The sequence below is a fragment of the Leisingera sp. ABM4_060 genome, assembly GCF_056158765.1.
Genome location: NZ_JBSWTX010000001.1, coordinates 3,126,043 through 3,182,828, shown reverse-complemented (window position 1 = coordinate 3,182,828; position 56,786 = coordinate 3,126,043). Strand labels below are relative to the sequence as shown.

The window sequence follows — 56,786 nt, the reverse complement described above, 5'->3', positions numbered from 1 at the left end:
CTGCCAAACCAGCAGAACCTGCACGACACTTTTGTCTCCGGCAAGGGCACCGTGGCGCTGAACCCGAACGCCGTTCTGTCCGACCAGCAGATCTGCGTCACCAAGGACACCCAGGAGCGCACCGGCATTTCGGCGCTCAGCGATCTGACCGACCCGGACATGGCCGCCAACTTCGACACCGACGGCGACGGCCGCGGCGAGATGTGGATCGGCGGGGCCGGCTGGGCTTCGACCAATGTCGAGAAGATCCGCGCCAAATCCTATGGCTACTCCGAGACCATGAACCTGATGGAGATGGACGAGACCCTGGCGCTGGCCCAGGTCGACAACGCGGTGGCGCAGGGGCAGAACATCGTCTTTTACTGCTACACGCCGCACCACATGTTCTCGCTCTACGACCTGGTGCCGCTGACCGAGCCCGCCTATGACGCCGCTGAATGGGATGTGAAGCAGCCCACTGACGACCCGAACTGGCTGGAAAACTCCAAGGCCGGCACCGCCTGGGACGCCGCCAAGCTGCATGTGTTCTATGCCGCAGGCCTGGCCGACAGCCAGCCGGAAGCGGCGGATATGCTGGGCAAGGTGAAGCTCACCACCGAACAGGTGAACGCAGTGGTCTACGCGCTGTCCGTTGACGGCCAGGACCCGGCGGAATTTGCCCGCAAATGGGTCGATGAAAATGCCGATCTGGTGGACTCCTGGTTCCAGTAACCCACGGAACCAAAGGGCCACTGGCGGGCGGCGCGGCTGCCCGCCAAACGAACCGGGACATCCGGAGACTGAGCTTATGACTGACAATGTGATCACGCTGGACGGCGTGTGGAAAATATTCGGCAACAACGCCGATGCCGCGATGGCGGCAATCCGCGAACGGGGCCTGGGCAAGTCCGAGGTGCTGGAGGAATTCAACTGCGTGGTCGGTATCGCCGATGTGTCCTTTGAGGTGAAACGCGGCGAGATCTTCTGTGTGATGGGGCTGTCGGGTTCCGGCAAATCCACCATGGTGCGCCACCTGAACCGGCTGATCGAACCCACCGCGGGCAATATCTCGGTGATGGGCCGCGACATGCTGACCCTGTCGGACGCTGACTTGCGCGAGATGCGGGCGATGAACATCGGCATGGTGTTCCAGCACATGGCGCTCTTGCCGCACCGCACCGTGCGCGACAATGTGGGCTTCCCGCTGCAGGTGCGCGGTGAGCCGAAATCCACCCGCTGGGAAGTGTCGCAGCGCTGCCTGGACAAGGTGAACCTGACGGGATTTGAGGATCGCTTCCCGCGCGAGCTGTCCGGCGGCATGCAGCAGCGTGTCGGCCTGGCCCGGGCACTGGCCTCGGACCCGGATGTGCTGCTGATGGATGAGCCCTTCTCAGCCCTCGACCCGCTGATCCGCCGCCAGCTGCAGGACCAGTTCATGAAGCTGTCCGCAGAGCTGAACAAGACCACCGTCTTCATCACCCACGACCTGGACGAGGCGATCCGCATCGGCAACCGCATTGCCATCATGAAGGACGGCCGCATCGTCCAGATCGGCACGCCGGAGGAAATCGTCACCCAGCCCGCCGACGACTATGTGCGCGACTTTGTCGAGGGCATCTCCAAGCTGAAACTGGTCTTTGCCCATTCGATCATGGTGCCGATCAGCGAATACACTCCCACCCGCCCGGTGGATTTCGACGAAAGCCCGCGGGCCCATCACGGCACCGATCTGGACCAGCTGATCGACATCGCAACCTCGACCGAAAATGTGATTGTCATCACCGGCGATGACGGCGCCGACATCGGGGTGGTCGACCGGGCCACCCTCTTGAAAGGCATTCAGGGGGGCAAGGCATGAAGGATACAGCCATCGAAACGCATAGCCTCAGCGTCGAAGAGTTCGCCGCTGAAAACGGCCCCTACTACGCCCGCGAATTCGCCCGCATCCAGGGCAAGACCGGCTTTGCCTGGTCCTGGAACACCATGGCCGCGGTCTGCGGTCCTTTGTGGGGTGCAGCCCGCGGGGCCTGGGGCTTTTTCTGGATGTTCCTGGTTCTGGAGCTGTTTGCCCTGGTGCAGATCGGCCGCGGGTTGTGGGGCGAGCTTGGCGCCGACCAGCTGGCCCGCTATGAGCGGCTGCTCGCCAATATCGCCAAACGCGAGGCGCAGGCGGCCGACCTGACCGCTGCCGGTGACGCCGCCGGTGCGGCCTCGAAACTCAAGATCGCAGACAACCTGCGCGCCGCCGCCGACAAGGCGCTGGAGGCCGCCAATGCCGCCAACAGCACGGCGCTGGCCATCCTGTTCACCGGCCTGATCCTGATGGCGCTGATCAAACTGGCCGAAGGGTTTTATGCCAACACCGCTTACGAGGCCCAGTACCTGCGCTGGCGCTCGGGCCAGAAGGCGCAGTCGGGCCTCAGCCGCAACGGGCTGATCTTCGGCGCCATCGGCCTCTTGGCAATCTGGCCGCTCACATTGGTGCGCTTCACCGTTGCCAAACCGGATGAGGCCATGGCGGGTGTCACCGGCGGCCTCTTGGGTGAGCGCCTGCCGATCACCGAGTTCCCGGTCGGCAAGGAATATTTCGCCGCGCTGTCCAAGAAAGGGGATGCTGGTTTCGACTGGCTGGCCAACAACTTCGGCGATGTCTTCGACGGGGTGACCGCAGGTATCCGCTGGGTGCTGGACGGGCTGGAAGTGCTGCTGATCCAGACCCCCTGGCCGGTGGTGATGTTTGTGACCGTGGTCATGGCGCTGCGCCTGGCCGGCCCGCGCGTGGCGATCTTTACGGCTGCCTCGCTCGCCTACCTCGCCTTCATGGGCCTGTGGGAGCTGGCGATGATCACCGTGGCGCTGATTGGCGCCGGCGCCTTCCTCTGTGTGGCAATCGGCATTCCGCTCGGCATCTGGTTCGGCAAGTCCAAGCGCGCCTATGCGATTGCAGAACCGGTGCTGGATTTCATGCAGACCATGCCGGCCTTCGTCTACCTGATCCCGATCATCGCCTTCTTCGGTACCGGTAAACCGCCGGGGGTGCTGGCCACCCTGGTCTTTGCGATGCCGCCGGTGATCCGCCTGACCGCCCTCGGCATGCGCGGCGTGCCGGAGGCCACCAAGGAAGCCGCCGTCGCCTTCGGCTGCTCGCGCCGCCAGCTCTTGTTCAATGTCGAGCTGCCGCTGGCGCTGCCCTCGATCATGACCGGCATCAATCAGACCATCCTGATGTCGCTGTCGATGGTGGTGATCGCCTCGCTGATCGGTGCCGAAGGGCTGGGCGCCCTGATCCTGGAAGCGCTGCAGTACGCAGCCAAAGGCCAGGGCCTCTTGGGCGGTCTCGCCATCCTGTTCTGCGCCATGGTCATCGACCGGATCGCACAAGGCGCCTACCGCAAGAAAACCGGCGAAAGCTGACCCCTCTCCCCCGGGCTGTTCCCGGACTGCCCCGGTGCTGCACCTTTGGCATCGGGGCTCTTTTCCCTAACACGCAGGACCGAAAATGGCTGACGAGCACCTGAAATCCATGATGGAGAACCTCTACTGGTGGGGCATCCCCACCATGTTCCGCTGCCCTAACGAAGAACCCCAGGGCCAGGACATCGCCCTGGTCGGGGTGCCCCATTCCACCGGCAACGGCACCACCGAGCGCGACCAGCACCTGGGCCCCCGCGCGCTGCGCAACGTCTCTGCCGTCGGGCGCCGAATGCATGGCGAGTTCCGGCTGAACCCTTGGGAAGCCGCAAAGATCGCCGACATCGGCGACGTGCCCTTCCCCCGCGCCAATGACAACGAGGACTGCATCGAGCAGATCACCCGCTTTTACCAAGAGATCGACGCAGCCGGCGCCCGCCCGGTCTCCATCGGCGGCGACCACTCGATCACCGGCGGCATCGTGCAGGCCATCGGCTGCGGCAAGATCACCAAGGGCGAGCCGGTCTGCTTCCTGCATTTCGACGCCCATACGGATGTTTTCACCAAGGTCGACCACTTCCTGGGCGCCAAGAAATCCGCCGCCCATTGGGGCGCCTATCTGGTGGATCAGGGCAAGGTCGACCCGCATCATTCCATGCAGATCGGCATCCGCGGCCATGCCCGCACCCTGGACTGGCTGGAGCCGTCGTATGACTATGGCTACAACGTTGTCACCATGAAGGAATTCCGAAAGCGCGGGGTCGAGGATGTGGTGGCACAGATCAAGGAAGCGATGGCAGGGCGGCCGGTCTATATCACCTTCGATCTCGACAGCCTGGACCCGGCGATTGCGCCGGCCGTGTCCAACCTGGAGCCGGGGGAGAAGGGCTTTGACATCGACGAGGCGGTTGCCCTGCTACACGCGGTGCGCGGCATGAACATCGTCGGGGGCGATATCGTCTGCATGATGCCGACCAAGGACAGTCCCAACCAGATCACCGCCCTGACCGCCTCGGCCATCATGTTCGAGATGATCTCTATGATTGCGGAAAACGTACAGAACGGAGCAACAGCATGACCCCAACAGGCGATGACTTCTTTCAGCCGGTCTCCGCGATGGATCTGCCCCGCTTTGCCGGAGTGCCGACCTTCATGCGGCTGCCGTCGCTGACCCCGGACCATGCGCGCTATGGCGACGTGCAGATGGGGATGGTCGGTGTTCCTTGGGACGGCGGCACCACCAACCGTCCCGGTGCCCGCCACGGGCCGCGGCAGCTGCGGGATTACTCCACCATGATCCGGGCGATGAACCCGGTCACCGGCGTGAACCCCTTTGCCACCGTCAACTGCGCCGATCTGGGCGATGTGCCGCCCAACCCGGTCGACATCCAGGACAGCCTGGAGCGGATCACCGCCTATTACAGCGGCTTCAAGGCGGCTGGCATCACCCCGATGACCGCCGGCGGCGACCATCTGATCACCCTGCCGATCCTCCGCGCGCTGGCGGCAGACGGCCCGCTGGGGCTGGTCCAGTTCGACAGCCATACCGACCTCTTCGACAGCTACTTCGGCGGCTACAAGTATACTCACGGCACCCCGTTCCGCCGTGCCGTGGAAGAAGGGCTGGTCGATCCAAAACGCTTTGTCCAGGTCGGCATCCGCGGCACCGCCTATAACACCGAGGATATCGAGTGGGGCCTGGATCAAGGCATCCGCATCATCCGGGTGGAAGAGCTGTTCGACCGCGGCATCAAGGACGTGATGGAGGAAGTGCGCGGCATCCTTGGCAGCCATCCAACCTATTGCACCTATGACATCGACTTTGTCGACCCCACCTATGCGCCCGGCACCGGCACGCCCGAGATCGGCGGCCCTAACAGCTTCCAGGCGCAGCAGGTGATCCGCGAACTGGCCGGCGTCAACCTGATCGGCGCCGATCTGGTCGAAGTGGCGCCGCCCTTTGACGAGAGCGGCAGCACCGCCTGGCTGGGCATCTCGCTGATGTTTGAACTCATGTGCGCGCTGTCGCAGGCCATGGCCGCCCGCGGCAAGTGACGGCGAAGGGGAGGCCTGGTACGGCTGCTCCACCTCCTTAGCCTGCTTGCGAAACAGAACCGTGACGCCGGGCAGCCGCCCGCAAAGCTGTGCGGGCAAAATACCTGACCGTTGCTGAGCGTTTCCGTTTGACGCCTCCGTTAAACAGGCATATACGCGCCCCACACGACACCGGCCCAGGTGGCGGAATTGGTAGACGCGCTAGCTTCAGGTGCTAGTGTCCGTATGGACGTGGAGGTTCGAGTCCTCTCCTGGGCACCATTTTCCCGGCAAGACACTGTTTTGGCAGCCTGCCCGCGCAGGGCCCGGCTTTCCGCCGCAAACCGCAGGATCGCCACTTGCGCGGGGCTGGCGCCTTGTTTAAACGAGCAGCACTGCTTCCCGCCGCAGGCAGCAAGCAGTGCCGCTGTAGCTCAGCTGGTAGAGCACGTCATTCGTAATGATGGGGTCGGGGGTTCGAGTCCCTTCAGCGGCACCAATTCTTCCAAGGGCTTGCAGTTTCCCGCCAACACCAGGGCCGGTTTGTGAAGCCCATTTGCAGCAATGTTCTGTTGTGCGCCGCAGCGAGGCGCTGCACTCCCCTAAACGACAAGCGGACGATGCCGAAGCTGGCCAGGCTCCCCGGTGACGACCGTTGTGCGTGCCTGCGTCTTCAGCCCGTGCCTGCAGACCCGGTAAATCCGTTTCAGCAAGGACATCAGTGTCTCCGGCAAATCGCCGTGGCGCGAGCGGCAGTTGCATCCTGCTGTGCGGCCGCTGGCCGTCAGCGAAAACCAGAAGAGATTTATTCCAGCGGCCACCAGGGACGATGCGCCGAGCCCGGCGCAGGTGTCATCCTTGCTGCCAATTTCAGAGCGAAGGCTTCCGCCCGCGCGTTGCACAGACACCGTCATGATACCGGGTGCCAACCTACTGCGGCACCTCAATGATCCTCCAATACCTATCTATCATATTGACAAGTTTAAGAAAATCACGACCGGCAGTTTCCTTGCAGATAAAGCCGGCCACATTCAGATTGTACGCCGCGATTTTATCCTCTTCGGTCTTTGATGTGGTAAGCATAAAGACAAGAGACTGCTTCAAACCCGGATCCTTGCGCAGTTCCCCAACCAGCTCGATACCATTCATCCGGGGCATATTGATATCAACCAGCAACATGAATGGTGGCGCAATGCCAGCCTCGCCTTTGCCGCCGCGCAGAAACTCCAGCGCGTCCAGCCCGTCATGAGCGCGGTAGATCCTGTTGCTGATCCTGACCTTCTTGAAAGCCCTCTCAACCGCTTTGGCATCGCCATCGTCATCCTCCACCAGCAGGAGGTTCAGCGGTTTGGCCTGGCTATCACCGGCTTGGATGGGCGTCATGGGAAAAACCTTGTTGTTGGGGGGCGGCGGCGTTGATGTGCTTCGGCCAGGAAAACGTGAAAGTGCTACCGCGGCCGGCTGCGGAGTCCAGGGTTATTTCCTGACCGTAGCATTCCATGTTCTTGCGAACCATTGCGAGCCCCATGCCGCTGCCTTCAACGCGGTCTCGCGGTTGCAAGGTCGTGAACATCTTGAAGACTTTGTCGTGAAACTGCGGGTCAATTCCGGGCCCGTCGTCCGCAACCGAGAACAAGTATTTAGCACCGGCTTCCTGCATGGAGACGGCAATGCTGCCCGTGTCCTTGTCGTGATGCTTGATCGCGTTGTTGATGAGGTTGGCGAAAATCTGTTTCAAGGGCATCAGGGGCAGCTCAACCTGTGAAAGAGCACCATCGACCTCAAAGCTGAAGCCTGCGGGAATGTCGCTCAGCAAAAGCGCCTCCCTGATCAATTTGTCTCCAGTGAGGATTTCCCCGCCCCGCCTGCCCGGCCGCCGTCCGATCCGGGAATATTCCAGCAGGTCGTCCAGCAGCCTTTCCATCCGCAGGACACGGCTGCGCATAAGCCCGATGTTTTCCCGGCTCTCTTCATCCAGCCGGCCCTCCAGGTCTTCTTCAAGCCAGCGCGAGGCATTGTCGATGACCCGCAACGGGGCCTTCAGATCGTGGGAGGCGACATAGGCGAAGTTGTCCAGCTCGCGGTTAGATTTCTCGAGCATTTGGATCATGATCTCGCGTTCTTCTTGCGCCTGCTTGCGGTCGCTGATGTCGCGCACCATACCGCAGTACAGAATCCGGCCGTCGGTTTTCACCTCGCTAACTGACAAATCCATCGGAAAGGTGGAGCCATCCTTGCGCAGGCCGCATACTTCCCGCCCGATGCCGATAATCTTCTTTTGCCCGGTTTGGCGGTAACTCTTCAGGCGCCCGTCATGCGCGCTGCGAAAGGGTTCCGGCATCAGCATGCTGATATTGCGGCCGGAAATTTCGGCAACAGTGTAGCCGAAGATATCCTTGCAGGCCGCATTGCACCCCTGCACGATGCCATCAGCGTCAATGGTTATGATACCATCCACGGCGCTTTCGAGAACCGCTTCAAGTTCCCCTTCCAGAGACACTTCCGTCAGTTTCTGTGACCGGATTATGGCTGCCACTACCCAAAGCGCCAGGACGGAAAGCCCTCGGTTCAGAAGAACCACATGTGCCGGCGCCGCAGCCACCGGGCTTTGCAGATAGCCCGCGATTGTCAGCAGGGTTGCGAGCGTTGCAAAAACATAGGGCAGGCCCGGGTTCTTCCACCAGGCCGCCGTGAGAATGAACACAACGTAAGCAAGACCGCCTGCCACGCCAAGCGGTGTCAAGAAGTCGAAAACCGCACCAGCAGCGGCAAGGCCGAAGGACACTGCCGCGAGCCAGCAGTTCCTGGCACACCAGCCGTGCCCCGGCGGCACGGAGGTTCCCTTGCTGGCTGCTGACATATTGTTTCGCTCTCCCTTCGCAGGCCCGCCGCAGCTGATCGCTTACTTGCTTCGCGCGTCCGAATTACAGGCCACACTTCCGAACTGGCTCCAGATGCACAGTATTCTCTTATAATTATCTTGGGTTGCACAAATGTAAATCATCGCGCCTGTAAATTGGATTGGATTCACCCTCCACCATCTTCCGCATTTCAGTACCTGCCACCCTTACCTGCTTCTGCCCCACCCTCGACAGGGAGATCCCGATTGAGTTAATTATACACTCAGCTCAATACATTCCGCAGATAGGACAAAGATTCGAAAGTAGAAACCAGGGATCCTCTGACCTTGGCGATTTGACAGCGCCGCCAATGAGAGCCTGCGGACGCAACCGGCTTCCTGATCAACGCAATTCCAGTCCACTCCTCCAAATTGCATCAGTTGCGGCGATTTCAAAAGTTGCGACTCACTTTTTCAACGGCACACCGCTTTGCAAAATAACAATTTTCTGAAAACTTCACGCAGCGAAAGCCCACCTTTTTCGGTCGCAGTCAGAGTAAAAGGAGCACTCAGTTCCATGGAACCTTTCTCGCAGATCCGCAGAATCACCCCCTATGGTTTGGAATAATATCCTCACCGCCCTTTTGCGTTTATTTTTTCATTCCGATAACAGCATGTTAAGGCAAGGGCGATGAAATTCTCAAAAATACTGGCTTCGCGATTCCTCTGCTGCAAAACATTTAAAAGCAAGGAATTAGCAAACTAGAGGGTTGTTTAGGGGTAATGAGATGGTGAACAATCACATGGATGGCTTTCCTCCCGAAAGGGGACCGCGGCCGGTCCTTCTCAAGGTCCTCGTTGTCGATGATGATGAGTTTGACAGGTTCCGCTTGAGAAAAATTTGCAGCAAGGCCGGGCTGATGGTCGATTTCCATGAGGCCGCGAATTTGCAGGAGGTGCGTGGAAAACTGGATTCGGAGTTCTTCGACCTGGTCTTCCTGGATCACAATCTTGGCATGGATACCGGGCTGGAAGCGTTGAAGATCCTGATCTCCCACGAAGATCAGGTACAGGCCATCCCGATCATGCTGACAAGCGCTACCAACTACCAAATCGCGGTTAAGGCCATGCGCCAGGGATGCGCGGACTACATTGTAAAGGATGAGCTTTCCGTTGACACCCTGGTCAAGTCGGTGGCCGCAGCCATCGAACGGCGGGTGCTGCATAGCCCGCTTTCAAACGCACGGCAGCCGGAGTCGGAGCTGAGGCAGGTCTTCCAGCGTTTTGCTGCCAGCTGCGGCCCAGAGCTCCGCATCTTGCTGCGGCGGGCGCTTGCAAGCGTCAGAGTGATCAGGGCCGAAGCAAGTTCCGACCCGTCCTTTGACACTGGGGCACTGTCCGAGATTTCTCTGCTGGAGCGCAGCTGCAAGGATCTCGTTGCCTTCATGGACGACTTGGAAACCGTCATCTCAGAAGGCCAGGCACTAACGTACAACGAACTGCCTCCAAAGCTTCAGTAGGACTGCCGGGGCCGCCTGCCAAGCGGCAAAGGGAACGGCGTGAGCACCGTTCCTGCGCGCCTGCTGGCTGGTTCAACATACCGTGTCCGCTTGGCAGCAATAGCCTGCGCTTTCAGAACAGGAACGTCGGAACATGGCCGAAATGAATTTCTTGATCGTTGATGACGATGCCGGCGACAGAAAGCTTGTGCACCGGAACTTGAAACAATTGTTCCCCGGCGCAAACATCCGCGAAGCGGCGGATGGCCCACAGGCATTGGGCTATCCGGAGACCGACGTCGAAGCAGTGTTCCTGGACTATTTGCTGCCAGGCAGCACCGGGCTTGATCTGATCGCCAAATTCTCCAGCGCCTGGCCCCGGGCCCTGTTGTTCATCATGACATCGCAAGGCGATGAAGATGTTGCCAAAAACGCGATTCTGGCTGGCGCCAACGACTACATTCCCAAAGCCGCAATCACCGCGCCAGCACTCAAACGCATGATTTCCACCAGCAGAGAGATGGCGGACATGCGCTGGAAAATTCAAGAGCAGCAAACCGAACTCCGGCTGTTCTCCGACGTTCTTGTACATGATCTTCGGGCCCCCATCAGGGCGGTAAAATTTCTCTGCGCGCAAATTCTGGAGGATTTTGAGGCAGGTGATTTCGATGAAGTCACCCGGGAGTTCGGCCTGATGGAACACTCGGTTGAAAAGATGTCCGAGCTGATAGAACAGCTCGCAACCCATATCCGGCCCCAATGCGAAGGCAATGCGCAATTGGTGCCCATAGCCAGCCTGTTCGAGAGTGTGCAGGTCATCATGGCCCACGACATCCAGGAAACCGGCGCAGCAATCCAGTGGAACCCCGGCAATCTGGAAGTTCGGTGCTTTGCGCCGGAGGTCACACAGCTGCTGCAGAACCTGATTGGAAATTCCCTAAAATACTGCGGCAACGGCAGGCCCGAAATCCAAGTCACCGCCGTGGCGGAAGAACAAGGCGTGCGGCTTTCCGTCAGCGACAAGGGGATCGGCATTCCCGCCCAGTACCGCGAAAAAATATTCGAACCGTTCAAGCGTTTGCAGCAAACAGGTGAGGTATCCGGCAGCGGCCTTGGGCTTGCGACATGCACGAAAATCGCGAAACGCCACAATGGAGAAATCTGGTGCGACCCCGGCGTGCAAACCGGCACCACAATCCATTGCACTCTCTGCCTTTCCTAAATTCAGCCCCCCTGGTTTCCGGCAAGCGGCCTTTCCCCCGCACCGAAACGCACAGCTGTGCCACCGGCCTTTCCTCAAGACCTTTCAGCCGGCTGCTCTCGCTGCAACATTCATGTTTCGAGGGTCTGCAATCCACCGCGAAGAAAAGAATAACACCCCGCTTGATCCGGTGCGACCTGAGCCCCAATCTTGGACCGCCAGAAGCTGGATTTTTCCGGCTCTGGCACGATGACGGGCTGGTGGCGCCATCGGGAAAATGCATGGCAATCGGGACGTTGTATCCGATGGCGCTGCAGGGGCTGTCCTCATTGCAGTGCCGGCGCCAATCCTCCAGCTTTTCGCGGGCATCTGCAAAGCTCATGAACCAGTGTGCGTTCAGAAGGCGGAAACGGGGCTCAACCCTCGGGATCGCCGGTAATCGTCTTGCCGGTAGAACCATGCCTGGGAGAACGACGATGACCAGAGTATTGTTCGCGGGCCGTGATGTCTCGCTTGAATTGACCAGCATCTGCGTTGTCGATGCTGACGGCAGATTGGTCTTTGAAGCAAAGGCGATTTCAGACCCTGCCGACATCAGTGAAGCGCAGGCAAGTATTGATCGCACCTTCGAACGAGTTGGCTTCTAGGCCGGTCGCTTGTCGCAGTGGCTCTCTAATGGCCTCATTGGCGCCGGCCTGCCCGCGGTCTGCATGGAGGCGCGGCACGCCAAGGCGGCGATGGTGGCCATGAACCGAAACAAGAGTGATCGCAACGACGCGCGGTCTCTGGCCCAGCTCACGCGCTCGGGCTGGTTCAAACCGGTCCACGTGAAGTCGACGGAAAGCCAGCAGATCCGCCGTTCGGCAGCCGCCTGATCCCCTCTCGGGACATCGCTGCGCGATGCCCTGGCGGGCAGTGGTCCGCCGGGACTTGCAGCGGTAGGTGGATGTGGCGAAGCAGATGGCCCCGCAAGCCTTCCGGATCGATACACCCCAATCAACGCACATCCCGGTGACAATCGCGCAAACGGCCAGGCTTCAGAGCTTTTGCCGAGTAACATCCTGAAGCATCCCCCGGTCCAGCGTCAGGTCCGCCACGCTTGTTCGGGGCAAACAGTCCCCCGGGCTGTTTGCGTGCCCTTCCGGCCCTGCAGCCGGGTGTACTCCTCCTCCAGCGCTTTCAGCCGGCGCATTCCGTCCGGCAGAAGGCCCCCGTATTTTTCTTCCAGTTGAAGTATCTCGCCTGGCTGATCCCGGCCTTGCGGCAGATCTCCGCGACCGGTGTGCCTTGTTCGCCCTGCTTCAGGATGAAGGCCTTCTGCGCCTCCGTGAACGTCGAAGTTTTCAGGCGTTTCCGCTCCTCTCCCAGCCTGGGAAATTTAGCGGAAAACTCCAGCTCTGAACGGTCCTGTTTTCAGGGGCAGAGCCCTACCCGCGCGAGGTCGAAACCTAGGCGCTCCACCCCGAAGTGTTAGGTCCAATGTATCAGCTCCAATCCCGTCTCCTTCGTTTGAGACGCCGTCAAACCTTCAGCCGGGCGTTCCTGGGATCCCAGGGCGCATCCGGCAGAACGGTAGCGCCAATCTGCCGCCCCAGCAAAGACACTGTCAGCGCGGTGCCCGGCGCGCGCGCCTTCTCTTTCAGGAAGGCAATTGCCAGGGATTTTCCAACGCTGTGCCCGTAGGCTGCCGACGTGATGGACCCTGCCAGTTGACCGTCAAAATACACCGCCTCACCCATCAGCGCCTCGGTCTCCTCCCCTTCCAGCGCCAAGAGAGCAATGCGGCTGCCCGGCTGACGCGCCAGCATCGCCTCGCGCCCAAGGAAGTCCTTGTCCTTAGCGGCAAAGCGTTCCTGGCAGACATCCTTGTGGCCAGCGTCATTGGCCAGCTCATGGCCGCCGCGGTAGAATTTCTCCAGCCGCAGGCTGTCCAGCGCCTTGCTGCCAAAGGCACCGATGCCATGCGCCTGACCGGCTTGCCACAGCACGTCCCACAGTTCACCCAACTGCGTGTCCGGCGCATGCAGTTCATAGGCCAGCTCGCCGGTAAAGCTCAGCCGCATCGCCAAAAGCGGGATGCCCGCCACAGTTAACGGCTTGCAGCCCAGCCAGCGGAGGCTTTCGCTTGAGACGTCATCTTCGGTGCAAGCCGCCAGAACCGCCCGCGCCTGCGGCCCGGCAAGGCAGAGAATGCCAGTCTCATCGGTGGCAATCGTGATCGACACACCTTCCATCCGCACGCCGCAGTGCAGGGTCAGCCAGTCCCAAACCCGCCGCTCCGACGGGGCACCGGTCACAAAATAGAAGCTCTCGGGGCCGGTGCGGGCAATCGTGGCTTCGCCTTCGATGGTGCCTTTGCGATTGAGCAGCAGCGTCAGGCAGGTGCGCCCTTCTTGCGGCATCCGGTTGGCGCAGACCATGTTCAGCCATGCCTCTGCCCCAGGCCCTTCAATCCGGAACTTGGCAAAGGCAGAAAGATCTGCCAGCCCCACCCGCTGCCGCACAGCCGCACATTCCGCTGCCGCCTGATCAAAGGCTGAGGTGCGCCGCCATCCCATCGGCTCATCGCTGTAAAGCCGCGGACGTTCCCAGCCGCCGGCCTCCTCGAACAGGGCGCCTAGGGCCGCTGTGCGTTCATGCGCGCCCGAGCGTTTCACATCCCGGCAGCTTTGCCGCTGATGCTGCGGATAGGGCATCGCCTGGCGCAGGGTGTAATCCTCGGTCGCACGCTTGCGGGCGTAGTCTGCATCTGCCCAAGTCCCGAACCGACGCGGGTCAAAGGCGCGGGTAGAGATACCTGCACTTCCCTCCACCATCCATTCCGCCAGGGCGCGCCCTGCACCCGGTCCCCAGGCAATGCCGACAGTTGCGCCGCAAGCCAGCCAATAGTTCGACAGGCCCGGCGCCGGCCCCAGCAGCATGGCGCCGTCCGGCGTATAGGTTATCCCGCCGTTCACCACCCGCTTGATGCCGCGGTTCATTAGCGCGGGCATCCGCTCGAAACAATTCTCCAGCCACGGCGTGATGCCGTCCCAGTTCGGCTCGAACAGCTCATTGGCGCTGTCCCAGGGGCAGCCGTCCAGCCAGGCAGCCTGCGGATCCTGCTTGTCGTACAACCCGATCAACGCAGACCCCTGTTCACGCCGCACATAGCCGCAGAAGTAATCATCCCGGGTCACCGGGATCTCATGCGCCATCGCTTCGAACTCCGGCACCGCATCGGTTACCACGTAGTGGTGCAGCATGGTGGTTACGGGCAGATCCAGCCCCGCCATTTGCCCCACTTGCCGGGCATGGTAGCCGGCCGCATTCACCACATGCTGCGCGATGATGGTGCCCTGTTCGGTTTCCACCTCCCATTCGCCCGACGGCAGTTGCCGAGTTGCCGTGACCCGGCAATTGCGGCGCACCTTTGCACCCAGCTGACGCGCGCCCTTGGCCATCGCCTGGCAGGTGCCTGAGGGATCCACATGGCCGTCATCCGGGGTATAAACCGCGCCCAGGACGCCTGCGGCCTCAACGTCGTACAATGGATTCAGCCGCGCCACCTCTGCCGCATCAATGACATGCGCTTCCTGCCCGCGGGCCAGCACTGCGTCGCGTATGTGATGGATCCAGTCCATGTGATCGGGGCTGGTCGCCACCCGCAGCGAGCCGCAATTGTGCCAGCTGACACCGACCTCTGTCTCTGCCTCGATGCGTTTGTACAGATCCACGCCGTAGTCGTGGATCGACCCCAAAGCCTGGCCGCCCACCATGCGGCTGACCAGCCCTGCCGCGTGCCAGGTGGCGCCGCTGGTCAACTCCGCCTTCTCCACCAGGATGCAATCGGTCCAGCCCATATGGGCAAGGTGATACAGCACGCCGGCGCCCATGTTGCCGCCGCCGATCACCACCACGCGCGCGTGCTCGGTCATGTCCTACCTTTTCAGAGAGACCGGCGTATTGGCCCAGACAATCTGCGCCTCCACGGTGCCGGGATTGAGGAAACGATGGGGGATGCCGGCGGAAAAGCTGAAACTGTCCCCGGTTTTCAAATGAAAGACTTCGCTGTCCAGCGTAAGTTCAATCTCGCCTTTCAGCACCATCCCGGCCTCTTCACCCTGGTGGGTATAGAGGTCATCGCCGGTGCTGCCGCCGGGCGCATAGGTGGAAATACCCATCGCCAGATCGCGGTCCAGGCTGGCAGACAACAGGTGATCCTCGAACCCCATGTAATCGGTGCCGGAAAGTCCCGAGTAGGTCAGCTTGCGCCGCCGGTCCGCCCGCACGATATAAGGCCGTTCTTCGGCAGGGGCCGGACCGTCGGTTTCGAAAAACCAGCCCACCGGCACGCCCAGCGCCTCGGCAATCTCCTGCAATGCGGTGACCGAGGGACGCGCCTGGCCACGCTCGATCTTCGACAGGAATGACACCGACCGGCCGCTGGCCTCCGCCAGATCCGCCAGCGTCAGACCTTGCGCCTTGCGCAAGGACCGCAAGTCCTCTCCCAGCTGCAACAGCGGGTCAATTTTGCTTGTTTCCGGATTTTTCTTGACGCTCATGAAAATTTACTGTGCAAATTTTTCCTGAAGTGGCAAGATTTTTCTCAAAGGAGCAACCGATGGACGGCACGTTCCCAGACAGCCCCATCTTGCAGAAGGTCAAGGACCTGCTGGGCGAGGAGGGGTTTGACCAGACTTTTGCCCCGATCGAGGAGGCCAGCGGCCTGCCCAACGCCGCCTATTGGTCGGACGACTGGCTGGCGCTGGAAAAGGAGCATTGCTTCCGCCGTTCCTGGGTGTTTGCCGGCGCTGCTGCCGAACTGCCGGAACCCGGGGACATGAAACCGCTGGAGATCGGCGGTGCGCCCCTGATCATCCTGCGTGATCAGGACGGGCAGATCCGCGCCCTGCACAACGTCTGCCGCCACCGCGGCGCCAAACTGGTGACCGAGCCCTGCCAGAAGCGGACGCTGACGTGCCCCTATCACGCCTGGGTCTACGGGCTGAACGGCAAGCTCAGAGCGCGGCCGCATTTCAGCGGGCCGGACATCACCGACACGTTCAAGGACGGCGGCGGCGATAAGCTGGATCTGGTGGAGGCGCTCTGCGAGGTCTGGAACGGCTGCATCTTCGTCAATGTCTCGGGCGATGCCGAGCCCCTGCTGGACTGGCTGGCGCCCCTGCTGGAACGCACGCCGGGCTATGACTTCAATTCGATCCGCTGGGCCGGCAAGCTGGAGTTCGAGGTCAACGCCAACTGGAAGCTGGTCTATGAAAACTACATGGAGGGCTACCACGTCTTTGCCGTCCACCCGAAACTGCTGAAGTTCGCCCCGATGAACGTGCGCTGGTCCGGCGAGTGGGACCGGCATGTCTTCTACAATGACTATATCTTCCCGGAACTGGGCGAGGGCCGCGGCGACAAGCTGCCCCATTACCCGGGCCTGTCAGAGGCGGACGCCAAACGCGGTCTCTGGTTCCTGTGCTTCCCGCATTTCGCGGCCGAGGTCTTTCCGGATCAGTTCACCGTTCTGGTGAGTTATCCGGTGGCCCCAGACAAGACCCGCGAGGAGCTGCACGTGTTCCTGATCGGCGACGCTGCCAACTCGGACAGCCACGCCGAGGCCCGCGCCGAGCTGATGCAGATGTGGGATGACCTGAACCGCGAGGATCTGGGCATGCTGGAACTGCTGCAGCAGGGCCGCTTGTCTCCCGCCTATGACGGCGGCCGCCTCAGCCCGCATTGGGAGGGGCCGACCCACGATTTCGGCCGCCGCGTGGTGGAAAGGATCCTGTCATGACCCTGCCCGCCGATGCGATGGTCCAGGCGGACGGCTGAAGCGATCTCAGCCGCTACCGCAAGATGCCCGAGATCGACTTCGACCGGATGCACCGCTACCGGATGGCCGGATCCGGGCCGAGCTGAAACGCAATAATGCCGCCATGTGCGTGCTGGTCAGCCCGATCAGCCTGCGCTATGCCTCCTCCACCAGGCTCTCCGCCTGAACCAGCCTGGACCAGCCTGAACCGGGCAAACACCTGCACCGCGGAAACCAGCTTGCCGCAGCGCAGTTGAGTTTGACGGCCAAAGCGCCTATCTCCTCTCCAGCACCTGCCGGCGCGGTGATCAGCATAAGGGAACTCCAGTGGCCAACCACCTGTACAAAAACGACCTGCCCGACGGGCTGGACCTCGGACCCATTGTCGCCATCGACTGCGAAACCATGGGGCTGAACCCGCACCGCGACCGGCTTTGCGTGATCCAGATGTCGGGTGGCGACGGCAATGCTCATATCGTGCAGGTGGACAAGGGCCAGACCGCCGCACCCAACCTCTGCCGGATGCTGGAAGACCCGAATGTTCTGAAGCTGTTCCACTTCGGCCGGTTTGACATCGCTGCCATGTACCACGCCTTCGGCGCCCTGACGGCACCGGTCTATTGCACCAAGATCGCCAGCCGCCTGGTGCGCACCTACACCGACCGCCATGGCCTCAAGAACCTGACCCAGGAACTCTTGGGAATCGACATCTCCAAGCAGCAGCAGATGAGCGACTGGGGCGCAGCAGAGCTGACCGACGCCCAGCTCGACTATGCCGCCTCGGACGTTCTGCACCTGCACCGCTTGCGCGAAGCGCTGGACAAACGCCTGGCCCGCGAAGGCCGCTCCGGGATGGCCCAGGCCTGTTTCGATTTCCTCCCCATGCGCGCCAAGCTGGACCTGGCCGGCTGGCCCGAAATTGACATCTTTGCCCACTCATGACCGACGCAGAAAAATTTCTCGCCACCGCGCGGCAGGTGATCACCGACGAGGCCCGGGCGCTGGACACCCTGGCCGAAGGCCTTGACGGGCGCTTTGCCGAAGCGGTGCAGCTGATCCTCGGGGCCACGGGCCGCATCATCGTCAGCGGCATCGGCAAGTCCGGCCACATCGGCCACAAGATCGCCGCCACGCTCGCCTCCACCGGCACGCCCGCATATTTTGTGCACCCGGCCGAGGCCAGCCATGGCGACCTCGGCATGCTGTCCAAGGGCGACGTGGTGCTGGCGATCTCCAACTCCGGTGAGGCGCCGGAGCTTGCCAACCTGCTGGTCTTCACCCGCCGCTTCGGCATTCCGCTCATCGGGCTGTCCAGCAAAATGGACAGCACCCTGATGAAACAGGCGGACGTGCATTTGCAGATCCCCTCGATGGGCGAGGCCTGCGGCTTTGGCATGGTGCCGTCAATCTCTACCACGCTGACCCTGGCGATGGGCGACGCACTGGCGATTGCCCTGATGAAGCACCGCGACTTCCGCCCCGAAAACTTCCGCGACTTCCATCCCGGCGGCAAGCTTGGCGCGCAGCTCAGCAAGGTGCGCGACCTGATGCACGCAGGCGGCGCCCTGCCGCTGGTGGCTGCCGGTACTGCAATGCCCGACGCGCTGATCGAAATCAGCCAGAAAGGCTTTGGCGTCGCCGGTGTCGCGGCGGAAGACGGTTCGCTGGCCGGCATCATCACCGACGGCGACCTGCGCCGCCACATGGACGGGCTGCTGGACAAGACCGCCGCCGAAGTGATGACTGCGGACCCGGCCACAATCGCCCCCGGCGCCATGGCGGAAGAGGCGGTTGCGGTGATGAACCAGCGCAAGATCACCTGCCTGTTTGTGGTCGATCCGGACAACGGGCAAAAGGCCGAGGGCCTGTTGCACATCCACAACTGCCTGCGCGCAGGCCTGGGCTGACGCAAAGGCTGGGGACACGAATGGACAGCTATTCCAGAGCCGTTGCCTATCTCAAGGTGCTGCTGCCGCTGGCGGCCCTGGTTCTGATGTCGACGCTGTTCCTGATCTCGCGCGGGGTGAACACCGACGCCGTGATCCCCTTTGCGCAAAAGGAGATCGAGGACCGGATGAAAGGCCAGCAGATCACCGCGCCCTTTTTCTCCGGCACCACCGCCCAAGGGGATGAGATCATGGTCACCGCCGCCCTGGCCCGCCCCGGCGGCGAAGGCACCCCTGCGGTCGCCAGCAACCTCTCTGCCGAGTTCAACCTGGCGCAGGGCGGCCGGATTACCCTGGCTTCGGAAACCGGCGCCATTCACCCGGGCCGGAACATGGCGCAGTTCACCGGCAGCGTGACCATCACCTCCGCGGATGGGCTGCGGGTCGAAACCGAAGAGCTGAACACCGCGCTGAGCGGGCTGGAGGCGCAAAGCCCCGGACCGGTCCGTGCAACCGGCCCAATCGGCGAATTGACTGCGGGTAATATGCGCATCGGGGTTAAAACCGAGGGCGGGCCGGTCCATATGCTGTTCAAAGACGGGGTGAAGCTGCTATATGATCCCCAGAAACCGGAAAGATAACCTGTGTCCTATTTGCGCGCTTTGATTTTCTGCCTGCCGCTGGCGATGCTTCCTGGCCTTGCCTTTGCGCAGACGGCCTCCGTCGCTTTTGGCGCGGTCAAGGCCGACCCCAGCCAGCCCGTTGAAGTCACTGCCGACAATCTGGCGGTCAACCAGGCCGACGGCTCTGCCGAATTCACCGGCAATGTGCTGATCATGCAGGGCATCATGCGGCTGTCTGCCGACAAGGTGCTGGTGATCTACAAGACCGCCGATGACAGCGGCGCCAAGGCCGGGATCGAACGGCTGGAGGCCACCGGCAACGTGGTGCTGGTCAGCGGCCCCGATGCCGCCGAAGCGCAGCGCGCCGAATACACCATCGACAAGGGCACCATCGTGATGACCGGCAATGTGCTGCTGAATCAGCAAAGCGGCACCCTCGCCTCGAACCGGCTGGAGGTGAACCTGACCTCGGGCACCGCGCAGATGGCAGGACGGGTGAAAACCATCCTCAACCCAGGAAGCGGCAGCAACTGATGGCGCGTCCGGATCTGACCGTTACCGAAGGCTCCTCCGGGCTGCGCATCGAAAAACTGCGCAAGTCCTACCGCAAACGAGTGGTGATCCGGGATGTGTCGATGTCGCTGAACCGCGGCGAGGTTGTGGCGCTGCTGGGCCCCAACGGCTCCGGCAAGACCACCAGCTTCTATGCCATCGCCGGGCTGGTCTTCCCGGAGGCCGGCACCGTCGCGATCGACGGCCAGAACGTGACCGGCCTGCCAATGTACCGCCGCGCACGCCTTGGCATCGGTTATCTGCCGCAGGAAATGTCGATCTTCCGCGGCCTGTCGGTCGAGGACAATATCTCTGCCGTTCTGGATATATCGCAAAAGCACGAGCACAAACGCCGCGAGCGGCTGGAAGAGCTGTTGTCGGACTTCTCGATCGAGCACCTGCGCCGCGCCCCCGCCCTGGCGCTGTCGGGCGGCGAACGCCGCCGGGTCGAAATCGCCCGCTGCCTGGCCGCCGATCCGAAGTACCTGCTGCTGGATGAACCCTTTGCCGGCGTCGACCCGATCTCGGTCGGAGACATCCGCCACCTGGTGGCCGATCTGAAAAAGCGCGGCATCGGGGTGCTGATCACCGATCACAACGTGCGCGAAACGCTCGAAATCGTCGACCGCGCCTATATCCTGCATGACGGCCAGGTGCTGATGTCCGGCAGCCCCGAGGAAGTGGTGGAAAACGAAAACGTCCGCCGCGTCTACCTGGGCGAGAATTTCCGGATTTCCTGACCCGCTCCGCGGCTGGCGGACAACCGGAAAAATATGCCTGAAACCCATGTTTCTTTTTTCCGGGATTTGCATTGACTTTCCCGCTCAGTTGCCGTCGAATTGCTTCATGGCAAATGCGCACACCGATGCAAACCGCTTGATGGCCTTGGCAACAGGGCCCGCAGCGATGCAACAGGATGCCTTGCCATCCCCCCGGATCCTAACCTGACGTGACACTGCCAAGGATTGCCTTGGCAGCGGGTTTGGGCCGCAATAATTCGTGAAGGAGATCACATGCGTTACAAAATCAGCGGTAAACAGATCGACATCGGCGAAGCTCTGCAGACCCATGTGCAGAACGAGCTGGGTTCGGTCGTTCAGAAATATGCTGAACGGCCAACCGACGCCGCCGTGGTCTTTTCCCGTTCGGCGCATGAATATGTGTGTGAAACCACGGTGCATCTGTCCACCGGGCTGACCGCTCAGGCCAAGGCGCACGCGACGGAAATCTACGCCGCGTTTGAAGGCTGCTGCGAGAAAATGGAAAAGCAGCTGCGCCGCTACAAGCGCCGCCTGAAGGACCACCACAAGGACCGCAGCGAACCGGTTGAACATCTCGGCGCCAATTCGTATATCCTCGCCTCTGAGGAAGCGGATGTCGAGCCGGACTCGCTGCAGCCGATCATCGTCGCCGAAATGGAAACCCGCATACCGTCGCTGTCGGTCGGGGAAGCGGTGATGCAGATGGAGCTTGCAGGGGCACCGGTCCTGGTCTTCCGCAATGAAGGCAAAGACGGGTTGAATGTGGTCTACCGCCGTGAAGACGGCAATATCGGCTGGATCGATCCGTAAACACATCTAAGGCATCGGCGCCCCATCGGGGCGCCGGAACGGAGCAGACATATGCAGATTTCCAGCATCCTCAAGCCAGAGGCGGTCCGGGTGATCGGTGCGGCTTCCAGCAAGAAGCGCCTGTTCCAGGAAATCGCGGATATTGCTCAGACCGCTTACGGGCTCAATGCCCAGGCCACGGTCGAGGCCCTGCTGGACCGCGAGAGCCTCGGCCCCACCGGGGTTGGCCATGGTGTTGCCCTGCCGCATGCCCGGCTGGACAGCATCAGCGAGGTCTGCGGCATCTTCCTGATCCTGGAAAAACCGCTGGATTTCGGCGCCGTTGACCGGCAGCCGGTGGACATCGCCTTCACATTGTTCGCACCGGAGGATGCCGGTGTGGAGCATCTGAAGGCACTGGCCCTGGTGTCCCGCACTTTGCGCGAGCAGAGCTTTTGCACCAAGCTGCGCGCCAACCACGAGCCCGCGACGCTTTACACCATTCTGACAGAAGATCAGTCGGTTCAGGCCGCCTGAACGCCCAAGCCGGCCGCCCATGGGCGGGCCCTCAAGCTGCTCCCCCCTTTGAGCTCCTGCGCCGCCGCCTCTGGCGGCGCTCCCGCCCGACATCGGCCGCCTGCCGGCGGCACTCTTCCCGTTGGGCCGGGCACGGACCGGTGCCTGCGGCCCCGCCCCGTGCGGTTGCAGCTCATTGCCCGCCTCAGCAATTTCGCAGCCGCTGTGCCACCCGCGCCGCGCCGCACTCCGTGCGGCGCCCGGCCCAAGGCCGTTCCGGATGTTTGGCTCTGCCGAACATACGGCGGGCGCGGGAGGGCTGCGCCCGCAGCGGCGCCTCCGGGTCAGTCCTGGCGCCAGGGGCCAAAGCCGAACGCCAGGTAATCGCGCTGATAGACAGAGGCAATCTGCGCTTCCAGGTCCGCGTCATAGATCATGTCCAGCGCAAACGGCGCCTCCGGCACCGCGGCAGGCACCGGGCCGGGCTCCATCCGCCCCAGCTTGCGTGCCAGCGCAGGCAAATCCTCCGCCATCTCCGCTTCGCGGATCACCAGATCCGGAGCGCCAAGCTCGGCAAACCCCGACAGCGCCTGGCTCTGGCTCGCCCATTCCGCATCCACCCGGATCGACGTCTGCCCCGCCAGATTGGCGCGCAGAAATCCCAGAAAACCGGAAAATGCCTCGCGGTGCTGCGCCAGGCTGTACCCCGCATCCGGTCCGTTTTCCGGCAGCGCCAGGCCAAACTGCCGCCGCAGCGTGTTGCGGATCGACCTATAGCTGCCCTCACCCGCCTGCAGGATCCGGCGGCAGAACACCGCATGCACCCGCGCCGCCGGGTGACGCACCACGGTGAAGCTGCGAAACCCCTTGTTGCCGCGCTTCCATTGCCGCAGCTGCTTCTGGTTCATGCCCCGGATCAGCCCTTCGGGCGCCACCTTGTCCAACCCCGCCATCCAGGCCTCGACGTCCGCCTCCGGCCCGCCCTTGAGCGGCAGATACAGCAGCGGCGTCACCACCCCCGCTGCATAGCCCGGCACCGCAGGCCCGCGGCGCGGCTCGAAATTCGGCGTGCGGGTCAGGTTGAAGCGGTCCATCCCCGCCAGCGCCTCCTGCATCGCGTCAGGATTGGCCACCTTGGCCAGCACCGGCGCCGGGTTCTGCCGCTTGAGGCTTTCATCCAGCGCCTCCAGCTGCTGGGACACCCCCAGCCAGCGGGCCAGCCCGTTCATCACGTCGACGCTCTGCAGATCCTCGTAAGCCACATAAAAGGCCGTCTGCCCCAGCGCCTGCAGCTGATTCAGCAGCGTCACCTGAAAATCCTGCAGCGCCTCGGTATGGGCCGCAAATTCTGCCGCGTCGAACTGCGCCTTGGCCTCCTTGCGGCGCTTCACATCGGTCAGTTTCCACTGGCCGGTCTGTTTGGCGATCTTCCAGGACACATAGCTGTCCAGAGGGTTGCGGGTCAGCACGATCTTGGCGCTGCGCGGATCCTCCAGCATCTGCTCCAGCACCCGCGGGTCATGATCGTGGAAGTAGCGGAAGCCCCCCAGCACACCCGGCTGGCCCTTGATTGCGGCAATCAGCCGGGCCGGGTCCGCCTCGCGCATGGCCTGGGTCACACCCAGAATTTCGCTTTTGTTCGGATAGCCGATGAAATGCGGGTTGAAGGCTTCGCCGTGGCAGGTGAGCCCGTCAAACGCGTTGAGATTGGTCTCCAGAAAATTGGAGCCAGTCCGCATTTCCGCAAAGACAACAAAATAATCGAAAGAAGAAGACATCAGTTATTTTCGCACCAGATAAGGTTTGCGCGGCGTTTTGGGCATGGCGGCCGGGCCCGGCTCAACCGGGAAATCCCCCATCAGATACGGGTGCATGCCCTGGTTTTTCAGATTCTGCAGGAACTGGCCGAAACCTTCAAGGCCGGTCATCTTGGGCGCCTCGCTCAGATGCCGCGCAGCCAGAGGGCCGATTTCGTCGATGATCGTCTGCAACGGCTCCATCGGTGCCTCGGCAAACTCCGCCATGCTCCAGATCCGCACCCGTGCCTTGGCCCATTGCGAGCGCAGGATCTTCAGATGCTCGGCCTCGATCTGCTGCAGCCGCGCCGCTTCCTGCCGCAGCTCTGTGAAATTGCGGTTGGACTTGAACAGCGGCACCGCCCAGGCACCGCTGATCACCGAGATCTGCGCGTTTGAATCCCGCGCCACCAGCCAGTTCACCGCCTGATTGTCGCGCGGCCCGAACTGAAAGCACTGGCGCTCGCCGCGAGTGTTCCAGATCAGGCTGGTGAGGAAGCTTTCGGGGTTGTAGTCGCGCACCTTGGCGCTGCCGTTCAGGCAGCCGTTGACCAGGCTTTGATCTTCGGAGAACTCGGCACCTTCAGGTGCAAAGATATGGCCGTGCACCCGCGCGCCGGTGGTCCGGGCCAGCCAGGTTTCAAAATCCTCGAACAGCTCCGCAAACCCCTGGAACACCGAATAGCGGCTGGAGGTGATGCCGTTTTCGGACCCATGCCCGGGAAAGCGGCTCTGCATGTAAAGGCCGGGGCGGCCGCGGGTGCGCCGCTCCACCGCCTTGGCAAAGATCCGGTCGATCTTGCCCGGGTTCGGCTCAGTCCGTTTCATCGCGCCCGCCGGGTCGGTCAGAAAGGCCTGGTACAGCCGTTCGGCATGCGGCCAGATCTTGCGGGCGACAAAACAGTCCGAGCGGCGCAAAAGCTGCAGGTGATCGTCGTAGAAGATATGCGGCTTGCCCTTGAAATCAAACTTCGACAGCGTCAGCGAGCGGCTCTCGATATTGCTGGAATACTGCCGCGCCAGGGTCTGGAAATAGCTCTCATCCGGGATCCACACCTTGCGGAAATAGGCGTCATAGACCGGCCGTTCCGGGTCCTCCAGGATCGCTGACAGGGTTTGCCGGGTCAGGCACCACCACTGGCTGCCCATATGCGGCACCAGCCCGGGCGGGATCCGGCGCTTAAAGCGCAGCTTGCGCTGCAGCGCCACATAGCGGTCGAACAGGTACCGGTGCCTCTTCCAGGAAAACGGGAACCGCAGGGTAAAGCGTTCCTGGCTCAGGCCGCCGACAATCCAGGGCACATCCGCAGTGGTCGCGCTTTCGATGAAATCGGTGCGCGGGCGCGCTGCCAGGTAATCGATCAGTTCCTCCACCGGCCGCAGCGGCAGGCAGGAGCCGGAAGCCAGATAGACGTGCCGTACGCCCGCAAACGCCGCCAGCATCATCTCGGAGGCCGCTTGCGAGGCGGCAACAATGCCCCAGGTGCCCCATTCGCAGCGCTGGCGGGCGCAAAAGCGCACCAGCGGATCATCTGCCAGCGATGCCCGGAATCGGGTGAAGACTTTGTGATCGACATTTCGGTCTACGTGCAGCACCACCGGGCAGCCGCTGGCAGTCCAATGCCGCGCGACCTGCGCCGCACGCTCCAGCGCGGTGTGCACCAGCATGACCACCCCAACCGTGCTCATGCCCAGTTCCCCTTGGACATCAGCCCCAGAATCTCAAGCTGGCGCCAGTTGATGTATTTCTCGCTCCATTTGCACCACAGCTCCGGCTGTTCGGCCAGCTTGCCGGCATAGGCCTTATATTCGACCGACCCCGCATAATGCTGCCCGCGGACCAGTTCCTCCTGCGCCTTGGCGGTGAAGGTATCCAGAAACTTGGTATGCAGCAGTGCGCCGCTGGCCTTCTCGCCGCCATCCGCTTCATAAACCTGGTTCAGCCCGCGCGGCAGCAGCGAATGGGTCGAGCTGGCATAGGCATAGCGCCGGTGCCATTTGACCAGCGGGATCTTGTTCAGCGCCGGTGCCTTGAAGGGCTCGTCGGCAAAGAACACCCGCGCCCGCGGCCCGCCCTGGATCCACAGGTTGCCGTATTCCGGATTGCGGGTGATCGAGTAATTGCCGCTGTCGAACCAATGGGCAATTTCCAGCGGGTTCTGGCCTGCCTGATAGGGAACCTCGCCGATCCGGCCCTTGGGATACACATCCACCAGCATCGCCGAGAAGCTGCGGATCGCGGAATTGTCCAGCCAGTCCGTCAGCGCCCGGATCGGCCGCGTGTCGCAGAACGGGTAGATAAAGAACTCATCCGGATCGACCACCAGCACCCAATGGTCATGTGCGTATTTGCGCTTGAGGTAGTTCATCCAGTCGATGCCGAAACCCGCCCGCTTGTAGCTGGCGGTGGTGTGCCACAGAGAGACATCCTCCATCCCGCGCAGGTAATCAGCCGTGCCATCGGTGGAGCCATTGTCAACAAACAGGAAGTGGTTGATCCCCATGCCGCGGTAATACTGCAGGAAATAGGGCAGCCGGATCTGCTCGTTGCGCATGGTGCAGACCAGCAGGATGTCTCCGGGCCGGATCGCCCTGGTGTTGTCTTGAACCGCAGAGAGCTCTGAGGATTTGCGCACCGCACGGATCAGCCGCCGCTTGCGCCGCAACCGCATCCGGTAAGAATCCCAAAGCCCCACGTTAACTCCAAACCAAAATCCAGGGAGCGCGCCTGCCTGCCCAAACCACCGCCGATCTGTGTCAGGGCTCCGCACAATATGTCATGCATACATAGTATTAACAACGGATTTAGAAACAGTTACGCCGCCCGCGGGCCAAGTTGCAACACCCGGCTTTCACAACATGGCGCTCCATCAGCCTAGGGCCAGGACCCTAATGCCAGCTGCCCCGGGTCATCAGCCCCAGCCGCTCCAGCTGCTGCCAGTCTTCATACCGGACAGAGCTTTCGCACCACAAATCCGGGGCGGCAATGATCGCGTCATAATAGGCATCATAGCGCTCGGTATGGGTGAAATGCTGCCTGCGCTGCTTCTCCTCCGCCGACTTGCGGACGATTTCGTCCAGGAACTTGCTGTGCAGCAGCACGCCCGAGGGCAGGTTCAGCCGGGCATCGAAAACCGCATTCAAATGCCGCGGCAAAACCGTGTAAGTCGAGCTGACATAGGCAAACCGCCGGTTCCAGCGCACCAGCGGCACCTTGTGCAGATGCGGCGCGTGATCCGGATTGTCCCGGAAGAACATCCGCTTGCGCGGCCCGCCCCGGATCGACACCTGGCCGAAACGGTCCAGACGCTCCCATGTGTACCCCTCCGCATCAAACCAGTTGAGGGTTTCGAAAGGGTCCCCGCCGGGCACGCTGGACTGGCTGCCAAGCGGCCCTTTCGGATACATGTCCAGCATCACCGCCCCAAAAGAGGCCACCCCCTGCCGGTCCAGCCAGCCGGTCAGGTCCTGCAAACTGCGGCTGTCCGCATACGGGTAGGTCAGGATCTCATCGGCGTCGGCGGTCAAGCACCAGGCGCCATGCCCATAGCGGATCTGCAGCCAGGTCAGCCAGTCAACGCCAAAGCGCGCATCGCGGTAGCTGGCCGCGGTGTGCCACAGCGACACATCCGGCTCCGACGCAAGGAATTCGGCGGTCCCGTCGGTGCTGGCATTGTCCACAAACAGGAAATGCGACACACCCGCCCGGCGGTAATGCTCCAGGTAAAACGGCAGCCGCGCCATTTCATTGCGCACGGTGGCAAACCCCAAAATGGGGTCCTGCGGGATCTGCGCAGTGCGGTCTGCGACCTTGGCCAGCTGGCGGCGCGCCCGCAGGCTCCGCCACAGCATCCGCCGCCGCTTCCACCGCAGCTTGTAGGACCCGGTCAGGCCCAGCGGCGGCAGATCAGAGGCGGCGGGGCCAGTCATGCTCAGGCCTCGTAGTGGCCTGTCTTGTGCCACTTCCAGGCGTCGGTGATCATCACCTCAAGGGTCGAGCGGCGCGGCTCCCAGCCCAGATCGGTCACCGCCCGGGTCGAACCCGACACCAGTTTGGTGCAATCGCCCGCCCGGCGCGCACCGGTATTGCAGGGCACCTTCTGCCCGGTCACCGCCTCAGCCTTGTCCATCACCTCGCGCACGGAAAAGCCGCTGCCGGTGCCCAGGTTGAACACCTGGCTGCCCTTGCCCGCTTCCAGCCACTTCAGGCCCAGCACATGCGCGTCCACCAGATCGCAGACATGCACATAGTCGCGGATGCAGGTGCCGTCCGGCGTGTCATAGTCGGTGCCGAAGATGGTCAGCGCATCACGCTTGCCGGCAATTGCATCCAGCACCAGCGGCACCAGATGGGTCTCGGGGCGGTGGAACTCGCCGACCTCGGCCTCGGGATCGGCACCCGCCACGTTGAAATAGCGGAAGATCACCGACCTCAGCCCGTTTGCAGCTCCGAAATCCTTCAGGATATCCTCAACCGCGCGTTTGGACGCGCCGTAGGCGTTCAGCGGCAGCTGCGGCGTGTTTTCATCCAGAACAACATTGTCATGCTCGCCGTAGGTGGCGCAGGTCGAGGAGAACACGAAGTCCAGGCAGCCAGCCGCCACCGCCGCCTCGATCAGGTTCAGCGAGCCGCCGGTGTTGTTGGCCCAGTAGCGGCCCGGTTCGCTCATCGCTTCGCCAACCTGGCTGAGCGCCGCGAAATGCATCACCGCCGCCGGCTTGTATTTGGCAAAAACCTCGTCCAGGCGGGCGCGGTCGTTCAGGCCGCCCTTCTCGAAGGGGCCGAACTTCACCGCATCCTGCCAGCCGGTCACCAGATTGTCGTAAGTAACCGGCGTATAGCCCGCCGCCTTCAACGCCTTGCAGGCATGCGAACCGATATAGCCGGCACCGCCGGTCACAAGAATATTGGTCACGGTCTTTGCCCCATGCTGGGCCGCCCCGGCAAGAGGGCGGCCAGAGTGGTTACTGCGCGGCTTTGCCGACCTGCGCAATCTCGGTGATGTAGCTCATCAGGTCATCGCGCAGTTCATCGCGCGCCAGCGCAAAGGCCACGGTCGCCTGCAGGAAGCCTGCCTTGGAGCCGCAGTCAAACCGCTGGCCGCGGAAGCGGTAGCCGTAGACAGGCACGTCCTGCGCGATATCCTCGGCAATCGCGTCGGTCAGCTGGATCTCGCCGCCCGCGCCCGATTTCATCTTGTTCAGATTCTTCAGAACCGACGGCGACAGGATGTAGCGGCCAATCACCGCCAGATTCGACGGCGCCTCTTCGGCTTTGGGTTTTTCGACCATGCCATTGGCCAGAACCACCTGCCCCATGTCGTCCTTTACATCCAGCACGCCATAGGCCGAGGTCTTCTCCGGCGGGACTTCCATTGCCGCAACCATGTTGCCGCCGGTTTCCTCATAGGCTTCGACCATCTGCTGCAGGCAGGGCTTTTCCGCTGCAATGACGTCATCCGGCAGGATCACCGCAAAGGGTTCGTTCGCAATCAGGCGGCGGGCGCACCAGACCGCATGACCCAGGCCCAGCGCCTTGTGCTGCCGCAGATAGGCGATCGCGCCCGATTCCATGTCGGTGCTCTTCAGGATCTCCAGCAGGTCATCCTTGCCCTTCTTGCGCAGTTCCTGCTCCAGCACCGGCGAATGGTCGAAATAATCTTCCAAAGCGCCCTTGCCGCGCGAGGTGACAAAGATGAATTCCTTGATCCCCGCGGCGCGCGCCTCGTCGATGGCGTATTGCACCAGCGGCCGGTCGACCAGCGTCATGATCTCTTTCGGGACGGACTTGGTTGCGGGCAGGAACCGGGTCCCCAGGCCTGCTACCGGAAAAATCGCCTTAGTTACCTTTTTGCGCATGTCATTCTCTCAATACTCAAATTCCCGGACGGGCGTCAGCCTCCGCGCGGAGCGCGCAGAAGCGGGCCCTTATCATGCCGGGCTATCTCCAACAAATTGTAAAGCAGCTGCCCGCTGCCTCTTGCTGCACGCTGGCAGCCACGGCCTGTCTGTTCTTGCCCTCATTACCATATTTTCAGTTACTCGTGCCCCATTTTCTTCATCATCGCTTCCAGGCGCGGCACATCCTCGGGATTGTTCAGCTCCCAGAACTCGCGCCCGCGCGCATCCACTTCCACACACAGCACCTTGCGGCCGTTTTCCAGGAACCTCAGCTGCTCCAGCCCTTCTAGACTCTCCAGCGGCCCTGTATCCCAATCAGAATAGGCTGCCAAGGCATCCGGGCGGTAGGCATAGACGCCGGCATGGTGGAAGACCGGCGTGTTTTCGCCATCCGCGTAGATGCTGCCGCAATAGGGCACCACCTCCTTGGAGAAATAGAGCGCGCTGCGGTCTTCGGCAAACACGGCGGTGGTGCCGCCGACCCGGCCCGCCTTGCGGTCGGCCAGCAGGCTGTTCAGGGTTTCGCCGTTGCAGCGCAGCACCGGCGTCGCCAGTCCCATTCCGGGGGCTGCGCGCAGGCCCGCTACCAGATCCTCGACAAACCAATGCGGGGTCAGCGGCGCATCGCCCTGCAGGTTCACCACGATCTCATAGCCGCCGCCCAGCGCCGCATGCGCCTCGGCGCAGCGCTCGGTGCCGTTGGCGCAGCTTTCCGAGGTCATCACCACCTCGGCGCCAAACCCCTCGGCCGCGTCTTTGATGCGATCGTCATCCGTCGCCACGACAACCCGGTCCACACCCTGCACCGAACAGGCCGCCCGCCAGGAGCGCTCCACCAGCGTGCGTTTCTCGCCGGAGGCGCCGGTCAGCGGCACCAGCGGCTTGCCAGGATAGCGGGTCGAGGCATAACGGGCGGGGATGACGATCAGGACAGACATCAGGCTTTCTTCAGTTCCACAGCCGGTGCATAGGCGATGAAGAACGGGTTCGCATAGCCCTCTTTCCCGTAAATTAGCGGGGAATGATCGTCAAAACGCACCACATTGCCGCCAGCGCCCGCAAGCACCGCGTGGCCGGCAGCGGTGTCCCACTCCATGGTGCGGCCGACCCGCGGATAGATATCCGCCTCGCCGGTGGCCACCAGGCAGAACTTCAGCGAGGAGCCGGCGCTCTTGCTGTCCTTGACGCTGTACTTGCCGATATAGTCATCGGTCGCCTGGTCGCGGTGCGATTTCGAGGCCACCACCATCAGCGCGGAATTGTCACTGTCGGCAACCCGGATCGCACGGGTCTCGCCGATGGTGTCCGGATCAAACGCGCCGGTTTCCTCCACCGCGCTGCCGTCCGCCAGGGTAAAGAACATCCGCTGCTTGGCCGGGGCATAAACCACGCCGCGGGTCGGCACACCCTTCTCCACCAGCGCAATGTTCACTGTGAAATCGCCGCGGCGGTGGATGAACTCCTTGGTGCCGTCCAGCGGATCAACGATCAGGAAAGTATCGCCGCGCTCCTTGTGCGAGGCAGCTTGCTCCTCGGTCACCAGCATCATCTCCGGGAATGCGGCGCGCAGGCCGGCCGAAATCAGCGCATCGGCCGCTTCATCTGCTTCGGTCACCGGGCTTTCGTCGGATTTGACCTTCACGTCGAAATCGTCGGAATTGTAGATCTCCATGATCGTCGCGCCGGCCTCGATGGCCAGCCGGCGGATCACGGGTACCAGGTCTTCATAAGTCACGCAGGTCTCCCTAACACGGGTTTAATTGAAAATTTGCCTCTCACCCCTTATGATGCGCCGGTACCAGAACGGCAAGCAGCCGCATCAACTTCGGGCAGTGAATGCAGGTCTAATGTTTCAGCAGCGCACACAGCAATCCTGGTTTTCCGGATTCCTCTCCCTGATTGAGGTGGTTTTCCACTCGGTGGTGCGCAGCGTCCGCTCCAAGCACAACAATGCTTTCATCGCCCTTGGCCTGAACATCCTGCAGGCGGTGATGTTCGTGGCCGCCTTTTACATCATGTTTGCGCTTCTGGGCCTGCGCGGCTCCGCCATCCGCGGCGACTTCCTGCTGTATGTGATGTCCGGCATCTTCCTGTTCATGGTGCACACCAAGACCGTCAGCGCGGTTGCCGGCGCCGAAGGGCCCAGCAGCCCGATGATGCAGCATGCGCCGATGAACACCATGGTTGCCATCCTGTCCGCCGCCATCGGGGCGCTTTACATCCAGGTGCTGTCGCTGTTCATCATCCTGTTTGTCTACCATGTCGCCTTCACGCCGGTTCATATCGAACAGCCGGTTCCGGCCTTTGGCATGGTGCTGCTGTCCTGGATCAGCGGTGCGGCCGTCGGGCTGGTGTTCCTGGTGCTGAAACCCTGGGCGCCCGGCCTGGTCAGCATCCTGACGATGATCTACCAGCGCGCCAATATGATCGCATCCGGCAAGATGTTCCTGGCCAACACCCTGCCCGGCTTCATGCTGGCGATGTTCGACTGGAACCCGCTGTTTCACTGCATCGACCAGTCCCGCGGCTTTGTCTTCATCAACTACAACCCGCATTTCAGCTCCTGGCAGTATGCGGCCTGGGTGGCCCTGGTGCTGCTGGTGATCGGCCTGATGGGCGAATTCTACACCCGCCGCCATGTCTCCATCAGCTGGAGCGCGCGGCGCTGACCGCAGGCACCGGCCCAAGACTTTTACTGAAAAGTCTTGGCAAAAGTTTTCCCTAAAACTTTTGCACCCCCGCCGGCCTCAGGTGACCACGCGCAGGGTCAGGTTGATCCTCCCGCCCTTGGGCAGCAGCCGCGAGGACTTGAACCGGATCCGGTCCACCCCGTGATAGGTGAGCCGCGCCGCGCCGCCCATCACCACAACGTCGCCCGAACTCAGCCACACCGATTCGGTTTTGCCGCCGCGGGTCCGGTTGCCGATCCGGAACAACCCGTCATCTCCCAGCGAAATGGAGACCACGGGAAAGGAGAAATCCGCCTCATCCTTGTCCTGGTGCAGCCCCATCCGCGCGCCCTCGCCATAGTAATTGAGCAAGCAGCACTCCGGCTGCCGCTCCAGCCCGGTCAGCTCCCGCCAGATGTCCAGGATCTCGCCGGGGATCGCCGGCCAAGCCCGTCCGAAGGGATGCTGCTCTGCATAGCGGTAGCCCGCGGCATCCGAATACCAGCCGAACCGCCCGGCCGAGGTCATCCGCACCGACATCTGTCCGCCGCCCGGCACCTTGGGCGAGAACAGCGGCGCCGCCTTCAGCACCGGCCGCAACGCCTCGATCAGCGCCGCCTGCCGGGCCGGTTCCAAATAGCCCTTGCACACCTCAAATCCGCGCACCCGCAGCAAGCTCATCGCCGTTCATCCATCCTTAACCATACCCCTTGCAAAAAAGCGCATCGATTCACGCATCACTGCCGATCTGGGCGCTTGCAGGGGCGTTTTCTGCTCCCTATATACGCCGGGACGCGGCAAGGTGCAGACCAAACCGCAACTTCAATCGGGGCCGGGATGCCGCAACGGGTTCAGGCCTCGGGTAATCGCCTTGAGTAGTAAAAGGGATCGAATATGAGCAAAGTTATCGGCATCGACCTGGGAACCACCAACTCCTGTGTGGCCATCATGGACGGCTCGCAGCCCCGCGTGATTGAAAACGCCGAGGGCGCGCGCACCACCCCGTCGATTGTTGCCTTCACCGACGACGAACGCCTCGTCGGCCAGCCGGCCAAACGCCAGGCCGTCACCAACCCCGACAACACCGTGTTCGGCGTCAAGCGCCTGATCGGCCGCCGCAACGACGACCCGGCTGTCGCCAAAGACAAGAAAATGGTGCCCTTCGCCATCGTCGACGGCGGCAACGGCGACGCATGGGTGGAAGCCAAGGGTGAGAAATACTCCCCGTCGCAGATCTCCGCCTTCACCCTGGGCAAGATGAAAGAGACCGCGGAATCCTACCTGGGCGAGGAAGTCACCCAGGCGGTGATCACCGTGCCGGCCTACTTCAACGACGCCCAGCGCCAGGCCACCAAAGACGCCGGCAAGATCGCAGGCCTCGAAGTCCTGCGCATCATCAACGAGCCGACCGCGGCCGCGCTGGCCTATGGCCTCGACAAGGAAGACACCCAGACCATCGCCGTCTATGACCTCGGCGGCGGCACCTTCGACGTCACCATCCTGGAAATCGACGACGGCCTGTTCGAAGTGAAGTCGACCAACGGCGACACCTTCCTGGGCGGCGAAGACTTCGACATGCGCATCGTCAACTACCTGGCGGATGAGTTCAAAAAGGAAAACGGCGTCGATCTGTCCAAGGACAAGATGGCCCTGCAGCGCCTGAAAGAGGCCGCAGAGAAAGCCAAGATCGAACTGTCCTCCACCTCGCAGACCGAGATCAACCAGCCGTTCATCTCGATGGATCCCTCCTCGGGCCAGCCGCTGCACCTGGTGATGAAACTGACCCGCGCCAAGCTGGAAAGCCTGGTGGCCGACCTGATCAAGCGCTCCATGGACCCCTGCAAGGCGGCTCTGAAGGATGCTGGCCTGTCCGCCTCCGACGTCGATGAGGTGGTTCTGGTCGGCGGCATGACCCGCATGCCCAAAGTCATCGACGAGGTGACCAAGTTCTTCGGCAAGGAGCCCCACAAGGGCGTGAACCCGGATGAAGTGGTTGCCATGGGCGCCGCCATCCAGGCCGGCGTTCTGCAGGGCGACGTCAAGGACGTGGTGCTGCTCGACGTGACCCCGCTGTCGCTCGGCATCGAAACCCTGGGCGGTGTCTTCACCCGCCTGATCGACCGCAACACCACCATCCCGACCAAGAAGTCCCAGGTGTTCTCGACCGCGGAAGACAACCAGAACGCCGTGACCATCCGCGTGTTCCAGGGCGAGCGTGAAATGGCCGCCGACAACAAGATGCTGGGCCAGTTCAACCTCGAGGAAATCCCGCCGGCACCGCGCGGCATGCCGCAGATCGAAGTGACCTTTGACATCGACGCCAACGGCATCGTGTCGGTCGGCGCCAAGGACAAGGCGACCGGCAAGGAACAGCAGATCACCATCCAGGCCTCCGGCGGCCTCTCGGACGACGACATCGAAAAGATGGTCAAGGACGCCGAGGAGAACGCGGAAGCCGACAAGGAACGCCGCGAGCTGATCGAAGCCAAGAACCAGGCCGAATTGCTGATCCACTCCACCGAGAAATCGGTCGAGGAGCACGGCGACAAGGTCGATCCGTCCACCGTCGAAGTGATCGAACTGGCCGTTGCGGCGCTGAAAGACGATCTGGAAAACGAGAAATCGACCGCCGAAAAGATCAAATCCGGCATCCAGAACGTCACCGAAGCCGCGATGAAGCTGGGCGAGGCGATCTACAAGGCGCAGGCCGAAGAAGGCAGCGACGAAGAACCGGCAGCCGCTGACGAAGCCGCCGGCCCGGCGGACGACGACATCGTTGATGCCGAATTCGAAGACCTGGACGACGACAAACGCTAACGCCTGACCACTCAGGCCACGGCGGGCCGGTCCGACCCCGGACCGGCCCATTTTCGTTGAGGCAGATGGGGTAACCGATGTCAAAACGTGACTATTACGACGTTCTGGGCGTGGCCAAAGGCGCCAGCGCAGACGAAATCAAAAAAGGCTTTCGCAAGAAGGCCAAAGAACTGCACCCCGACCGGAACTCCGACAATCCGGACGCCGAGGCGCAGTTCAAGGAAGCCAACGAGGCTTATGATGTCCTGAAGGACGCCGAGAAAAAGGCGGCCTACGACCGCTTTGGCCATGCTGCCTTTGAAAACGGCATGGGCGGCGGCGGCGGTCAGCGCGGCGGCCAAGGCTTTGGCGGCGGCGATTTCTCCTCCGCCTTTTCCGATGTCTTCGACGACCTGTTCGGCGATTTCATGGGCGGCCAGCGCGGCGGCGGCGGACGGCAGCGGGCCTCCCGCGGCGCCGACCTGCGCTACAACCTGCGTGTGACGCTCGAGGAAGCCTTTGGCGGGCTGCACAAGACCATCAAGGTCCCGACTTCAGTCTCCTGCACCTCCTGCGAGGGCACCGGGGCGGAGGGCGGCGTGGAACCCACCACCTGCCCGACCTGCTCCGGCATGGGCAAGGTCCGCGCGCAGCAGGGCTTCTTCACCGTCGAACGCACCTGCCCGACCTGCTCGGGCCTGGGCCAGATCATCAAGAACCCGTGCAAATCCTGCCACGGCCACGGCCGGGTGGAAAAAGACCGCTCGCTGTCGGTGAACATTCCGGCAGGGGTTGAGACCGGCACCCGCATCCGCCTGGCAGGTGAAGGCGAAGCCGGCCTGCGCGGCGGCCCTCCGGGCGATCTCTACATCTTTGTCGAGGTTGGCCCGCACGCCCTGTTCGAACGCGACGGCAACAATCTTTACTGCCGGGTGCCGGTCAGCATGGCCAAAGCGGGTCTTGGCGGCTCCATCGAGGTGCCGACCATCGACGGCGGCCGCGGCCGGGTGCAGATCCCCGAGGGCAGCCAATCCGGCCGCCAGATGCGCCTGCGCGGCAAGGGCATGCCGGCGCTGCGCGGCGGCGGTGTTGGCGATATGTTCATCGAACTGGCGGTGGAAACCCCTGTGAACCTCACCGCGCGCCAGAAAGAACTGCTGCGCGAGTTCGAGGAGATCTCCGAGGAAAACACCAACCCAGAATCCCGCAGCTTCTTCTCGTCGGTGAAAAGCTTCTGGGACGGGATGAAGGGGTGAGCAAGCTCCCCGGAAACGCTCCGGGGGAGCGTTTCGCTTGCGAACGGGCGGAGCCCCGGGCCTTGCCAAGCACATGACACAGTAAAAAGCGCCCCCTATCCGGGGCGCTTTTCTTTTGCGCGCCCTTAACGCACCCCCAGCCCGGACGCCCCATGCCACGCCGCGGCGGTGTACAGGGGGTGCACAAGGGGTGCACGCATAGCACCCCTCCTGCCACCGCTGCAGCGCAGCCTGCATTAACCCTTCCTCAACCATGATGGCGGCACCATGGCGCCATGGCACAGGATCCCTCATTCCAGGACGTTTCCCTGCCGCTGTTCCCCGGCAGCGACGAAGCCCCGGCGCAGCCCCTGGCCGCCGGCCGCCTGCCCTCCTACATCAAGGACCACCGCGCCCGCCTGCGCGACCGTTTCATGGCCGGCGGCGCCGCGGCGATACCGGATTACGAGCTGCTGGAACTGGTCCTGTTCCGCTCCATCCCCCGCCGCGACGTCAAACCCCTGGCCCGGCAACTCCTTGATACCTTTGGAGATTTCAACCGGGTCGTGACCGCTCCGCCCGAACGTCTGGCCACCGTCAAAGGCATCGGCGATGCGGTGATAACCGATCTCAAGGTGCTGGAGGCCGCCGCCCACCGCATGGCCCGCGCCCGGATCATGCAGCGCCAGGTGATCTCCAGCTGGGACGCGCTTCTGGACTATTGCCACACCACCATGGCCCACCGCGAGACCGAACAGTTCCGCATCCTCTTCCTGGATCGCAAAAACGTGCTGATCGCCGACGAGGAACAAGCCCGCGGCACCGTCGACCACGTCCCCGTCTACCCCCGCGAGGTTGCCAAACGCGCCCTGGAGCTGAACGCCAGCGCCTTGATTTTAGTGCATAATCACCCGTCCGGTGACCCCACGCCTTCGGACAGTGACATCGGCATGACAGACCAGATCCAAGCCGCTTTGACTGCCCTGGGAATCACCCTGCACGACCACCTGATCATCGGCAAATCCACCGAGCTCAGCTTCCGCGCCCAGGGCTATCTTTAGCGCTGCCGCACCGCGCACCAGCGCGGTGCCGGGCCCAAGGGTTTGCACGGCATCTTTGATGCCTTGCCAAACGCGCGGGAGCCCGCCGGAAGCAGCCTACTAGCGCACCCAGACCTCAACCCGGCGGTTGATCTGACGCCCCCAGTCGCTATCGTCGCAGGCCATGGGCAAGGCCTCGCCAAAGCCCTCGGTGCGGATTTCCACCCGGCTGAAATCCGCGGTTTCCGCAGCCCGGATCACCGCATCCCGCACGGCACCAGCCCGTTTCTCCGCAATCCGGCGGTTCCCTTCCGCCGGGCCAACACCGTCGGAAAAGCCCGCAAATACAAGCTCTTTGGCATCATACTCCCCCGCCTCAAGGGCACGGGCCAGCTGTTCAATATTGCTGCGGGACTGGGCGTCGGGGCGCGCCGATCCCGGCTCGAACCGGAACGAAACCGTAAGCCGCTGCAAACCGTCCAGCGCCGAAACAAGCCGCTGAAGCTCCGCCAGCCCGGCGCCCTCATCAGCCGCCAGAACCGCATTGGCCAGCCGGCTGCCCTGGCGGCTGACCGGGATCAATTCGGGCGCCTGGTCCACAAACCCCGCCCGCCGGATCACCGCCTGCGCTGCGGGCCCGCGCGCGTACACCAGGAAATCCCGGGCAATTTTCGGCAAGCGGCGGGCCGGCAGATACAGGAACACCGGCACCGTCAGCGGATAGTCCTCGGTCTTCACCGCCCGGCGGCTCGCCTTCAGGGTAAATCCGCAGGGGCCCTTCAATGTCAGCATCCGCGCCGCCCCCCGTTCCGCATAGCTGGCAATACCGATGGCAAAGGGATCTACCAGGACTTGCCGGACCAGGGAGCTGCTGCGGCTGTGGCGGCGCAGTTTCGGTGAAAACACAGCACCGAACGGTGCCATCAGCTTGTCCTCCACCGCTTGCGCAAGGCCGGAGCCGGAAACCGGCATATGCAGTGAAACCGGCGCGTCCGGGCCGCCGAGCTCCTGCCAGTTGGTGATTTCTCCGGAAAATACCGCCGCCAGCTGCGGCAGCGAAATCTCCTGCACCGGGTTGCTGGGCGCCACAACCGGAACAAAGGCATCCAGCGCCAGCACCCGGCTGCGGCCCGGCGCCGTCAGATCTCCCAGACCGGCGGCGCGGGCCGCCGCTTGTTCTGACGGGCGGATTTCCCGCAGGGCCATCGCCATATCCGCCTCATCACCCAGCAAGGCCGCAAAGCCGCCATCGGTCGTGCCAGGTAAAAACGTGAACCGGGCGGCCGGCGTCTGCCCGCGCAGCAGCACGTGGCTGAAATTCCCCTCCGGCAAGGACTCCCGGCGGGTTTGAAACCCGTTCCGCAGCGCAAAGCCCTCGATCAAGGCAGGCAGCAGCACTTCGGACATCGCAGAGGAGCCCGCCAAGGTCACCTCCGCCACAAAACCGGACAGGCTGGGGCAGCCCGGCCCGTCGCAGGCCACGCCGGAACCATCCACGGTGAGTTCGCCGAACTGGGTCTGCACCCGGTAGAACTCGCCGTCAAACCCCAGCAGCGTGCCGGTGATCTCCACTGCGCCATCCGGCGAAGTCAAAGTGATATCCTCAGCCGCAAGCCCGCGCGCCAGGGATGTCAGAAAAAGTGCGGCGCAGGCGGCCGCACGCAAGAAGGTCATGAGTATCCCTGAAGTTACCGCAAATCAGTTGGACGCGATTTTCAGGTCTTCCACCAGATTATTCAACACCAGAAAACTGCCTGTTGCATCGCAGGCGGGCATTGCCATCACCAAATCCCGGCTGCTGAGGCGGCCGCCGCGCAGCTGCAGAGCCTGAGCCGCGATGTCCTGTCCGCAATTGCTCCCGGTTACTTCAGCTTCTGCGGTCAGGGACACGGCACCAGACTGGCCGGGCAGGCCGGCCGGTGCGCTGTAAACTTCGGCGACACGCGGCGCCAGCAGGGACGCATCGCCCAGGCGGACAGTCTGTCCGGCGCCGGTTCCGGCCTCCGCCCCGTGCCAGACATGGCCGGCGCTGCCGTAGGCCGCGCCAAACTCCCGGGCATGGATTTCCAGGCCGCTGCTGCCGCTCCATTGCAGAACAACGCGCTCGACCGTGCCAAGATCATCCACTTCGGCAACAGCAACTGCGCCGCTGCCGCTTGCCGTCTCGGCTATGAAGACCGCCATCCGCGCCAAGGCGGGCACTTGAGCATTGAACCGGCCGGACGAATCCAGCGCGGCGGTAAAACTCATGCCGCTGTGGTGCACGGTCAAGCGCTCGCCGGCCCGGCAGGGGGATGACACGGACAAGGCAACCATTGCCGCAGGTGCGGCTTCAGCCTCAGCCGTCATCGCGCAGCCGGCAGCTTGTGCAGCGCCGTCGGCTTCGCGGGCCATTGAAACAGGCGCCGCGACGGCTGGTGCCGACGTCAGAGTGATCTTATCCAGCTGCAGCTGGGCGGTCTCAGGCTCGCCAGGCAACTGCGGGTCGGCAGCTGCGGTTGTATCTGCCATCCCGCCCGGACCGGGCGTTTGCATGAAGAACCCGATACCCAAAGCGCAAGCCAGTGTCATGGCGCTTGTCAGCATCACCTGTTTGCTCAGCATGAGATCCTCCTGAATCCTTTCAGCCAGAACAGCCTGCCGGGGAATTCCGGCCAGTTTGTGGCTGCTTGCAGGAGAGAATCCGGCAAATAATGCTTATGCGCCGCCTTTGCTGCGCATTTGGAAACAGATCAGAGGGCGGTGCTCCCGCGCCCGCGGGTGTCCTGGCTGCGCCAGAGCCACCCTGGCGGCCTTGGGCGTGGCGCTGCGCATCGCGCAGCGCCACGCCCAACGGGAGCGGTCTTTGTCAAAAGGCCGGCGACGGGCGGGAGGCCGTCCGCCTGCGGCCTGGGCCCGGGGCTGGCTGAAGTGCGCCTGCCTGATGGCCTCAGGCGAGGCTGCCGTGGCAGTGCTTGAACTTCTTGCCCGAGCCGCAAGGGCATTTGTCGTTGCGCGACGGGTTGCCCCAGGTGGACGGATCATCCTCCACAAAGCCCGGAGCGGGCTCTTCGGCGGGTGCTGCTGCAGCCGGCTGAACCGCCATCTGCTGCATGGCGGCCTGGCGGGCAGCCATTTCCATCAGCATCTGCTGCTGCTCTTCCTCGGTCATCGGGCGCACACGGCTGAGCTGCTGGGAGACTTCCTCCCGCAAGCTATCGAGCATGCTTTCGAACAGCTGGAAGCTTTCGTTCTTGTATTCGTTCAGCGGATCGCGCTGCGCATAGCCGCGGAACCCCACCACCGAACGCAGATGCTCCAGCGTCAGCAGGTGTTCGCGCCATTTCTTGTCGATGGTCTGCAGCAGCACCTGTTTTTCGATGTTGCGCATGTTTTCGGGGCCAAAGGCCTCGGCTTTCTCGCCCATCAGCTTGTCCGAGGCCTCGACCAGGCGTTCGCGGATCTGCTCGTCATCGACGCCTTCCTCGGCGGCCCATTCGGCCACTGGCGCATCGATCGACAGCATCTCGCGCACCTGTTCCTGCAGGCCTTGGGTGTCCCACTGATCGGCATAAGTCTTGGGCGGCATATGCGTGTCGAGCAGATCGTCGATCACCTCGTGGCGCATGTCGTCGACGATTTCGGACAGATCCTCGGCGGCCATGATTTCGCGGCGCTGGTTGAAGATCACCTTGCGCTGATCGTTCATCACGTCGTCAAACTTCAGCACGTTCTTGCGCATGTCGAAGTTGCGGCCCTCGACCTTGGCCTGGGCGCGCTCCAGCGACTTGTTCACCCAGGGGTGAATGATCGCCTCGCCTTCCTTCATGCCCAGCGACGACAGCAGTTTGTCGAGGCGCTCGGAGCCGAAGATGCGCATCAGGTCATCTTCGAGGCTGAGGTAGAAGCGGGTGCGGCCCGGGTCGCCCTGACGGCCGGAGCGGCCGCGCAGCTGGTTGTCGATGCGGCGGCTTTCATGGCGCTCGGAGGCCATCACAAACAGCCCGCCGGCATCCAGCACCTTCTGCTTTTCCTCGGCATGCTTGGCTTCCTCGGCGGCGCGCAGCTCTGCCGGGTCAGCCTCCGGGCTGGCGGCCAGGGCTTCCAGCACCTTCATCTCGACGTTGCCGCCCAGCTGAATATCGGTGCCGCGGCCGGCCATGTTGGTGGCGATGGTCACCGCGCCATGACGGCCGGCATCCGCGACGATCTGCGCTTCCTGCTCGTGGTGGCGCGCGTTCAGGACGTTGTGCTGGATGCCCTCCTGCTGCAGCAGGTTGCTCAGCAGTTCGGATTTCTCGATCGAGGTGGTGCCCAGCAGGACCGGCTGGCCTTTATCGTGCGCGACCTTCGCTTCCTTGATCATCGCCTCGTATTTTTCACGGGCGGTGCGGTAGACCTGATCATCCTCGTCAACCCGGGCGATCGGACGGTTGGTCGGCACTTCAACCACACCCAGGCCATAGATCTCTGCGAATTCCTCTGCCTCGGTCATGGCGGTGCCGGTCATGCCCGACAGCGTGTCATAGAGACGGAAATAGTTCTGGAAGGTCACCGAGGCCAGGGTGGTGTTTTCCGGCTGGATATCGACCTCTTCCTTGGCCTCAATGGCCTGGTGCAGGCCTTCGGACAGGCGGCGGCCCGGCATCATGCGGCCGGTGAACTCGTCGATCAGCACCACCTGGCCGTCCCGGACAATGTAGTCCTTGTCGCGCTGGAACAGCTTGTGCGCGCGCAGCGCCTGGTTTACGTGGTGGACAACCGTGGTGCTCTCGGGATCATAGAGAGATGCCTCGGCCTCCAGCAGGCCGTGTTCGCGCAGCTTCTCTTCGAGGTATTCGTTGCCGTCCTCGGTAAAGGTCACTCCGCGGGTCTTCTCGTCGATCTCGTAATGCTCGTCCGACAGCAGCGGGATCACCTTGTCGATGGTCGCATAGAGCTCAGAACGGTCCTCGGCGGGTCCGGAAATGATCAGCGGTGTGCGGGCCTCGTCGATCAGGATCGAGTCGACCTCGTCGACGATGGCAAAGTTGTGCTGCTTCTGGAACACCTGGTCCAGCGACGGTTTCATGTTGTCGCGCAGGTAGTCAAAGCCAAGCTCGTTGTTGGTTGCGTAGGTGACGTCGCTTTCATAGGCCGCCATCTTCTCTGCATCGGGCTGGCCGGACCAGATCACGCCAGTGGTCATGCCAAGCTGGGCAAACACCTTGCCCATCCATTCGCTGTCGCGCTTGGCCAGGTATTCGTTCACCGTGACCACATGCACGCCCTGGCCAGTGAGCGCGTTCAAATAGGCCGGGAAGGTCGCCACAAGGGTCTTGCCCTCGCCGGTCTTCATCTCGGAAATGTTACCCTGATGCAGGAACACGCCGCCCATCAGCTGGGTGTCAAAGGCGCGCAGGCCCAGGGCCCGCTTGGCGCCTTCACGCACGTTGGCAAAGGCTTCGGGCAGCAGCGCATCCAGGCTTTCGCCGTCCAGCGCGCGCTTGCGCAGCTCTCCGGTCTTCTCGATCAGGCCTTCATCGCTCAGCTTCGCGAACTCTTCCTCCAGCCCGTTGATCTGTGCGATCAGCGGCCGCGTCGCCTTGATTTTACGGTCGTTCGGCGTGCCGAAAACCTTTTTGGCGATTGTTCCGAAACCCAGCATATTTTCTCCAGCGATCCTATCTGCGGCCTTTGCATCCGGCAGGCTTGCCCGCCGTGTCCGCAACCCATAAACAATGGTGGAAAGACGGTCCTGCCAATGGCCTCAAGGCGATGTAAGCGGCAGGGTATTCAGTGTCAACGGCACGCCCTCTTGCGGCCAAGGAATAGGAAGGTTTCAATGCCTAAAGGTCTCACTTTTCTGCGTGGTTTGGCGGTGGCCGCCGTTGCTGCGTTTCCTCCGGCTGCTGTCGCGGCACCGCATGCAAACACGGTGGTCGCCTCGGTCAATGGCGAGGAGATCACCATCGGCCACATGGTGATGGCCCGCGAGAACCTGCCGCAGCAGTACAAGCAGCTGCCGGATGACGTTTTGTACAACGCCATCCTGGACCAGCTGATCCAGCAGACGGCGCTGAAGCAGCAGCTGCACGGTGAAGTGCCGCAATATGTGCAGCTCTCGGTCGAAAACGAAGAGCGCGCCATGCTTGCCGCGGATGTGATCGAGATGGTCATGGGCAAGGCCAGCACCGACGAGAAACTGCGCGCGGCCTATGACGAGAAATACTCCTCCGGCGATGGCGGTGACGAATTCCATGCCGCCCATATCCTGGTCGAAAGCGAGGAGGATGCGCTGGACGTGAAGAAGGAGCTGGATGCCGGCGCCGACTTTGCAACGCTGGCCAAGGAGAAATCCACCGGTCCTTCCGGCCCCAATGGCGGCGATCTGGGCTGGTTCACCACCGGCCGCATGGTGCCGGAGTTCGAGCAGGCCGTGCTGAAACTGCACTCGGGCGAGGTTTCCGGCCCGGTGCAGACCCAGTTCGGCTGGCATGTGATCCTGCTGCATGAACGCCGCAAGACCGAAGCGCCCGAGTTTGACGAGGTGCGCACCCAGCTGGCGGACGAGTTGCGCCAGAAGGCGGTCGAGGACCGGGTGAACGAACTGACGGCCGCTGCCGAAATCGAGCGTCCTGAAATTGAGGATCTGGATCCGGCCATCCTCCAAGACCTCAGCCTGGTGAGGAACTGATCATGGGCGGCACAATGCCTGTTTCACCGCTGGCACCTGCCAGCTTCCCTGCGCTGCCGGTGATCAAGGGCGTGCGCTTTGCTGCCGCTGCGGCCGGCGTCAAATACCAGGGCCGCACGGACGTGATGCTGGCGGTGATGGACCCCGGCACCGCGGTGGCCGGCGTTTTCACCCGTTCCAAGACCCGCTCGGCGCCGGTCCTGGATTGCCAGGCCAAGCTGGGCGGCGCCGCGGATTCCGGCGCGGCAATCCTGGTGAACTCAGGCAATTCCAACGCCTTTACCGGCCACTACGGGCAAAGCTCGGTGGCAGAGATCACTGCGGCCGTGGCGGATGCCACCGGCCTGCCTGGCGAGCGGATCTTTACCGCTTCCACCGGCGTAATCGGCGAACCGCTGCCCCATGACAGGATTGTCGCCAAGATCAGCGAGCTGAATGGCGCGCTGGATGAGGGAGCTCTGGAAGACGCTGCCAAGGCAATCATGACCACCGACACCTTTGCCAAGGGCGCCGCGGCTGAAGTGGAGATTGATGGCCAGACGGTGCGGATTGCCGGCATTGCCAAAGGCTCCGGCATGATTGCGCCGGATATGGCGACGATGCTGGTCTACATCTTCACCGATGCCGAAGTGGAGCAGGCCGCGTTGCAGGCGCAGCTGGCAGAGATCTGCAACCGCAGCTTCAACTGCATCACCGTGGACAGCGACACCTCGACCTCCGACAGCCTGATGCTGTGCGCCACCGGAGCATCCGGTGTTGATGCCACTGGCAACGCCGAATTCGCTGCCGGGCTGGAGAAAGTCATGCTGGACCTGTCGCACCAGGTGGTGCGGGACGGCGAAGGCGCCACCAAGTTTGTTGAAATCCAGGTGACCGGTGCCGCCTCCGATGCCGATGCCAAAGTGCATGGCCTGGCCATTGCCAACTCGCCGCTGGTGAAAACCGCAATCGCCGGCGAAGACCCGAACTGGGGCCGCGTGGTGATGGCGATCGGCAAATCCGGCGCCGCAGCCGACCGGGATCTCTTGTCGATCTCCTTTGGCAATGTGCTGGTGGCCGAAAAGGGCTGGGTCTCGCCGGACTACAAGGAAGAGTTGGGTGCGGCAGAGATGAAGAAGCAGGAGATCACCATCAAGGTGGATCTGGGGCTGGGTGCAGGCAAATCCACCGTCTGGACCTGCGACCTTACCCATCAGTACATCTCGATCAACGCGGATTACCGGTTGTGAAGGTGGTTCTCGTTTCCGCTGTCGCGCTCATCGATGTGGATGGGCGGGTGCTGCTGGCGCAGCGTCCCGAGGGCAAATCGATGGCCGGCCTGTGGGAATTTCCCGGTGGCAAGATCGAGGCTGGGGAAACCCCGGAGGCCGCACTGGTCCGGGAACTGCATGAGGAGCTGGGCATAGATACCTGGGCTTCTTGCCTGGCGCCCTTGACCTTTGCCAGCCATACTTACGAGGATTTCCACCTGCTGATGCCGCTGTTTGCCTGCCGCAAGTGGGACGGCATTCCGCAGGCAAAGGAAGGCCAGACCCTGAAATGGGTGCGGCCGCAGGACCTGCGCGATTACCCGATGCCGCCAGCCGACATCCCGCTGATCCCGATCCTGCGCGACTGGCTGTAGCATCTTGCGGCCCCGGTCTCCGGGACCGTCTTTCCTGACCAGACTGATTTCACTCGCTTTTCTGGGCTCTTTACTGCAGTTTCCCGGGCGGTGAACCATTTGTTAACCATTCTCCTCAAACATTGAACTACGACGAGCAACACCACCCCGAATTGAACAAGGGCAAGAGGCAGACATGCTTAGGACAATTGCCGTAGGAAGCTTCTCATTGGTTCAAGGCACCTTCATACGGGCACTCCCCGACGGGAAAATCGCGGTGCGGGTTGGCAGACAGACCTTTGAAGGCCATCCCGTTTCTCCCGCAGCCTGAGCCGCCACTCACTTCATTCAGGCAGAAAGGGCAGCTTGCCAAAGCTGCCCTTTTCACTTTCCGCGACGGCGATCCGTCCGCTAAGGCTGCAAGGCCGCTCTTCCGGATAGTTCAGTAGCCTTCCGGACCCGCAAACCCGCCTTTCTGCCAGGTTCTCCCGCAGGTGCAGCTAAGGCATAGTGATGGTGCAGCAGCGAAGGGCCTGACCCGGCACGCCGGCCAAAGGCGGCAAGCCCCCACGCCAGGCAGGCGCTTTGTCCGGCTGCTGCACGAAATGTCAGGAGCCCCCCATCCCCCGGGGCTCAAACAAAAACAGGCCCTGGAAAAAACCAGGGCCTGTTTTTGATTTCAATCCAGGACCGGATCAGTCGAGGGTGCGGGTGATTTCCTCGCGCTCGAAGATCTCGATCACGTCATTCGGACGGATATCGTCGTAGTTCTCGAACGCCATGCCGCATTCCTGACCGGACTGAACTTCGGCGACTTCGTCCTTGAAGCGCTTCAGGGTCTTCAGTGTGCCTTCGTGAATCACCACGTTGTCGCGCAGCAGGCGCACACCGGCCGAACGGCGGGCAACGCCCTCGGTGACCAGACAGCCGGCAACTTTGCCAACGCCGGTGACCTTGAAGACTTCCTTGATCTGCGCATAGCCGATGAAGTTCTCGCGGATTTCCGCCGACAGCAGGCCGGAGGCCGCTGCTTTGACGTCGTCCACCAGATCATAGATCACCGAGTAGTAGCGGATCTCCACGCCCTTCTGGTTGGCGGTGTTGCGGGCCGAGGCATTGGCACGGACATTGAAGCCCATGATCGGCGCGCCGGAGGCTTCCGCCAGGCCAACGTCGGTCTCGGTGATCGCGCCAACGCCCGAGTGCAGCACGCGCACGCGCACTTCCTCGTTGCCGATTTTCTCCATCGCCTGAACGATGGCTTCGGCGGAGCCTTGCACATCGGCCTTGACCAGGATCGGCAGCTCGGAGACGTTCTCGTCTTCCTTGGCCTTGGCCATCAGCTGTTCCAGCGTGGTCGCAGCACCGGCAGCGGCGCGCTTGTCCTTGGCGGCCTGCTCGCGGTAGGCGGCGATTTCACGCGCCTGCGCTTCGGTTTCGGTCACGTTCAGAACGTCACCAGCCTCGGGCGTGCCGTTGAGGCCCAGGACCTCGACCGGGACCGAGGGGCCGGCTTCCTGCACACGCTCGCCCTTGTCGTTGATCAGCGCACGGACCTTGCCGTACTGCTCACCCACAACAAAGATGTCACCCTGGCGCAGGGTACCGGTCTGAACCAGAACAGTGGCGACAGGGCCGCGGCCCACATCAAGCTGCGCCTCGATTACGGCGCCCTGAGCGGCACGGTTCGGGTTGGCCTTCAGCTCCAGGATTTCCGCTTGCAGCGCGATGGCTTCCAGCAGTTCATCCAGGCCCTGGCCAGTATGCGCGGAAACTTCCACATCCTGCACTTCACCGGACATCTGCTCCACGATCACTTCGTGCTGCAGCAGATCGGTGCGGACCTTGTTCGGGTCTGCGGCCGGCTTGTCGCATTTGTTGATCGCCACGATCATCGGCACTTCGGCAGCCTTGGCATGGTTGATCGCTTCGATGGTCTGGGGCATGACCGCATCGTCCGCAGCCACAACCAGAACCACGATATCCGTCACCTGAGCACCGCGCGAGCGCATCGAAGTAAAGGCCGCGTGGCCCGGTGTGTCCAAGAAGCTGAGCACCGCGCCGCTTTCGGTTTTGACCTGATAGGCGCCGATATGCTGGGTGATGCCGCCGGCCTCGCCAGCCACAACGCGGGCGTTGCGGATCGCGTCCAGAATAGAGGTCTTGCCGTGGTCGACGTGGCCCATGATGGTGATGACCGGCGGACGGCCTTGCAGGTCCTCGTCCTTGTCTTCAACCTCTTTGATCACGTCTTCAACGTCAGAATCGGACACGCGGACAACTTTGTGGCCGAATTCTTCGATGATCAGCTCTGCGGTATCGGCGTCGATGGTCTGGTTCTGGGTGACCATCATGCCCATGTTCATCAGCGATTTGACAACTTCGCCGACGCGCTCCGCCATCCGGTTTGCCAGTTCGGAAACCACGATGGTTTCCGGCAGCTGCACGTCACGGATGATCTTCTCCCGCTCGACCTGAACGCCCATCGCCTTTTGGCGGGCGCGTTCCTGCTTGCGCTTCATCGAAGCCATCGACCGCTGACGGTTTCCGCCGCCGCCAGTTGCCTGACCCAGGGTCAGCTTACCCGAACGGCGGCCATCATCCTGGCCCTTGCCACGGCGCTGATCGCGCTCGCGGTCTGCCTTTCGGGGCGTGGCCGCAGGGGCGGGTTTGTTCGGAGCCGGACGGGCCGCTTTGGGCGCATCCGCAGCAGGCGCCGCGGCAGCGGCAGCTGCGCGTTCCTTGGCCACTTCGGCTTCACGCTTCTTGCGCTCTTCTTCCTCAGCCTTCGCCTTGGCGCGTTCTTCAGCTTCGCGCTGCTCGCGTTCCTTGGCTTCCGCTTCGGCGCGGCGGCGCTCACGCTCTTCGGCGCGGGCCTTTTCCTCGGCTTCGCGCTGCGCGGCCTCTTCGGCCTCGCGGGCCTTGGCCGCCTGCAGCGCCTTCAGGCGGCGCTCCATTTCCGCGTCACTGATCCCGGCAGGCCGGCGGGACCCTAGCCGGCCGGCGCAGCACCGCTGCCGCCTTTGGCCGCACCCGGCTTGGGAACCACAACGCGCTTGCGCTTGGTTTCCACTACGACATTCTTGGTCCGTCCATGGCTGAAACTCTGTTTCACGTTCCCCGGACGGGAACCCCCACGCAGACCCAGTGTCTTTTTGCCGTCACTATCGCTCATAAAGCTCTTTATCCTTCCGTGCGGCCGATGCCGCCCACCATTTCGCGCAAACCTTGCAGTCGTTGCGCCTCATCTACAACACGTTTGCTGAGTCCGCCAGAGGCGACGGCGGCATGTATCACAGTTTGGCGCCCAAATGCCATTCCCAGCTCGTCCGCCGTGAGGCAGCCGATAAATTTGCCCTTGTAAGGCGTGCTCAGCTTCGACTTTCCGCGCCCGGAGCCATCCGAAGCCTGGATCAGCACTTTGGCGTCTTCCTTGTAGAGCCAGTCCTTGACCTTTTCAAAGCCGGCAACCGCATCGCCGGACTTGCGCGCCAGGCTGATCAGCTCGACCAGGCGGCGGACAATCAGGCGTTCGACGTCACCTACAAGGTTTTCAGGCAGCTGCACCTGCGACTTGAAACCACGGGCAAACAGCTTCTTCTTCACCGCGGTTTCCAGTGCCTCACGGGTGGAGGACACATAGACGCCACGGCCCGGCAGCTTGCCCATGACATCCGGGAATACCTGGCCCTCAGGGCCCATCACAAACCGGATGAGGCCCTGTTTAGGTTCGGTTTCGCCGGTTGCGATGCACTTACGCTCGCTGCCTTCGGACCGGTCTTTAGTGGCGCCGCCGCGTGTCATTCAGCTCTCCTCGTGCGAAGCCCGGGTTCAGGCCTCGCCTTCCTCTTCGCCAGCGTTTTCGTCCTCGGACGCTTCCGCTTCCAGCTCGGCCGGGTCGACCCAGCCCAGGGTGATGCGGGCGGTCATGACCAGATCCTGCGCTTCTTCCAGCGACATGCCGAAAGGCTCCAGGATGCCGTCGTCCTTGACCCGCTCACCGCCGTCATTGGTCCAGCCGCCGGCCAGTTCCCAGTCGGCACAGGTGGCGAAGTCTTCCAGGGTTTTCACGTCGTCCTTGGCCAGTGCCTCGACCATCTGCGGAGTCAGCCCCTCGAAGTGGATCAGGCTGTCTTCGGCACCCAAGGCGCGGGCCGCGTCGATCGCCGCCTTGGCCTGGGCTTCCAGGTAGTCGCGGGCACGGGCCTGCAGTTCCTCGGCGGTGCCTTCGTCGACACCGTCGATGACCAGCAGCTCGTCCAGCTCGACATAAGCGACTTCTTCCAGATTGGTGAAGCCTTCGGAGACCAGCAGCTGGGCAAAGAACTCGTCCAGATCCAGGGTTTCCATGAACAGCTTGGTGCGCGCCTCGAATTCCTTCTGGCGGCGGGCCAATTCCTCTTCCTCGGTCATGATGTCGATGTCGAGGTTGGTCAGCTGCGAGGCAAGGCGCACGTTCTGGCCGCGGCGGCCGATGGCCAGGCTCAGCTGCTCTTCCGGCACCACAACTTCGATCTTGCCGGCTTCTTCATCCAGAACAACCTTGGAAACCTCGGCCGGCTGCAGTGCGTTCACCAGGAAGGTCGGCTGGTCTTCGTTCCACGGGATAATGTCGATCTTCTCGCCCTGCAGCTCGTTCACAACGGCCTGCACGCGGGAGCCGCGCATACCCACACAGGCGCCGACCGGGTCGATCGAGCCGTCATAGGAGATCACAGCAATCTTGGCGCGCGAACCGGGATCACGGGCCACCGCCTTGATCTCGATGATGCCGTCATAGATTTCCGGCACTTCCATCTTGAACAGCTCGGCCATGAATTCCGGCGCGGTACGCGACAGGAAGATCTGCGGCCCGCGCGGCTCGCGGCGCACGTCCTTGATGTAGCAGCGCACGCGGTCGTTCGGGCGGTAGCTTTCACGGCCGATCTTTTCGTTGCGGCGCAGAATTGCCTCGCCGGCGCCCACATCGACGATGACGTTGCCGTATTCCTCGCGCTTGACCAGGCCGTTGATGATGGTGCCGGCGCGGTCCTTGAATTCCTCATACTGGCGGTCGCGCTCTGCTTCGCGGACCTTTTGCAGGATCACCTGCTTGGCCGACTGGGCGGCAATCCGGCCCATTTCCACCGGCGGCACTTCCTCGACGAAGGTCTGGCCGACCTCCGGGTCCGCCATGTACTGGCGCGCCTGCTCGACGGTCATTTCGGCCTGATAGTTTTCCAGCTCGTCATCAGCAACCACGGTGCGCACGCGGGTAAAGGTGGCGCGGCCGGTCTTGCGGTCGATCGACACGCGGATGTCCATCTCGGCGCCATAGCGGCTTTTGGCGGCGCGGGCGAGGCTCTCTTCCATCGCCTCGATGACCAGACCGGGGTCGATCATCTTTTCGCGTGCCACGGCCTCAGCGGTTTGCAACAGCTCCAGCTGGTTTGCAGAGGTGATCGCCATTACTTGTTCTCCTCGTCAGACTCTTCGGTCTCGATTTCGTCGAATGCGTCTTCGTTCAGCGTGCCGGCCTCTTTGCGCTGGCGCAGCATTTCCTTGATCAGTTCATCGGTCAGGACCAGCTTGGCATCGCTCAGCCAGTCGAATTTCAAACCGATGGTCACAGATTGGCCCTGATCCTCGATGTTGATCAGAACCTCGTCGTCCTCAGTGCCTGCCAGCTCGCCCTTGAAACGGCGGCGGCCGCCGACCAGCTCTTCGGTTTCGAGCTTGGCCTCGTAGCCTTCGAACATATCAAAGTCTTTCAGCCGGGTCAGCGGGCGGTCAATGCCCGGGCTCGACACTTCCAGCGCATAGGCGTCGATGATCGGGTCTTCGACATCAAGCGTCGCACTGACCGCGTTCGAGATCGCAGCACAATCATCCACCTCAATGCCGCCCTCGGGCTTGTCGGCCATAATCTGCAGCGTTGTCGTCTTGCCGGACATCAGCCGGATCCGCACCAGTTCATAGCCCAGATCCTCGATCACCGGGGTGACGATCTCGGCCAGGCGCCGGTCGATGGCGGCTTTGGCAATCAGGTCGTTGGTCATCAGACCTCCACTTGGCGCGCGCAGGCCGGGCCTGCAAACACAAAAAAACGGGCGCGCGGCCCGTCGAAATTCCCGGTGGAGCCTTGAGCCAGAGGTTCAACGCGCCGCTGTTGTCAAAGGCATATAGGCGGGTTTGGGCGAATCTGCAAGGGGGTCGTGCCCGGCATCCGCAACCCATGGCTTCGGTGGTCAGCCCAGCTTGCCGCGGATGTCCTCGGCCACCGCATCGACAAAGCCCTGATCCTGGCCGCCGATCACCAGATAGCCAACGCCGTCGCTGACCCAAGACGCGGCTGCCATGCCGGCCAGAACCTCGCTTTGCATCGGCTTGTCATCACCCGAAGAGCGGGTGATGCAGAAAGCCACCGGCACCCCGTCCGGGCCGAGATAGGCCATTTGCAGCAGTGGCTTGCCCTTGAACCCCAATAGTTGCGCGCGCTTGAACTCCAGCCCCTCGACGGATTGCGCCGGGGACAGGTCAACGCCGTGGCCGCTGCCGAACCCGGCCAGCACTTCGGCGGTTGCTTCGGGCGCTTGCGCGGCATTGGCCACGGTGTCGGTGATGTAGAGCGACTGGTAAGAGGCAACGACCGCCTTCCAGCCCGGCGCCTTGACGGGCTGCGGTCCCGGCTGCAGCAGGTAGGTGGAGAGCACGCCCAGGCCAAAGGCCAGCGCCAGCCCGGCCACCAGCCGCAAAGGCATGCGGGTTTCACGTGGAGCAGGAATCAGCGTCTCGGGCATTTGCGGCGCGCCCAGCGCCTCGGGCGAGAAGGCCTCACGCAAGGCCGCAACCGGCAGGTCCAGCGCCTGCAGCCGCTGCGCCAAGGCGGCGTCGGAGGTCAACGCAAGCTCGACCCGGTCGCGCAGAGCGGCGTCGGCCTCACCGTCCAGATAGGCCGTCAGCTCTTCATCTGTGAATGCCGCTTGCGCTTCATTCATGTTCCCGTCTCCGTTTCCGACAGCTCTGCCGCGATCTTCTTGCGGGCGGCTGCCAGCCTGCTCATCACCGTGCCGATGGGAACATTCAGGACTTCCGCCGCCTCCTTGTAGGCAAAGCCTTCGACGTAGACGAGCAGAACCGTGACCCGCTGGCTTTCGGGCAGTTCCCCTATCTTTGAAAACACCTCACGGGCAAAAATATTCGTTTCCGTGTTTGCGCGCTGATCCGGGATCTCGGTTTCTTCCAGCGCCACCAGCCCGCCGCCGGTGCGCACGGCGGTCGCGCGCAGCTCATTCAGCCACAGCCGGTGGGCCATGCGGAACAGCCAGCGGTCCAGATGCGTGCCGGCCTCATAGCCCGCATGTTTCTCCAGCGCGCGCAGGCAGGTCATCTGCGCCAGGTCGTCGGCCCGGTCGCGCCGGCCGGTCTGCATCAGGCAGAACCGCCACAGGCGCGGGTACAGGGGGCTTATCCCCTCCCGGATCTCATCCTCAGCCGATTTTTTGCCGAACCAGCGAATAATCCGCGCTCCTGCCGTGTTTTGATCCCAGGGCCGGCTGAAATGCCGCGCCACAAGAACATTGATAATCGGAAGGACATAGGATGCTCAACTCACTGTTTCGTGGCGTTTCCGTTGCAGCGCTGGTTTTTGCAGGCCAGGCGGCGCTGGCAGGCGGCTGGGTGCTGGATGGGGCCAGCTCCAAACTCGCGTATGGTTCGATCAAGAAGGACAGCGTCGGCGAAGTGAACAGTTTCGAGGAGCTGTCTGGCACGGTGAGCAAGGACGGCATGGTGAAAGTGTCGATCTCGCTGCCGTCGGTGGAGACCTTCATTGATATCCGCAACGAACGGATGATCGAGCATGTGTTCAAGGGCGCAGGCGAGGCGACGCTGTCGGCGCAGGTCGACATGGCCGCGCTGGAGGCTCTGCCTGCCGGCGGCACCATGGTGGCGGATGTGGAAGGCAAGCTGAGCCTTCTGGGCCGTGAAATTGCAGTGGAAACCGAAATGTTCGTGGCCCGCCTGTCGGAGCGCAAGGTGATGGTTTCGACCAACGATCTGCTGTTTCTGGGCGTTGAGGATGCAGGGCTCTCCAAAGGCGTCGACATTCTGCAGGAGCTGGCCAAGCTATCTGGCATTACCCGCACGGTGCCTGTGACGGCCCGCTTTGTTTTTGAAAGCGACGGCGACACCGCGCAGGCGGCACCAGCGCAGGAAGAAGTTGAGGTCGCACTGGCCGGCGATCCGGCCAAGGGCAAGAAAGTGTTCCGCAAATGCCAGGCCTGCCACAGCTTTGACGAAGGCAAGAACGGCGCCGGACCCAGCCTGCATGGCATCATCGGCACCGGCTCTGCCGCCGTCGGCGGCTTCAAATACTCAAGCGCCTTTCAGGAGGCCAACCTGACCTGGAGCGAAGATCAGCTTGCCGCCTTTCTGGCCGATCCCAAGGGCGTGGTGCCGGGCAACCGCATGGGGTTCCGCGGGCTGAAAAAGGATGAGGATATCCAGAACGTGATCGCCTACATCCGGCAGGAAAGCTGAGAACATCGAGCAGGGGGGATGGCCGCCAAAAGGCCTCCCCCAAACTGCGTGCCTAGGCCAGCCACCAGCGTTCGGCGATGCGGCCATCGTCCAGCGGTGCGCGCTGGCCCACCTTTCGGGGAATGCCGACGCTGTGCCGGGCCGCCAGCGCCATATCGCTGGAGGAGGGATGATACAGGAACTCGCCCCGTTTCAGCAGGCCGCGCGGTTCCGGCAGAGCGGCCACGTCGACATACCCATCGCGCAGCGCTTCGGCGCGGACAGCAGCGTCAGGGATCACAATAATCTCGACCGTATCCGCCCAGCCGGCCGTGCCGGATTTGTAGTGACCCGCCACTTTGGAGGCGCGGAAGTGGCGGTCCTCCTGGCCGCGCTCCACCTTGTAGCAGCCGGTGCCTACGGCCTCGGCCAGCGGAACCGGCAACTCGCCGCCGGGGGCAATCATCTGATCAGCTCCGGCCAACAGATAGGGAAGATGCGGATTGGGCTGTGCCAGCTCGACCAGCAGCTGCTGGCTGCCCAGCGCCGTGACCGCCTGCACCTCTGCTCCGGTGATACCCTGGGATGTGAGCGAAGCAGCGGCGTCCTCAGCCGTCAGCGGTGCGCCATCATGGAAAGCCACACCCTCGCGCAGATCAAATGTCCAGGTCCGCGCATCCGCTGTGGACTGCCAGGCCGTGGCCAGCTCACCGCGCAACAGCCCGTCAGGAGCAATTTCGGTAAGCGTGTCATAGACCGCACCGCGGGCCGCTTGCTCCAGCATGCGGCCATCACGTGGTACCGCCAGACGCAGCACGCCGCCGGTCTTAGGCGCAGCATTGACCGACCCGCCGGCCGCTGCCAGCAAGGCGGCTGCAGCACCTGAAGTAAACAGCGCGCGGCGGTCGATGCGTGTCATCGGACAAGCTCCCCTGCAATCCGGTCCATCGCCCGGACCAGCTCAGCGCTGATTCCCGGCTCCGACAAAGCATGGCCGGCATTGCGCACCATCTTCAACTCCGCATTTGGCCACAGTTCGTTCAATTTCCAGGCAGAGGACGGCGGGCAGATCATGTCGTAACGGCCCTGCACGATCACCCCCGGAATATGCGAAATCCGCCCCATGTTGGCGAGGATCTGGCCGTCGTAATCCAGGAAGCCGTGATTGATGAAATAGTGGTTCTCCAGCCGGGCAAAGGCGCGGGCGTAATCGCCGGGGCTGTCGCCGCTCTGGCCGTTTGAATGCACCGAGGCCAGCGCGTTCTCCCAGGCTGACCAGGCACGGCCAAAACGCACTTCCTCATCCAGGTTTCCGGAAAACAGCCGCTTGTTGTAGGCCCCGATCATGTCGCCGCGCTCGGAATCCGGCACCAGGGAGACGAATTTTGCCCAGGTTTCGGGCCAGAACTTGCCGGCGCCGCCGCCATAGAACCAGTCCAGCTCGCCCTTGGTCATCAGGAAGACGCCGCGCAGGATGATGTTCTGAACCCGGTCCGGGTGGGTCTGGGCATAGATCAGCGCCAGGGTCGCCCCCCAGCTGCCGCCGAACAGGATCCAGGATTCGATACCGAACTGACGGCGAATCAGCTCCATGTCGGCAACCAGATGCCAGGTGGTGTTATCCTCGCAGGAGGCATAGGGGCGCGAGCGGCCGCAGCCGCGCTGGTCGAACAGGATGATTCGGTACACATCCGGATCGAAATACCGCCGCATTGCCGGGCTGCTGCCGCCGCCGGGGCCGCCATGGCACACGATCACGGGAATGCCATTGGGATTGCCGCTTTGCTCGGCATATATGCGGTGGCCCTGGCCTGCGTCGATCATGCGCTGGTCAAAGGGCTCGACCGGCGGGTAAAGATAATGCACAGCGCGCTTTTGGTCCGGGTATCTATCCATTACTGACCTTAGTGAAACGTCAGACTACAAAAGAGCACACGGAGACAGGAATGCAAGCGCATCAATCCACAGTCGACCCTGCGGAAGTCGCCAAATTCGAGGCGATGGCAGCGGAGTGGTGGGATCCGAACGGCAAGTTCAAGCCGCTGCATATGCTGAACCCGTGCCGCCTGGACTATATCACCAGCCAGATCGCCGGCGAGTTCGGCCGCGACCTCACGTCACGGCGCCCGTTCGAAGGCCTGCGCCTGCTGGATATCGGCTGCGGCGGCGGGCTGCTGAGCGAGCCGATGGCGCGGCTGGGCGCAACCGTGGTCGGCGCCGATGCCGCCGAGGGCAATCTGCCGGTCGCCCGCATTCATGCCGAGCAGTCCGGGCTGGAAATCGACTACCGCCACACCACCGCCGAGGCGATGGCGGATGCCGGTGAGCAGTTCGACGTGGTGCTGAATATGGAAGTGGTCGAACATGTGGCGGATCCGCTGGGTTTCCTCACCGCCAGCCAGCAGCTGCTGAAACCCGGCGGGCTGCTGATCTGCTCGACTATCAACCGCAATCCCAAGAGCTTTGCCGTGGCGATTTTCGGGGCCGAGGTGATCATGCGCTGGCTGCCGCGCGGCACCCATGAGTGGTCCAAATTCATCACCCCGGATGAGCTGTTCGAACTGCTGCGCAAGGCGGGTCTCAACGCGGTGGACCGCAAGGGGTTCGTGTTCAACCCGATCACCTGGAACTGGTCGATCTCCGAGCGCGACCTGTCGGTGAACTACGTGACCGCCAGTGTGAAACCCCGCTGACGCCTG

The 56,786-nt window shown here is 62.7% G+C and carries 49 protein-coding genes, 2 tRNA genes and 3 pseudogenes (1 of these 54 running past the window's edge); 28 read left to right on the top strand and 26 right to left on the bottom strand.

Going from position 1 to position 56,786, the window contains the following annotated elements; all coding sequences use genetic code 11:
- The 7 genes from ACXAEH_RS15210 to ACXAEH_RS15180 form a co-directional block, all read left to right on the top strand.
- Positions 1–711 carry the 3' portion of an ABC transporter substrate-binding protein gene (locus ACXAEH_RS15210; RefSeq protein WP_475035591.1) on the top strand. Its footprint begins 180 nt before the window's first position, so 711 of the gene's 891 nt are visible here — the last part of the coding sequence; its start codon lies off the left edge, out of view; the stop codon is at positions 709–711.
- A gap of 76 nt (positions 712–787) precedes the next feature.
- The gene (locus tag ACXAEH_RS15205) at positions 788–1,837 is read left to right on the top strand and encodes a quaternary amine ABC transporter ATP-binding protein (RefSeq protein ID WP_475033942.1); all 1,050 of its coding nucleotides are present in this window, start codon (positions 788–790) and stop codon (positions 1,835–1,837) included.
- Positions 1,834–3,393, top strand: coding sequence for an ABC transporter permease (locus ACXAEH_RS15200; RefSeq protein WP_475033941.1), 1,560 nt, complete (start codon positions 1,834–1,836; stop codon positions 3,391–3,393). Before ACXAEH_RS15205 ends, ACXAEH_RS15200 begins: the two co-directional genes overlap by 4 nt.
- A gap of 85 nt (positions 3,394–3,478) precedes the next feature.
- The gene (locus ACXAEH_RS15195) at positions 3,479–4,468 is read left to right on the top strand and encodes an arginase family protein (protein WP_475033939.1); all 990 of its coding nucleotides are present in this window, start codon (positions 3,479–3,481) and stop codon (positions 4,466–4,468) included.
- Entirely contained in the window at positions 4,465–5,445 is a 981-nt protein-coding gene (gene speB / locus ACXAEH_RS15190) for an agmatinase (protein ID WP_475033937.1), read from the top strand. Before ACXAEH_RS15195 ends, speB begins: the two co-directional genes overlap by 4 nt.
- Positions 5,446–5,619: 174 nt before the next feature.
- Positions 5,620–5,706: transfer RNA gene (locus tag ACXAEH_RS15185), tRNA-Leu, on the top strand.
- Between the two features lie 141 nt (positions 5,707–5,847).
- Positions 5,848–5,923: transfer RNA gene (locus tag ACXAEH_RS15180), tRNA-Thr, on the top strand.
- A 431-nt stretch (positions 5,924–6,354) separates the two neighbouring features.
- On the opposite strand, the gene ACXAEH_RS15175 is transcribed toward ACXAEH_RS15180, so the two are convergent.
- Together ACXAEH_RS15175 and ACXAEH_RS15170 are read right to left on the bottom strand one after the other, a co-directional pair.
- Complete coding sequence (locus ACXAEH_RS15175) at positions 6,355–6,807, bottom strand: response regulator (RefSeq protein ID WP_475033935.1); 453 nt, start codon at positions 6,805–6,807, stop codon at positions 6,355–6,357.
- On the bottom strand, positions 6,785–8,284 hold the full coding sequence (locus ACXAEH_RS15170; RefSeq protein WP_475033933.1) for a sensor histidine kinase: 1,500 nt from the start codon (positions 8,282–8,284) through the stop codon (positions 6,785–6,787). The genes ACXAEH_RS15175 and ACXAEH_RS15170 overlap by 23 nt, the downstream gene beginning before the upstream one ends.
- Positions 8,285–9,051: 767 nt before the next feature.
- Between ACXAEH_RS15170 and ACXAEH_RS15165 the strand changes: the two genes are divergently transcribed.
- Together ACXAEH_RS15165 and ACXAEH_RS15160 are read left to right on the top strand one after the other, a co-directional pair.
- Positions 9,052–9,783, top strand: a complete 732-nt coding sequence (locus tag ACXAEH_RS15165) for a response regulator (protein ID WP_475033931.1) — start codon at positions 9,052–9,054, stop codon at positions 9,781–9,783.
- Between the two features lie 133 nt (positions 9,784–9,916).
- Positions 9,917–10,984 (top strand): ATP-binding protein, encoded by a 1,068-nt coding sequence (locus ACXAEH_RS15160; protein WP_475033929.1) that lies wholly within the window; start codon positions 9,917–9,919, stop codon positions 10,982–10,984.
- Between the two features lie 232 nt (positions 10,985–11,216).
- Here the strand turns inward: ACXAEH_RS15160 and ACXAEH_RS15155 are convergent.
- A pseudogene (locus tag ACXAEH_RS15155) lies at positions 11,217–11,375 on the bottom strand (integrase core domain-containing protein); the annotation flags it as partial.
- Between the two features lie 64 nt (positions 11,376–11,439).
- Between ACXAEH_RS15155 and ACXAEH_RS15150 the strand changes: the two are divergent.
- Both ACXAEH_RS15150 and ACXAEH_RS15145 read left to right on the top strand, forming a co-directional pair.
- Positions 11,440–11,610, top strand: coding sequence for a hypothetical protein (locus tag ACXAEH_RS15150; protein WP_475035638.1), 171 nt, complete (start codon positions 11,440–11,442; stop codon positions 11,608–11,610).
- A 9-nt stretch (positions 11,611–11,619) separates the two neighbouring features.
- Positions 11,620–11,838 (top strand): hypothetical protein, encoded by a 219-nt coding sequence (locus ACXAEH_RS15145; RefSeq protein WP_475033927.1) that lies wholly within the window; start codon positions 11,620–11,622, stop codon positions 11,836–11,838.
- Here ACXAEH_RS15145 and ACXAEH_RS15140 read toward each other — a convergent pair.
- The 3 genes and pseudogenes from ACXAEH_RS15140 to ACXAEH_RS15130 all read right to left on the bottom strand — a co-directional run.
- Positions 11,788–12,310: pseudogene (locus ACXAEH_RS15140) on the bottom strand (transposase); the annotation flags it as partial. The gene ACXAEH_RS15145 and the pseudogene ACXAEH_RS15140 sit on opposite strands and share 51 nt — an antisense overlap.
- Positions 12,311–12,483: 173 nt before the next feature.
- Positions 12,484–14,880 (bottom strand): FAD-dependent oxidoreductase, encoded by a 2,397-nt coding sequence (locus ACXAEH_RS15135; RefSeq protein ID WP_475033926.1) that lies wholly within the window; start codon positions 14,878–14,880, stop codon positions 12,484–12,486.
- Between the two features lie 3 nt (positions 14,881–14,883).
- Positions 14,884–15,507, bottom strand: coding sequence for a cupin domain-containing protein (locus ACXAEH_RS15130; RefSeq protein ID WP_475033924.1), 624 nt, complete (start codon positions 15,505–15,507; stop codon positions 14,884–14,886).
- A gap of 59 nt (positions 15,508–15,566) precedes the next feature.
- Between ACXAEH_RS15130 and ACXAEH_RS15125 the strand changes: the two genes are divergently transcribed.
- The 8 genes from ACXAEH_RS15125 (at position 15,567) to ACXAEH_RS15090 (ending at position 21,914) form a co-directional block, all read left to right on the top strand.
- On the top strand, positions 15,567–16,748 hold the full coding sequence (locus ACXAEH_RS15125; protein WP_475033923.1) for an aromatic ring-hydroxylating oxygenase subunit alpha: 1,182 nt from the start codon (positions 15,567–15,569) through the stop codon (positions 16,746–16,748).
- Between the two features lie 345 nt (positions 16,749–17,093).
- A complete protein-coding gene (locus ACXAEH_RS15120) occupies positions 17,094–17,708 on the top strand; it encodes a ribonuclease D (RefSeq protein WP_475033922.1) in 615 nt (204 codons plus the stop codon).
- Positions 17,705–18,673, top strand: a complete 969-nt coding sequence (locus tag ACXAEH_RS15115; protein WP_475033920.1) for a KpsF/GutQ family sugar-phosphate isomerase — start codon at positions 17,705–17,707, stop codon at positions 18,671–18,673. The genes ACXAEH_RS15120 and ACXAEH_RS15115 overlap by 4 nt, the downstream gene beginning before the upstream one ends.
- A 20-nt stretch (positions 18,674–18,693) precedes the next feature.
- Positions 18,694–19,293, top strand: coding sequence for an LPS export ABC transporter periplasmic protein LptC (lptC, locus tag ACXAEH_RS15110; RefSeq protein ID WP_475033919.1), 600 nt, complete (start codon positions 18,694–18,696; stop codon positions 19,291–19,293).
- A 3-nt stretch (positions 19,294–19,296) separates the two neighbouring features.
- Complete coding sequence (lptA, locus tag ACXAEH_RS15105; protein ID WP_475033917.1) at positions 19,297–19,809, top strand: lipopolysaccharide transport periplasmic protein LptA; 513 nt, start codon at positions 19,297–19,299, stop codon at positions 19,807–19,809.
- On the top strand, positions 19,809–20,567 hold the full coding sequence (gene lptB / locus ACXAEH_RS15100) for an LPS export ABC transporter ATP-binding protein (RefSeq protein ID WP_475033915.1): 759 nt from the start codon (positions 19,809–19,811) through the stop codon (positions 20,565–20,567). The genes lptA and lptB overlap by 1 nt, the downstream gene beginning before the upstream one ends.
- A gap of 273 nt (positions 20,568–20,840) precedes the next feature.
- Entirely contained in the window at positions 20,841–21,398 is a 558-nt protein-coding gene (hpf, locus tag ACXAEH_RS15095) for a ribosome hibernation-promoting factor, HPF/YfiA family (protein ID WP_475033914.1), read from the top strand.
- Positions 21,399–21,449: 51 nt separating this feature from the next.
- The gene (locus ACXAEH_RS15090) at positions 21,450–21,914 is read left to right on the top strand and encodes a PTS sugar transporter subunit IIA (RefSeq protein ID WP_475033912.1); all 465 of its coding nucleotides are present in this window, start codon (positions 21,450–21,452) and stop codon (positions 21,912–21,914) included.
- A 323-nt stretch (positions 21,915–22,237) separates the two neighbouring features.
- On the opposite strand, the gene ACXAEH_RS15085 is transcribed toward ACXAEH_RS15090, so the two are convergent.
- The 8 genes from ACXAEH_RS15085 to cysQ all read right to left on the bottom strand — a co-directional run bounded on the left by ACXAEH_RS15085 (position 22,238) and on the right by cysQ (position 31,325).
- A complete protein-coding gene (locus ACXAEH_RS15085) occupies positions 22,238–23,671 on the bottom strand; it encodes a sulfotransferase family 2 domain-containing protein (protein WP_475033911.1) in 1,434 nt (477 codons plus the stop codon).
- A gap of 3 nt (positions 23,672–23,674) precedes the next feature.
- Complete coding sequence (locus tag ACXAEH_RS15080) at positions 23,675–25,378, bottom strand: DUF5927 domain-containing protein (RefSeq protein WP_475033910.1); 1,704 nt, start codon at positions 25,376–25,378, stop codon at positions 23,675–23,677.
- Positions 25,375–26,361: a glycosyltransferase family 2 protein gene (locus ACXAEH_RS15075; protein ID WP_475035588.1), complete on the bottom strand. Its 987-nt coding sequence runs from the start codon at positions 26,359–26,361 to the stop codon at positions 25,375–25,377. Before ACXAEH_RS15075 ends, ACXAEH_RS15080 begins: the two co-directional genes overlap by 4 nt.
- Positions 26,362–26,578: 217 nt before the next feature.
- Entirely contained in the window at positions 26,579–27,619 is a 1,041-nt protein-coding gene (locus tag ACXAEH_RS15070; protein ID WP_475033909.1) for a glycosyltransferase family 2 protein, read from the bottom strand.
- 2 nt (positions 27,620–27,621) lie between these two features.
- Positions 27,622–28,605: a UDP-glucose 4-epimerase GalE gene (galE, locus tag ACXAEH_RS15065; RefSeq protein WP_475033907.1), complete on the bottom strand. Its 984-nt coding sequence runs from the start codon at positions 28,603–28,605 to the stop codon at positions 27,622–27,624.
- Positions 28,606–28,654: 49 nt separating this feature from the next.
- Entirely contained in the window at positions 28,655–29,548 is an 894-nt protein-coding gene (gene galU, locus ACXAEH_RS15060) for a UTP--glucose-1-phosphate uridylyltransferase GalU (RefSeq protein WP_475033906.1), read from the bottom strand.
- A 179-nt stretch (positions 29,549–29,727) separates the two neighbouring features.
- On the bottom strand, positions 29,728–30,528 hold the full coding sequence (locus ACXAEH_RS15055) for a 3-deoxy-manno-octulosonate cytidylyltransferase (RefSeq protein ID WP_475033904.1): 801 nt from the start codon (positions 30,526–30,528) through the stop codon (positions 29,728–29,730).
- The gene (cysQ, locus tag ACXAEH_RS15050; protein WP_475033902.1) at positions 30,528–31,325 is read right to left on the bottom strand and encodes a 3'(2'),5'-bisphosphate nucleotidase CysQ; all 798 of its coding nucleotides are present in this window, start codon (positions 31,323–31,325) and stop codon (positions 30,528–30,530) included. The genes ACXAEH_RS15055 and cysQ overlap by 1 nt, the downstream gene beginning before the upstream one ends.
- Positions 31,326–31,437: 112 nt before the next feature.
- Between cysQ and ACXAEH_RS15045 the strand changes: the two genes are divergently transcribed.
- On the top strand, positions 31,438–32,259 hold the full coding sequence (locus tag ACXAEH_RS15045) for an ABC transporter permease (protein WP_475033901.1): 822 nt from the start codon (positions 31,438–31,440) through the stop codon (positions 32,257–32,259).
- A 78-nt stretch (positions 32,260–32,337) separates the two neighbouring features.
- Here the strand turns inward: ACXAEH_RS15045 and ACXAEH_RS15040 are convergent, their stop codons facing one another.
- Positions 32,338–32,940, bottom strand: coding sequence for an alpha-ketoglutarate-dependent dioxygenase AlkB family protein (locus tag ACXAEH_RS15040; RefSeq protein ID WP_475033899.1), 603 nt, complete (start codon positions 32,938–32,940; stop codon positions 32,338–32,340).
- Positions 32,941–33,153: 213 nt separating this feature from the next.
- Here ACXAEH_RS15040 and dnaK point away from each other — a divergent pair, with 213 nt between their 5' ends.
- From dnaK to radC, 3 genes are all read left to right on the top strand, one after another.
- Positions 33,154–35,076 (top strand): molecular chaperone DnaK, encoded by a 1,923-nt coding sequence (gene dnaK, locus ACXAEH_RS15035; RefSeq protein ID WP_475033897.1) that lies wholly within the window; start codon positions 33,154–33,156, stop codon positions 35,074–35,076.
- Between the two features lie 77 nt (positions 35,077–35,153).
- Positions 35,154–36,311 (top strand): molecular chaperone DnaJ, encoded by a 1,158-nt coding sequence (gene dnaJ / locus ACXAEH_RS15030; protein ID WP_475033896.1) that lies wholly within the window; start codon positions 35,154–35,156, stop codon positions 36,309–36,311.
- 275 nt (positions 36,312–36,586) lie between these two features.
- Positions 36,587–37,351: a RadC family protein gene (radC, locus tag ACXAEH_RS15025; RefSeq protein WP_475033894.1), complete on the top strand. Its 765-nt coding sequence runs from the start codon at positions 36,587–36,589 to the stop codon at positions 37,349–37,351.
- Positions 37,352–37,450: 99 nt separating this feature from the next.
- Here radC and ACXAEH_RS15020 read toward each other — a convergent pair whose 3' ends face one another.
- The 3 genes from ACXAEH_RS15020 to secA all read right to left on the bottom strand — a co-directional run bounded on the left by ACXAEH_RS15020 (position 37,451) and on the right by secA (position 42,956).
- Positions 37,451–39,004, bottom strand: a complete 1,554-nt coding sequence (locus tag ACXAEH_RS15020; RefSeq protein ID WP_475033893.1) for a phosphate ABC transporter substrate-binding/OmpA family protein — start codon at positions 39,002–39,004, stop codon at positions 37,451–37,453.
- Between the two features lie 24 nt (positions 39,005–39,028).
- A complete protein-coding gene (locus ACXAEH_RS15015; protein ID WP_475033891.1) occupies positions 39,029–39,934 on the bottom strand; it encodes a hypothetical protein in 906 nt (301 codons plus the stop codon).
- A 325-nt stretch (positions 39,935–40,259) separates the two neighbouring features.
- Entirely contained in the window at positions 40,260–42,956 is a 2,697-nt protein-coding gene (gene secA, locus ACXAEH_RS15010; protein WP_475033890.1) for a preprotein translocase subunit SecA, read from the bottom strand.
- A 177-nt stretch (positions 42,957–43,133) separates the two neighbouring features.
- Here secA and ACXAEH_RS15005 point away from each other — a divergent pair, with 177 nt between their 5' ends.
- From ACXAEH_RS15005 to mutT, 3 genes are read left to right on the top strand one after another with little or no spacing between them, the layout of a single operon-like run.
- Entirely contained in the window at positions 43,134–43,985 is an 852-nt protein-coding gene (locus ACXAEH_RS15005; RefSeq protein ID WP_475033888.1) for a peptidylprolyl isomerase, read from the top strand.
- Positions 43,986–43,987: 2 nt separating this feature from the next.
- A complete protein-coding gene (gene argJ, locus ACXAEH_RS15000) occupies positions 43,988–45,214 on the top strand; it encodes a bifunctional glutamate N-acetyltransferase/amino-acid acetyltransferase ArgJ (RefSeq protein WP_475033886.1) in 1,227 nt (408 codons plus the stop codon).
- Positions 45,211–45,609: an 8-oxo-dGTP diphosphatase MutT gene (gene mutT, locus ACXAEH_RS14995; RefSeq protein ID WP_475033884.1), complete on the top strand. Its 399-nt coding sequence runs from the start codon at positions 45,211–45,213 to the stop codon at positions 45,607–45,609. The genes argJ and mutT overlap by 4 nt, the downstream gene beginning before the upstream one ends.
- Positions 45,610–46,283: 674 nt before the next feature.
- On the opposite strand, the pseudogene infB reads toward mutT, so the two are convergent.
- The 6 genes and pseudogenes from infB to ACXAEH_RS14965 form a co-directional block, all read right to left on the bottom strand.
- A pseudogene (infB, locus tag ACXAEH_RS14990) lies at positions 46,284–48,763 on the bottom strand (translation initiation factor IF-2).
- Positions 48,764–48,771: 8 nt separating this feature from the next.
- The gene (locus ACXAEH_RS14985; protein ID WP_475033882.1) at positions 48,772–49,392 is read right to left on the bottom strand and encodes an RNA-binding protein; all 621 of its coding nucleotides are present in this window, start codon (positions 49,390–49,392) and stop codon (positions 48,772–48,774) included.
- A 27-nt stretch (positions 49,393–49,419) separates the two neighbouring features.
- Positions 49,420–51,036: a transcription termination factor NusA gene (nusA, locus tag ACXAEH_RS14980; protein ID WP_475033880.1), complete on the bottom strand. Its 1,617-nt coding sequence runs from the start codon at positions 51,034–51,036 to the stop codon at positions 49,420–49,422.
- Positions 51,036–51,626, bottom strand: a complete 591-nt coding sequence (gene rimP, locus ACXAEH_RS14975) for a ribosome maturation factor RimP (protein WP_475033879.1) — start codon at positions 51,624–51,626, stop codon at positions 51,036–51,038. The genes nusA and rimP overlap by 1 nt, the downstream gene beginning before the upstream one ends.
- A gap of 189 nt (positions 51,627–51,815) precedes the next feature.
- Positions 51,816–52,565, bottom strand: a complete 750-nt coding sequence (locus ACXAEH_RS14970) for an anti-sigma factor family protein (protein ID WP_475033878.1) — start codon at positions 52,563–52,565, stop codon at positions 51,816–51,818.
- Positions 52,562–53,029 (bottom strand): RNA polymerase sigma factor, encoded by a 468-nt coding sequence (locus ACXAEH_RS14965; protein WP_275041457.1) that lies wholly within the window; start codon positions 53,027–53,029, stop codon positions 52,562–52,564. Before ACXAEH_RS14965 ends, ACXAEH_RS14970 begins: the two co-directional genes overlap by 4 nt.
- Positions 53,030–53,169: 140 nt before the next feature.
- On the opposite strand from ACXAEH_RS14965, the gene ACXAEH_RS14960 reads away from it, so the two are divergent.
- The gene (locus ACXAEH_RS14960; RefSeq protein ID WP_475033876.1) at positions 53,170–54,108 is read left to right on the top strand and encodes a c-type cytochrome; all 939 of its coding nucleotides are present in this window, start codon (positions 53,170–53,172) and stop codon (positions 54,106–54,108) included.
- A gap of 52 nt (positions 54,109–54,160) precedes the next feature.
- On the opposite strand, the gene ACXAEH_RS14955 is transcribed toward ACXAEH_RS14960, so the two are convergent.
- Positions 54,161–55,006, bottom strand: coding sequence for an ABC transporter substrate-binding protein (locus ACXAEH_RS14955; protein WP_475033875.1), 846 nt, complete (start codon positions 55,004–55,006; stop codon positions 54,161–54,163).
- Positions 55,003–55,983, bottom strand: coding sequence for a prolyl aminopeptidase (pip, locus tag ACXAEH_RS14950; RefSeq protein ID WP_475033874.1), 981 nt, complete (start codon positions 55,981–55,983; stop codon positions 55,003–55,005). The genes ACXAEH_RS14955 and pip overlap by 4 nt, the downstream gene beginning before the upstream one ends.
- 50 nt (positions 55,984–56,033) lie before the next feature.
- Here pip and ubiG point away from each other — a divergent pair, with 50 nt between their 5' ends.
- Complete coding sequence (gene ubiG, locus ACXAEH_RS14945; protein ID WP_475033872.1) at positions 56,034–56,780, top strand: bifunctional 2-polyprenyl-6-hydroxyphenol methylase/3-demethylubiquinol 3-O-methyltransferase UbiG; 747 nt, start codon at positions 56,034–56,036, stop codon at positions 56,778–56,780.
- Positions 56,781–56,786 lie beyond the last annotated feature (6 nt).

Bases quoted from the DNA above. Each gene is read 5' to 3' on its own strand.
- ACXAEH_RS15055 (WP_475033904.1), bottom strand. From the start codon at position 30,528: ATGTCTGTCCTGATCGTCATCCCCGCCCGTTATGCCTCGACCCGCTAT.
- ACXAEH_RS15080 (WP_475033910.1), bottom strand. From the start codon at position 25,378: ATGAGCACGGTTGGGGTGGTCATGCTGGTGCACACCGCGCTGGAGCGT.
- ACXAEH_RS15115 (WP_475033920.1), top strand. From the start codon at position 17,705: ATGACCGACGCAGAAAAATTTCTCGCCACCGCGCGGCAGGTGATCACC.
- ACXAEH_RS15005 (WP_475033888.1), top strand. From the start codon at position 43,134: ATGCCTAAAGGTCTCACTTTTCTGCGTGGTTTGGCGGTGGCCGCCGTT.
- hpf (WP_475033914.1), top strand. From the start codon at position 20,841: ATGCGTTACAAAATCAGCGGTAAACAGATCGACATCGGCGAAGCTCTG.
- secA (WP_475033890.1), bottom strand. From the start codon at position 42,956: ATGCTGGGTTTCGGAACAATCGCCAAAAAGGTTTTCGGCACGCCGAAC.
- ACXAEH_RS15090 (WP_475033912.1), top strand. From the start codon at position 21,450: ATGCAGATTTCCAGCATCCTCAAGCCAGAGGCGGTCCGGGTGATCGGT.
- ACXAEH_RS15165 (WP_475033931.1), top strand. From the start codon at position 9,052: ATGGTGAACAATCACATGGATGGCTTTCCTCCCGAAAGGGGACCGCGG.
- ACXAEH_RS15135 (WP_475033926.1), bottom strand. From the start codon at position 14,880: ATGACCGAGCACGCGCGCGTGGTGGTGATCGGCGGCGGCAACATGGGC.
- ACXAEH_RS14970 (WP_475033878.1), bottom strand. From the start codon at position 52,565: ATGAATGAAGCGCAAGCGGCATTCACAGATGAAGAGCTGACGGCCTAT.
- argJ (WP_475033886.1), top strand. From the start codon at position 43,988: ATGGGCGGCACAATGCCTGTTTCACCGCTGGCACCTGCCAGCTTCCCT.
- ACXAEH_RS15125 (WP_475033923.1), top strand. From the start codon at position 15,567: ATGGACGGCACGTTCCCAGACAGCCCCATCTTGCAGAAGGTCAAGGAC.
- ACXAEH_RS15085 (WP_475033911.1), bottom strand. From the start codon at position 23,671: ATGTCTTCTTCTTTCGATTATTTTGTTGTCTTTGCGGAAATGCGGACT.
- radC (WP_475033894.1), top strand. From the start codon at position 36,587: ATGGCACAGGATCCCTCATTCCAGGACGTTTCCCTGCCGCTGTTCCCC.
- ACXAEH_RS15075 (WP_475035588.1), bottom strand. From the start codon at position 26,361: ATGCGGTTGCGGCGCAAGCGGCGGCTGATCCGTGCGGTGCGCAAATCC.
- ACXAEH_RS14955 (WP_475033875.1), bottom strand. From the start codon at position 55,006: ATGACACGCATCGACCGCCGCGCGCTGTTTACTTCAGGTGCTGCAGCC.
- ACXAEH_RS14985 (WP_475033882.1), bottom strand. From the start codon at position 49,392: ATGACACGCGGCGGCGCCACTAAAGACCGGTCCGAAGGCAGCGAGCGT.
- speB (WP_475033937.1), top strand. From the start codon at position 4,465: ATGACCCCAACAGGCGATGACTTCTTTCAGCCGGTCTCCGCGATGGAT.
- pip (WP_475033874.1), bottom strand. From the start codon at position 55,983: ATGGATAGATACCCGGACCAAAAGCGCGCTGTGCATTATCTTTACCCG.
- galU (WP_475033906.1), bottom strand. From the start codon at position 29,548: ATGCGCAAAAAGGTAACTAAGGCGATTTTTCCGGTAGCAGGCCTGGGG.
- ACXAEH_RS15170 (WP_475033933.1), bottom strand. From the start codon at position 8,284: ATGTCAGCAGCCAGCAAGGGAACCTCCGTGCCGCCGGGGCACGGCTGG.
- ACXAEH_RS15040 (WP_475033899.1), bottom strand. From the start codon at position 32,940: ATGAGCTTGCTGCGGGTGCGCGGATTTGAGGTGTGCAAGGGCTATTTG.
- ACXAEH_RS15015 (WP_475033891.1), bottom strand. From the start codon at position 39,934: ATGCTGAGCAAACAGGTGATGCTGACAAGCGCCATGACACTGGCTTGC.
- ACXAEH_RS15205 (WP_475033942.1), top strand. From the start codon at position 788: ATGACTGACAATGTGATCACGCTGGACGGCGTGTGGAAAATATTCGGC.
- ACXAEH_RS14960 (WP_475033876.1), top strand. From the start codon at position 53,170: ATGCTCAACTCACTGTTTCGTGGCGTTTCCGTTGCAGCGCTGGTTTTT.
- dnaK (WP_475033897.1), top strand. From the start codon at position 33,154: ATGAGCAAAGTTATCGGCATCGACCTGGGAACCACCAACTCCTGTGTG.
- ACXAEH_RS15150 (WP_475035638.1), top strand. From the start codon at position 11,440: ATGACCAGAGTATTGTTCGCGGGCCGTGATGTCTCGCTTGAATTGACC.
- ACXAEH_RS15200 (WP_475033941.1), top strand. From the start codon at position 1,834: ATGAAGGATACAGCCATCGAAACGCATAGCCTCAGCGTCGAAGAGTTC.
- ACXAEH_RS15175 (WP_475033935.1), bottom strand. From the start codon at position 6,807: ATGACGCCCATCCAAGCCGGTGATAGCCAGGCCAAACCGCTGAACCTC.
- ACXAEH_RS15070 (WP_475033909.1), bottom strand. From the start codon at position 27,619: ATGACTGGCCCCGCCGCCTCTGATCTGCCGCCGCTGGGCCTGACCGGG.
- ACXAEH_RS15130 (WP_475033924.1), bottom strand. From the start codon at position 15,507: ATGAGCGTCAAGAAAAATCCGGAAACAAGCAAAATTGACCCGCTGTTG.
- ACXAEH_RS15020 (WP_475033893.1), bottom strand. From the start codon at position 39,004: ATGACCTTCTTGCGTGCGGCCGCCTGCGCCGCACTTTTTCTGACATCC.
- ACXAEH_RS15160 (WP_475033929.1), top strand. From the start codon at position 9,917: ATGGCCGAAATGAATTTCTTGATCGTTGATGACGATGCCGGCGACAGA.
- lptC (WP_475033919.1), top strand. From the start codon at position 18,694: ATGGACAGCTATTCCAGAGCCGTTGCCTATCTCAAGGTGCTGCTGCCG.
- dnaJ (WP_475033896.1), top strand. From the start codon at position 35,154: ATGTCAAAACGTGACTATTACGACGTTCTGGGCGTGGCCAAAGGCGCC.
- nusA (WP_475033880.1), bottom strand. From the start codon at position 51,036: ATGGCGATCACCTCTGCAAACCAGCTGGAGCTGTTGCAAACCGCTGAG.
- ACXAEH_RS15195 (WP_475033939.1), top strand. From the start codon at position 3,479: ATGGCTGACGAGCACCTGAAATCCATGATGGAGAACCTCTACTGGTGG.
- lptB (WP_475033915.1), top strand. From the start codon at position 19,809: ATGGCGCGTCCGGATCTGACCGTTACCGAAGGCTCCTCCGGGCTGCGC.
- rimP (WP_475033879.1), bottom strand. From the start codon at position 51,626: ATGACCAACGACCTGATTGCCAAAGCCGCCATCGACCGGCGCCTGGCC.
- ACXAEH_RS15045 (WP_475033901.1), top strand. From the start codon at position 31,438: ATGTTTCAGCAGCGCACACAGCAATCCTGGTTTTCCGGATTCCTCTCC.
- ubiG (WP_475033872.1), top strand. From the start codon at position 56,034: ATGCAAGCGCATCAATCCACAGTCGACCCTGCGGAAGTCGCCAAATTC.